Origin of the sequence: Methanobrevibacter sp. (assembly GCF_045611865.1) — an archaeon.
GTDB lineage: Archaea > Methanobacteriota > Methanobacteria > Methanobacteriales > Methanobacteriaceae > Methanocatella.
Genome location: NZ_JAZKXX010000042.1, coordinates 1 through 52,215, shown reverse-complemented (window position 1 = coordinate 52,215; position 52,215 = coordinate 1). Strand labels below are relative to the sequence as shown.

Here is a 52,215-nt window from a genome sequence, read left to right as displayed (position 1 = left end):
ACTCAATAACAAGACAAAGTTGTGAACTTCATCACAACTAACTTTTTCTTTTTAAGATTACTTAACATTAACATCACCCATTTGAAATTCAAAGATAAGTTTGAAAAGGCTCATGATATATCAAAGTTGAATTAAATTTGACCTTCTATATCATTAGTGTTAATGTCAAAAACACATCAGCAAATCAAAGTTTCGAGAATAAGTTTCGTTTTATACGATTGTTCGTGTTTATTCAGTTATTTTTTCAATAATTTATGGAATTTCCAAATTGAATGACGATTCATTATTGAAATAGCTCTTTGTGTTTGAATATTCATTGGACAAACATTTTCACAGGCAAGAGATTTCACACAATCATTATAAAAATGATTACTGTAATTTTCTTTGAGAAACTTTAATTTATCCATATCACTTTCCTGTTTTGATATTTTAGAGGAGGTCACAGGTAAAATTGCGCCATAGTAATTGTCTTCGCCAGTATAGTTAGGACAGGCTTCTAAACAGCACCCGCACATCAAACATTGTGATGCTTCATATTCAAATTCTAGATTATCCTGATTAATACGTGATTCTTCTTCAAGCCATTGGCGGGAATTTTTAATGTTTTCAAACATTGAGGTTCTATCGACAACCAAGTCCTTTACAACATGAAACTTGCTTAAGGGTTCTATTGTAATCTTATGCATTTTTTTGGTTGTTGATTCTTCATTCACAAATGTTTTGCATGCAAGCTTTGGCAAACCATTGATTATCATTGAACAACTTCCGCACAGTCCTTGAAGGCAACTGGACGAATAATGGATTTTAATATCATGTTTCACATTGATTCTTTCTAATAGAGTAGTTACCGGAATGTTGAGATTGCCTTCATAAGTATATTCCTTCATGCCTTTTGAGGTTTTTATAATTACGGTTATTGACTCCATTTTTACCAGCTCATTCTCTCCTCTGTATCGTTGAATGTAATTTTTAATTCATCATTGTCAAATGATATCACGGTTGTTTTTAGGTATTCCTCATTTGTTTCGGGATAATCTAATCTTTGATGTGCGCCTCTGCTTTCTTTCCTTGCTAATGCTGATGATAGCATTGCTTTTGCAATATCTGTCAGTGATTTTAATAAAATGTAATCATAATAGCACCGATGACTGTTTACATGAATTGTTTCAAGGGAATCCAGTTTATTCAATCCTTCTTTTAGTTCACTTTCCGTTCTGTAAATCCCCATGGTTCTGTTCATTATATTTGCAATTTCTTCTTCAATTTCATATGATGAAATGTTGTTGGCCTCTTTTTGCAGTTCCTTCCAATTTTCATAGGCGTCATATTCGTAGTTTAATATTTCATATTCTTCAGAACTATTATTTTCACATGAAATTTCTTCCAATTGATCAGCCACTACCCATCCACCGTGTATGGCTCCAAGCAATGAATTTCCTCCAAGACGGTTGGCGCCGTGGTACTGTGAAGAGCATTCTCCAATAGCGAATAAATTCCTAATATTGGTTTTATGAGCATCGTCTGTACGTATGCCTCCCATGAAGTAATGGACGCCCGGATAAACTGGAATTGGCTCACGAGTAGGGTCAAGATTTAGATAGTTCATACAAACATCATAAACCTCATCAAGCTTAGTTTTGACGGTTTTTTCATCCAAGTGAGTTAAATCCAAATAAACCTTATTTTCACCATCAATTCCCATGTTATCTTCATGACATACTCTGTATATGCTTCGAGATACAACATCGCGTGGCATTAAAGCACCCTGTTCAGGATACCATTCTTCCATGAAATACCATTTTTCACCATTACGCAGAGCATATAATCTGCCACCTTCTCCACGGGCGGCTTCAGTAATGAGCATTCTTTTAACAGGGGTTTCTATGGTTGTTGGATGGTACTGTATCATTTCCATATTGGCTAATTCAATGCCCTGATGCAATAATTTCCCGCTTACAAATCCATCATTGTGCAAGGATCCGCTGATTTTTCCAAAAACCTTATTCATGCCTCCGGATGCTATAACAACAAAATCAGCATAAAAATCTCTTATTTCCTCTGTATTTTCGTTAATCATAACCACGCCACGACAGACTTTATCCTTGTCCAATATCAATGATAAGAATCTCCAACCGACGTATCTTTTAATTTTATCTTTATATTCCCATTTCCTGCATTCGGTGTTGATTGCTGTTAGTATCTGTTTTCCTGTTCTTGCACCGGCATAAGCTGTTCTCATCTTTTTTTGGCCACCAAAGTACCTGACATCCACATTGCCGTCGTCATCTCTTGTGAAACTTGTTCCAAGTTTGCTTAACCAATCGATTATTTCTGGGGCATCATTTGTTAGTTTTTCCACGGCATTATGGTTGTTGATATGTTGTCCTGCATTAATGGTGTCTGTATAATGTTCATTTACAGAGTCATCTTCTCCTTTAGTGTTTAATGCGGCATTTATTCCGCCCATTGCCATTACTGATTGGGATCGTTCTGAATGCGCCGGTGAAAATAATTTCACGTGCATATTTTTGCTGGCGGATTTTACGCTACAGGTCAGTCCTGCAAGACCTGCACCAATCACTATAATTTCTTTTACCATAAAATCAACTCTTTCATAGAATATAATATGATAGTTCTGTTAGGAACAATAATGTGAATATTATAATTAACAGGATTCTGATAACTTTCCTGCATTTGTCATAATCATTTTTTTCAACTAAAAATCCAAATGAGACCAATAATCGTGGAATGCTTATTTGCAAATGGATGAATAATGTTATAAAGAATAATGTGTCGATTGTTAGATGAGTAATTTGCCAATTAAAATTTGGAATATATGCTGGAAGATAAATGTATGATAAAACATGTGCTACAATAAAGATGATTATAAATATCCCACTGATTGCCTGAACTATCGTATCCTTATTGATATTGGCATATACATGTATTTTTCGCTGTTTAATCTTGTCTTTGATGAATAGATATAGACTTATAATTATATGAGCTATAACAAAGAATAATAGTACTTCACCGGTTACAATAGTATTTGGAGTGTATTCAATTAATCCAGCTAGTAACAATCCTGTTAATAAAGCATGAGATGCAAGTATTAAAATTATTATTATGACTAATAGTGAATTTAATTTTCGTAATTGAAACATTGTTAGTTATTTATGGTCATGTTAATTAATTAATTTTTCTATTCAGGATGTAGTCTCTTAAAATTAGCAATATTTAATAGTTATCTAGTCAAACAGTTATTCTTTTTTATCAGAGTTTATTAGTCCAAATCGATAAGGTTGCGAACTATCTCATACGTTTTATACGAATGAAAATCTTTAATTATTATAAGTTCAAAAAAAAGTAGTGTAGAGAGACCATAAGTATGACAACTATCGCATGCCCTTTCATATAACCTCTCCAAATAATTTTAATTGTTAATTAATATTTTAAATTTAAGTTATATATAATTAATAACTAATTTTTCCATTCATAATATTTTTTTCTTCAAACTTAAAAAAATCACCCATAATATCGCTTAAGAGTACTTTGTTGTTTCAATTAAATATTATTTATAACATTCTTTGTTTTGTCGAGAAGTCATATCTAAAATTTTATCTAAATATTGACTATTTCAGTAAGTTATTATTATAAAAAAATCATAATATTATTCATGAATAATTTATTTTCAAATGAAAAAGTTAATGTCGGTAGGCAGGTGGAGCTTGATATTGCAAAGGCACTGTCAATTATTTTCATGATTTTCTTGCATACCATAATGGTAGTTAAGGGTTTTAATGTTGGTTTAAGTTCTGCTTATGATTTTATATTCAGCAATATTCTGGGCAGGCCTTACGCAGCACCAATCTTCATGTTCTGTATGGGTGTTGGTATAGTATACTCAAGACACAGCCAATGGGACGTAATGATAAAAAGGGGAATAAAACTATATCTTTTAGGCATTCTAGTAAACATTTTTGAGTTTTTCATACCGCACTTCCTCTGTGGAAATCTTTTAGGTGTATGGGATGTTTTCCCTATTTCCGGAGGATTGCTACTTTTCTGTGTTGACATTTTGGCATTTGCGGGTCTGGCATTTATCCTGATGGGAATTTTAAAGAAATTTGAGCTTTCAAACAGATGGATGATTGTTGTTGCAGTGGTGCTGTCATTGCTTGGAACACTTTTAAAGGGAACTGACTTTGGAAATGACATTTTAAATCTTGTTGCGGCCAACTTCATAGGATCTGCCGGCGGATTCAGTGCTTTTCCTTTATTCAACTGGTTCATTTTCCCTGTAGCAGGATATATCTGGGGACAGTATTTCATCCGTGCCAAGGATAAGGGCGAATTCTTCAAGTTCTGGCCGCTTTTCATAATTGCAGGTCTGACATACTTCTTTATATCCACACACTTCTGTGGCGGCGTTTTATCTGAAAATATTCATTTATATTACTTCATGACTATTCTGGACGCAGTTTTCTGCATAATAAATGCCCATGGTGTAATCGGATTTTGCTGGTGGGTTATGAACTACCTACCCTACTCAATTGTAAAGTTCTTCTCCATTTTGAGCAGCAATATTAATCAAATTTATATTGCGCAGTGGTTCTTCATACCTGTTGCAGTAATTTTAGTGTCCTACTTCTTCAGGGATTTGGTATTGAGTGATTTGGTAACTTCCATAATTGCTATACTCATGTTGCTCGTGTCAACTGCAGTTGCATTTGAATATAAGAAATTAAAAGGTTAGGTGGTGTTTAAATGAAATCAAAATTTATAGTCTTTTTAATGATGGTTTGCGTTCTCTTTACTCTCAGTGCGGTTTCGGCCGCTGACAATCAGACTGATGTAATTTCTGATGAGGGTGACTCACACACATTCACTGATTTAAAAAATGATTTAAATAATAGCGGCGATGTGTTTGAAGTGCAGCATAACTACAAATACTGTGATGATGACAACTTCATTGGGAGAATTATTATTGAAAAAAATATGACAATTAATGGTAATGACCACGTAATAGAAAATTTAACGGGCAAATATGTTTTGGTATTTGATTCAACAGGCAATATCAATGTTAATAATTTAACGTTTAAAAACTGTTTTGATGCTTCTATAATGATTAATTCAAATGTTGTTTTCAATAATGTGCAGTTTATTAACTGTTCAGGATTTAAACAAACAGGTGATATTTATGTTGAAGATAACTTTATTCAGGTTACTTCAAAGGATATGACATTCAATAATTGTGTTTTTCAGATGAATCCCGGTAATTACAGTGCCATTGTTTGTAATTATGGAAGTCTGACTGTTAATAATTCATTATTCAATAAAGGAGACTTTTTAAAAGGTTGTCTTTTTGTCAACAGGGCGGATTTTATTGTTGAAAATACTACTTTTGCAAATATGAGTTCCAGTTTCGCAACTGCAATCAATTATAAAGCTGGAATATTACAATTAGAAACTCAAAATTCATTAATCTGCATTCCCGTTTAACCGGAGGAGCTATTATAGGAAAATATTTCCCGAATATTGTGTATTTGGATAATTTCGACCATGTAGGAATCATTCCGAATGATGATTTTCTCCTTGACAATTGTGATTTCCAAAACTGCAGTGCACTCAATGACGGCGGTGCAATACACTTTGATTTGGATTCAGGTGCAGACCACAATGTTCAGAATTTAAATTTTACTCAGTGTGTCTTTGCCGACTGTGAAGCAAAATTCGGAGGCGCCTTATCGGTTTTGGGCGGCGTTTTAAATATTTCCAACTCAAATTTTGTCCAAAATCACGCCAACTTTGATGGCGGGGCAATATATACCTCCCACAGTAATGTGTATTTGGCTGAAAGCTTCATATATTCCAATTCCGCTTTGAGAAATGCCGGCGCAATTTACTTTGACAATGCAAAATTGACTTTGAATCATGTGTCAGTGTTATATAATACGGCAGCAAATTCTTCATCCAATGCAGCTAATGCAATTTATGCCAATGATGCTGAAATCAATTTCTCAAATTCAACATTTGATAATGGTGGAGTCAGTGTTTATGCTAACTTTGCCAAGGATTCCAAATTGGATAACAATAATGTCAATAAGGATATTTTCCTATTGAATAATACTGATTGCACCGTTTCTATAGAAACTCCAGGAATAAAACTTAATCTGATTAAAAATGAAATTGTTGTCAGCAAACTTCCGTCCAAATTTGATTCCCGTGATTTCGGATGGGTAAGTCCTATCAAAACCCAGGGGGACAATGATGACTGCTGGGCATTTGCAACTGCCGGATCTCTTGAATCAGCACTTTTAAAATCAACCGGAGTGCTATATAATCTCTCAGAGAATTATGTTCAAAAACTTCAGCTGAAATATCATCCGGCCGGCGATGCAAGAAACGTTTTAACCGGTTTTGATTACAGCGGACTCGGCTATGCATTAAGCTGGCAGGGTGCTTTAAACATGGACAGTCCTTATGATGACAGGGGGATGATTCTGGATTCTGATTTAAGTGTTCCAAGAATTCACCTTCAGGATGCAATGATTATATTTGCAGGACATAACAATACTGTGGATTCAATTAAACGTGCAGTCATGAAATACGGATCTGTAACACTTCACAGGTTTTTAATGGGTGTTCCTAACAGTACTGTCACTGATAAATACATCGACAATATGGAACATGACATTCATTTCGTTTCTGTTGTAGGTTGGGACGATGCTTTGAAGGATGACGATAATTTAACCGGCTGCTGGATTGTAAAAGATTCCCTTGGTTCATTTCATGAGCTTGCATATGCTGATAATTCTATTCTAGCAACAGATTATTATGCAGTTGTGCCGCAGGCGGCGGCTATTGCATATATCTTTGAAAATGACATTGACTATCATGTGAACTATCAGACGGATATTACCGGTTTAACTGGTTTTACCGGCAATTATACTGTCTATTCTAATGAGTTCAATTCCAAATACTCTGAGCTGATTGGTGCTGTAGGCACCTACTTCAACGAGTCAGGAATTGACTATTCATTTGACATTTACATCGACAGTAATCTGGTTCACTCACAAAGCGGTGTCAGCGAGTTTGCAGGGTTCAGAACAATAATATTGAACAAATACATTCCGGTTAAAGCTGGTGACAAGTTCAAGGTCGTGTTTAAAAATAATGCTTTGCCTTATCAGGCATTTTCAAGAATGCATTATATTTCTGGAATGACTATGGTAAGTGCTGACGGCAAGACATTTAAAGATATCACTCTTGAAAACAAAACTGTATGCCTTAAGGTTTACACAGTAAAGGATGATACTAAAATTATCGCCAATAATGACATTTCTGTTGATTATTCCGGTGGCAAATACTTCTCTGTTAAGGTTGTTACCTCTGACGGGCGTCAAGTCGGTGCGGGAGCCACTGTCAAATTCACAATTGGAGGTAAAACATACAATGCTGTAACTGACAGTAATGGAATTGCTAAGGTTAAAATCACACAAACCCCTAAAAAATACACGGTAACAACTTCATACAACGGCAAAACATATAAAAACACGGTTACTGTTAAACAGGTTTTAACTGCAAGCAAAGTCACCGTCAAAAAGTCAGCTAAAAAGTTAACCTTAAATGCCAAACTTAAAATCAACGATAAACTGGTTAAGGGCAAGGTCGTTAAGTTTAAATTTAAAGGCAAGACATACAAGGTCAAAACCGGTGAAAATGGTGTTGCCAAAAAGGTCTTAGGTAAAAAAATCATTAAAAAACTCAAAAAAGGCAAAACATACAATGTAAAAATAACCTACCTTAAAACCACAATCAAAACAACTGTTAAAGTTAAACGTTAGGAATTCACTTCCTAACACTTTTTTTCTTAATATGCATTATAATAATGGTATAATTAATAACGATATCAAGTTTTTGAAAATATGTTTTGCATATGCCATTGAAAGAATTCTTTTAAAACCTACAGGTTAGAAGTTCTGCAAAAATTAAAAATCATCCAAAACCAAAATCAGATCCCCTAATTGGATTTTCATTACCTATCTTTTTGCGGATTTCACTTAACCATTATGCACTTTCGGTGAGTCCAATTCATGCTGTCTTTGTACAAAAAACTATCAGCCCTATCTGTCCCGTACTTAGTTACCCTTGGTTTAATACCCCCAGATTCTTCTTTAAATTTTACATGGTTGATTTACTCATTTATTTCACAGTTATTATTATTATTATTATTAGTTTTCATATATGAAATAAGTAATGAAATTTATGGGATTTAATAATGAATGAAGAATGAAAAATGAAATAATTTAATCAAATTATTCTTCAAAAAATAGACAGATTGAAAGAAATCAAGAACTAAATTTTAACATCCCTCCAAAAATATTTAATTGATTTATTATAAATATATTATTAATTTATAGACAATATCATTTTTCAAGCAAATGCTTCTAGGGATTATGACAGCTTTGAATTTTAAGGGGAGGAGTTTTACTGAAGAATAATGTTAAATTTGTAATGAATCTGAAGGATTGCAATTGCCATGTTATTGAAGAGGCTTTCAAAAAGGCAAAAGGCATTTTCAATTGGCAGCTTGATGAAGATTTCAATGCAATTTTAATCAATGAAGATATTGATTATCGCTTCATTGATGTTTTAGATTTTAAAAAAGATATAGATGACCTCACAGATTCCTTTTTCAAGTTAGATTTTGATGATTCAATTAATGCACCTCTTTATAAATTCATGGTTTTAAAGGATGATGATAAATTCAAAATTTTAGCCAATATAAGTCCCCTAATATTTGATTACACTTCAATAAACGAGTTTTATGAATTATTCGATGATTTAAACAAATCCCCTTTAAGAAATGATTTGGATTCACATTATGCTAAAGTTAATGATTATCTGAACTCCCCTGATTTTGAAAAAGATAAAAATTACTGGAAAAATTTTATTTTGAACTCAAGCAATCATGTCAAATTCTATAACCTAAAGGATAACAACTGCAAAAGCCAAACAATCAATGTCAATGAAGATTCTGTCAACGCTTTCATTAACGCTAACGGCTGCTCATTATTTGAGTTTTATGGAAGCGCATTATCAATGTACTTGTCACGCATTGACAGACTTGACGGAAGCCTTTTAAAAACTGTTATCCCTCACGAAAACGTGGTTTTAGATAAGAATGCGCTTTTAAAAGTCGACGTTAACAGTGAAGACTCATTCAACGATTTAATTGATATATTCAGACAGACCTTAGTTAATTCCCTTGAAAAAACAAAAGTTGACATTACCTGTTACTTAGATGAGAACTCATCATATTATTCAATCCATGACTTCACTGATTTAAATAAGAATATCCATATCTTAAACGGAGATAACTCCGCATTAACCTTAAACATTTATAATGACTCATTGGAGATTGTCTACAATTCGAATTTATTTTCAGATATCTACATTAATCATATGGTTGGAAATATTGAAAGCTTGATTGACGAGCTTTTACATTTCCCGAACCGGTTAATCCAAGATATTGATGTACTTTCCAGTGAAGAAAAGGCATTGCTTTTAAAATATTGCAAGGGAAAACGAGTTGAAGTCGATGAAAATAGATTTTTATCGCATGGTTTTCGTGAAAACGCCTTGAATAATCCAGATGCTCTTGCAGTTGATGACGGCGTCAATAAAATTACTTTCGGCGAGCTTGAAAAGACAAGCAATTCAATTGCCAATGACTTAAGGGAAAACTATGGGATTGGTCCCGGAAGCCGTGTTGCATTAATGCTTATGAGGGATTATCACTTTCCTGAAATTGTATTGGCATTAAATAAGATTAATGCCACATTCGTTCCGATTGACCTTTTCTATCCGATAAAGCGTATTGAATACATGCTTAACCTAAGCCAAAGCGAATATATCATTGCGACTAAAACAATAGCGGATTCCTTTGATTTAAAACAGAAAGTCATTTATTTGGAAGACTTGAATGATTCAGATGATGTGGATATTGAAATTGCCACCCGGGGCGACGATTTATTCGCAATACTATTCACATCCGGAACCACTGGACTTCCTAAGGGAGTGATGGTTTCCAACAGCCAAACTCCAAGAGTGGGAATATCATTCAAGGAAATCTTCAACTATTCCAAAGGTGACGTAATAGGTCACTATTTAGGCTTTACCTTTGTAGCATCATTTGTAATCTATGCGACACTCTATTTTGGAGGATGCTGCAGAATATTCAATGAAAAGGAGCAGAAGGACAGTTTGCTGTTAATTAAGGAGCTTAAGGAAAATCATCTAAACAGTCTTATTCTGCCTCCAGGTATCGGCATTCCAATTTATGAAAATGAAGACCTACAACTGGATTATCTCGTATTGGCAGGTGCAAAACTCAATGAATTGAGCAAAAAGGAAAAACGCACCAAGTTGGTTAATTTTTATGGAACTACAGAAATAATATGTGGTGTAACAAAAATATATGATTCAAAAGACATTAAAGACAATAATGTGCCTCTGGGCAGTCCTGTTGCCAATACTGATGTTTATATTTTGGATGATGAAAATAATCAGATGCCTATAGGAGTTCCGGGAGAAATTTGCGTTTCCAACAATTACCTGAGTCCAGGATACCTTGATAATCCTGAATTGACTGATGAATTATTTATAGAAAATCCTTTAAGCGATTCTGAAGACAATAGAATAATGTATCGTACTGGAGATATAGGATTTTACAATTTTGATGGTGAAATAGAAATCATCGGACGTGAAGATGATCAACTTTCCGTCAGGGGATTCCGTATAGAATCGGATGAAATCCTAAGAATAATGAACGGCTTTAATGAGATTTTAGACATTTATCTAGATGTTGATAATGATAACTTAATCGCATATTACACAACTGACGATAATTTGGATATCAATGAAGTAAAAGAGGCTTTAAGGGATGAACTGCCTTATTATATGATCCCCTCTCTTTTCATTGAACTGGACGAAATTCCTTTGAATCTCAACGGTAAAATAGATAAGTCCCGATTGAAAACAGCAATTAATAATGAGAGCATTGAAATAGCTGATGAGGTTGTAAGAGCTGTCGCTGATGCCTTTAAGGAAGTCCTGAATCTTGACTTTGTTTTGATTGATGATGATTTCGTTGCCTTGGGAGGAAATTCACTCTCTGCAATGAAGCTGCAGCTGGCATTAAAGGAAAAACTGGGCGTTTACCTCTCATCAAATGAGTTGATAGGTCTTTCAACACCAAATGAAATTGCCGATTACATTAAATTTAATTTAAATGCCCATTCATCATTCGATGATGAGAGTTATACTTTTGATAAGCAGTGTGCACTATCTGAATCACAGCTGAACGTTTATCTTGACGAAAGCGTTGAAGATATGGGTACTGCATACAACAACCCATTTAAAATTGATTTTAAGGATGATTATTCTGCTGATGAAATCAGAAATGCATTAATTAAACTCTTTGAAGTATTTCCCGTTTTAAAGGCACGTGTAGTAAATGATGATGGAGATCTTTTCTTTGCCTTTGACGGTGAGCCTGAAATTAATGAAGGATTAGCCAATGACATAAAATTCTTCGTTAAGCCGTTCGAATTTGACAAATCATTGTCAAGATTCCTTATTGTTGAAAATGGCCTATGTGCCGATTTTCATCATATGATTTTTGATGGTACCTCACTAAATATTTTATTAAACAGATTAATTTCAATTTTAAGCGGCGAAGAAGTTGATTTCACCGATTACGGAGTATTAAGGCAGATTTCATTTGAAGAAACTATCGATTCCGATTATATGGATAGTGCTCATGAATTCTTTTCTCGCATGTTGGCAGACGTGGATGATGTCCATGATTTGCTGCCGTCAGTTAATGACAATAATGATGAGTTTGAATTCATCAAATCCTTTGATATTAATTTTAATGATTTGAATTCATTTTTACAAAGCCATAACTTGACACCTAACCAGTTCTTTTCAAGCGTTTTCGCTTATACATTATCAAGATTCACAGGTTCGGATAAGGTTCTTTTCAACATCATTGAAGACGGAAGAGGGCATATTGATTTATCAGACTCCGTAGGAATGTTTGTCAAGACGTTGCCTGTTCTTATTGACTGTTCAAATACGGACGTCAATTCATTCCTTGATTATTCCTCAGATTTAATCAATTCAGTTATGAAATATGATTTGTATCCTTTCCGTGCCCTGGCTAATGACTATGATTTGAATTCAAATATCCTATTCCAATATTCCCATAATCTATTCAGTGATGTGATAAATAAAGATGATTTGAAATATGGTGTTGATGAACTGGATCATGACTTGAATGCCGATTTGTCTTTCTATATTTTCAATAATAGTGATGATAAATTAACAATTCGAATTTTATATTCATCCATATATTCTAAAGATTTCATAGAGCATTTTACTGAATCTTATAAGTTAATTTTGCATGAAATGATTAAAGTTGAGGAATTAGGTAATATTAATTACACCTCTGATTCTGATCTTGAGTTTTTAGATAGCTACAATCAAACTGAGCATCCCCTGTTTTGTGATGATATTATGGATGCTTTTAAAGATAACCTAACAAAACATCCTGAAAAGATATTGGTTTCATATAATGATGTTTCATACAGTTATGGTGAAGGTGCTTTCATAGCTGATGCAATTGGAAAAAAACTGGCCGATTTAGGAGTTGAAGTTCAAGATTGTGTTAGCTTTTTAGTCCCTCGCTCGGAATTATATGTCTTTAGTGTTTTAGGTATTTTATCTGCTGGAGCAGTTTATGTTCCTTTAGATGATACTCATCCCGATGAACATATAAACTTCATGCTACACGATACAGATTCCCAAGTAATTATTGTTAGTGATGAAACTTATGAACGCGCTAAATCATTAGCAAACAACATTAACCTCCTAAATATTTCAGACATTGTTAAAAAGGATATTGGAAATGCATCTAATTTAGACATTAGTTATGGTGATTTGGCCTGTATTTTATATACCAGCGGTACTACTGGCGTTCCTAAAGGCGTGAAAATTACTAGAAAATCTGTTATCAATGTTGCAGAATCCTATATTGAAACATATGGATTGGATAAAAGTGATGTTTATGGATTATTCTCATCCATTGGTTTTGATGTGAGCAGTTTTGTTATTTCAGCAGTGATGTGTGCAGGAGCATGCTTATCCATAATTCCCGAAGAAATTAGGTTCAACATGTCTGAACTAAACAAATATTTCATAAAACAAAATGTTACCCATGCATTTATCACTACTCAAGTAGGTAAACTCTTCATGCAAAGCGTTGATTATACTTCACTTGATGTATTGCTTGTTGCAGGTGAAAAATTAGGAGATGTTGAAAGTCCAAAAGATTACCGTTTAATTGATGCATACGGTCCAACTGAAGCATTTGCATTTGTATCTTCAATTGACAATAACCATAAACTAGATGACTCATCAGTAGGTATGCTAAATCACAATACACAAGCTTACATTTTAGACAATCAAAAACGTCGTGTACCCTTAGGTGCTGTCGGTGAATTATACCTATCTGGCCTCCAGATTGCTGATGGATACTTAAATCGCCCAGAAGAAAATGCAAAGGCATTCATTGACAACCCATTTGACAATAATAAATATTATAACACATTATATGGAACAGGAGACTTAGTAAGAATATTGCCTGATGGTTCAATAGGCATAGTAGGTCGTCGTGACGGTCAAGTTAAAATCCGGGGAAACCGTGTAGAATTGTCAGAAGTCGAAATTACAATTAGAAATATGGATATCATAGATGATGTTACAGTTAAAACAATTAAAAATGGGGATAACCATGAACTAGTGGCTTATGTTGTTTCATCAGAGGAGATTGGTGATGATGACCTTAGAAATCTTGTCTGCGATTATGTTAATGAGAATGAACCTGAATATATGGTTCCCTCATTTGTTATCCGATTGGATACCATTCCTTTGAATGTCAATGGTAAAGTTGATAAATCTGCATTGCCTGATGTAGATTTGAGTAGTTTGCATGAAGAATATGTTGCTCCAACAAATGAAATTGAAAGACATATTGTCGACGCTTTCGAAGTTGTGTTTAATCAAAAAGGCATTGGATTAAATGACAACTTTATTCGTTTGGGTGGAGATTCTATCACTGCAATTCGTGTTATTTCACTCTTGGAGAAAAATGATATTTCCTGCAACGCTAGAGACATATTGAATTATAAAACTCCATATTTGATTGCACAAAATGTCCAAAGTATTGAAAGTGTTTCTTATGACGCAGTTGAAGGGCCAATAGATTTGCTTCCTATCCAGGAATTTTTCTTTGATCAAATCAATAGGGATAATTTCTCACAACATTTCATCTTGAAATCCAATGAGAAATTAGATAAGGATACTTTACAAGAGGCCTTTGATGAATTGTGCAATGTTCATGATATGCTTCGTGTGAAATATAGTATTGACGAAAATGGAGATGCAACTCAAGAAATATTACCATTAAATACTCAAATTTCCAAAATAAAGGAATATGACAGTTCAGACGACATTGAAGAGTCACTTAAAGAAGTATTTATGGAATCATCCAATTCATTGAATATGGACAATCTAATTGAAATTAATCTGATTCATCAAAATGATACCTCCTATCTCATGTTAATTATTCATCATTTAATCATAGACGGAGTAAGTTGGAATATTTTAATCACAGATTTAACACATATATACAACAGTTTAAAGGCGGGAAAAGAAATAGATCTTTCAAGACCTTATCCGTATAAAAATTGGGTGGATGATGTTAAAGATTTAATTAGTAATATTTCCACTGAAGAAAAAGAACATTGGACTAAAATTAATGCTTTGTTGGATGATTATTCAATTAAAGGAGATACAAATCCATTTACATTTAGAGTTGATGCAAATTACGATATTAATAGTCTTTTAATGCTGTCTGAAGAGGAATATTGGGCTTTGGCAATCGCAAGAGCTTATAAAAAGACATATGGCAAAGATATAATATTCAATCGTGAGACATATGGTCGTGATGAAAGCATCACAAAACTAAACAGAACAATAGGCTGGTTCACCAGCCAATATCCAATACTGGTTAATATAGACAATGATTATGATGATGTTTCATTAATGAATGATGTTTATAACATCAAAACTGCATTTAAAGAAGCCAATAATTTGGGTTTGAATTATTACTCATTAATCTACACAACAAAAGAATTGGAATTCAAACCTTGTCCAGTCACTTTCAATTTCTTAAGCGATGAATTCTCATTTAAAAATGAATTGTTCGAGTCATTCATTCCAGAATCAACTTCTGATTATGAAGAAATGAAACAGGATTTGGAATCTTATGGAATCACTTTCAATGTTGCCCGAAATGGTAATTCCTATGAAATCACCGGAGATTATGCAGGCAACACTTATATTGGTGATGAATTCAATGCATTTATTGAAAACATTAAATCTGAATTAGAATTCATTGGTAATCATAAATTTGAAGATGATAATGTCGTCTGCTGTTTATCTGAAGCCCAGTTAGGTATTTATCTGGATGAAAAGGTACATGAAAAAGATGTGGCATATTCAACTACCGGAATTCTTGAATGTAGTCATGATAATTCTATTGATGAAATTAAAGATGCCATTCATGATGTAATCAGAAAGCATCCTATCTTGAAAGGACGTGTTTTGGATACTACAAATATGCCTCTTTTAATTTGTGACAGTTATCCAACTGTTGAAATGGTTGGTAAGGCGGATTGTTCTAATTTGATTAAACCGTTTGATTTGGATAAATCTTTAGCTCGCTTCTTCATTGTAAATAGTGAAGACAACAGATTTGTATTCTATGATATCCACCATATGATTAGTGATGCGACTAGCCATACCATCATTAAAAATGAATTAGAACAGGCTTTAATGGGCAATTTAGATGATACAGTTGATTTTGGCTTTGTTTATGCCAGCCATGATTCATTCGAAACACAATACAGTGAAAAATTTAAATCCTCTCAGGAATTCTTCCATAATGCTTTCGCTGATATTGATGACGTCCAGTACTTATTAGAGGATGTCGACGGAGAAATGGGTAGTGTAAGCCTTCCTGTTAGAGGCATTCGTGAAAATGTAGAATTATTTGCACAAAATAATAGTATTACTGTGGGCAGTTTATTAAATGCAGTGTTTGCATATACATATTCACGTTTCACAGGCAGTGACAAGGTTTATTATAACTTTACTGAGCATGGTCGTCATGAAGATTACCAGCAGGATGCTGTGGGCATGTTTGTTCGAACAATTCCCGTCATTGTTGACTGTGAAAATAAATCCGTTAATGACTATGTAACCAATGTGGCCGATTTAATCTTGAAATCAATGGCTAACAGCAGTTACCCATTCAGATTGACTGCAAGAGAATTTAATTTGAGCAATGATGTAGCATTTGAATATAACTACGACTTAAATGAATTTGAAGTTGGCGATGAAATAGTAATTAGAGATGATGCAGATAAGGTCAGCGACTTTTTATGTGTCATTAATGATTTAGAAGACGGTTTTCTCATTACAGTAAGTCATTTGGATAAGTTCAGCAGATATACTGCAACACAATTCGTTAAAGTATTTAAGGAAGTATTAATCCAATTTTTAGAAAAGGAAAATCTTGGAGACATTGATTATATTTCCAATGAAGACATTGAACTTTTGGACAGCTACAATAAGACAGAACATCCTTTGGTTTATGACGATATTCTTGATGCATTCAATGACAATCTTTCCAAATATCCTGAAAACAGATTGGTTTCATACAATGATGTTTCCTACAGCTATGCTGAAGGCGCTTATGTGGCCAATGAAATAGGTAAAAAACTTCTAGAGTTAGGTGTTAAACCTCAAGATTGCGTTGGCTTTTTAGTTCCACGCTCTGAACTGTACATGTTTTCCATTTTGGGTATTATGTCAGTTGGAGGCATTTATGTTCCTTTAGATGATACTTTACCTGACGAACGTATCGAGTTCATGATAAAAGATACAAATTCAAGAGTGATAATTGCTAGTGATGAAACTTATGATTGTGCAAAAGAGTTATCTGATGGAATTGACATTTTAAACATCACAGATATCCTTAAGGGAGATATAAAATATTTATCTTCTTTGCCTGTGGTTTATGAAGATATCGCTTCCATTCTATATACTAGTGGTACTACTGGAGTTCCTAAAGGTGTAAAAATTACTCGTAAGGCAATTCTTAACGTGGCAACTTACTATACTGAAACATTCGGTTTAGACAGTAGTGATGTTTACGGATTATATGCTTCAATTGGTTTTGATGCTGGTGTAATGTCAATATTCAAGGCAATTTACTCTGGAGCCTGCTTATCAGTGGTTCCTGAAGAAATCAGATACAACATGCATAAGCTCAATGACTATTTCATTGAACAGAATGTTACACATACAATCATCACTACCCCTGTTGGAAAATTGTTTATGCAGACAATTGATGATTCTTCACTGGATTATCTGTTTGTAGGTGGGGAAAAGCTTGGAGAATTCGATAGTCCACAAAATTATCAATTGGTGGATGAATATGGGCCGACCGAAGGAAACAACTTTATTTCTTCAATAAACAATTCTAATAAAATCCATTACTCTTCTGTAGGTAAGTTAAATTACAATTCTAAAGCTTATATTTTGGATGATGAGAAAAGACGCGTACCTTGCGGTGCTGTAGGTGAATTATACCTGGCAGGTTATCAGATTGCTGATGGATACCTAAATCGTGAAGAAGAAACAAGTAAGTCATTCGTTGAAAATCCTTTTGATGAGGAAGAGGATTACAATACCTTGTATCGTACTGGAGATATGGTAAGAGTATTGCCTGATGGATCTTTAGCTATCAGAGGTCGTCGTGATGGCCAGGTAAAAGTAAGAGGAAACCGTGTTGAACTGTCTGAAGTTGAAAATGTTATTCGCGAATTGGATTATGTAAGTAACGTTACAGTTCAAACTATTAAAAATGGTTCCAACAATGAATTGGTCGCCTATGTAGTTCTATCACATGAAATTGACGATGTTAAAGATTCCGTTTGTGATTATGTGACTAAATACAAACCAGACTATATGGTTCCTTCATTTGTAATAGAATTGGATGAAATTCCTTTGAATGTTAATGGTAAAGTCGACAAGCGTGCATTGCCTGAAATTGATTTGGAAGGTTTACATGAGGAATATGTTGCCCCAACAAATGAAACTGAAAAGCATATTGCCGAGGCTTTCGAATATGTATTTAATCAAAAGGACATTGGTGTAAATGATGATTTTGTTCGTTTGGGTGGAGATTCCATCACTGCCATTCGTGTTATATCAATCTTGGAGAAAAATGATATCTCCTGCACCGCTAGAGATATATTGAACTATAAAACCCCAAGTCTGATTGCACAAAATGTTCAAATCGTGGAAAGTATTTCATATGATGCAGTAGAGGGCACTGTAGATTTACTTCCAATCCAGGAATATTTCTTTGACCAAGTCACTTCAGATAAGTTCTCACAATATTACATTTTAAAATCCAATGAAAAATTAGACATAGACACTCTACAGGAGTCCTTCAATGAGTTATGCAATGTTCATGATATGCTTCGTGCAGATTACAGTTTAGGTGAGAATGGAGATGTAATTCAAGAGATATTATCTGTCAATACCAAGATTTGTGAAATAAATGAATATAACATTTCAAATGACTTTGAAGAGTCAATAAAAGACATATTTATAAAATCACTTAATTCTTTAGATGTAAAAAGCAACTTAATTGAAGTTAATTTGATTCATCACAAAAGCACATCCTATCTTATGTTTATCATTCATCATTTGATTATAGACGGCGTAAGCTGGGATATTTTAATCACAGATTTAACCAATATCTACAACAATCTAAAAGCAGGAAAAGAAATAGGGCTTCAAAGACCATATCCATATAAAAATTGGGTAGAAGACATTAAAAATCTGGTCAATGACATTTCACCTGAGGAAAAACGATATTGGACTAAAATCAATAATTTATTGGATGATTCCTCTATTAAGGGTGATGCAAATCCATTCTTCTTTGATGTTGATGTTAATTATGATATTGATAATCTTTTGATGTTGTCTGAAGAGGAATATTTGGCCTTAGCAATTGCAAGGGCATATAATAAGACCTATGGCAAAGATGTGATATTCAAGCGTGAGACATATGGTCGTGATGAAAGCATTGCAAAGATTAACAGAACAGTCGGCTGGTTCACTAGCCAATATCCTATATTAGTCGATGTAAACAATGATTATAGTGATGTTTCTTTAATGAATGATGTTTATAATATTAAATCTGCATTTAACGAGGCAAATAATTTGGGTTTGAATTATTATTCATTAATCTACACAACAAAAGAATTGGAATTCAAACACTGTCCAGTCACTTTCAATTTCTTAAGCAGTGAATTTTCATTTAAAAATGAATTGTTTGAGTCAATTATTCCAGACTCATTATTGGACAGTGATGAAACAGACATTTATAAACACAGTTTAGAAACCTATGGCATTACTTTCAATGTATTCCGTAATGGAAATTCATATAGAATTAATGGACAATATGCAGGAAATACATATATTGGCGATAAATTCAACAAATTCATTGAAAATATTAAATCTGAACTTGAATTCATTGGCAATTATAATTTAAAAGATAATAACATTGTTTGCTGTTTATCTGAACCCCAATTAGGCATCTATCTAGACGAAAAAGTTCATAAAAAAGGTTTGGCTTATTCAAACCCTAGAATATTTGATTGTGATTCTAGCTTTACAATCGGCGAAATTGAAGATGCAATTCATACTTTAATCAGAAAACATCCTATCTTAAAAGGTCGTGTTTTAGATACTGCAAATATGCCTCTTTTAATTTGCGACAGTTATCCATCTATTGAAATAGCTAAGGATGAAAATTATTCCGATTTCATCAAGCCATTTGATTTGGATAAGTCTTTAGCTGCTTTTATAATTGTGGATAGCGAAGCCGGCAAGTCCATAATCTATAATGTGCATCACATCATTAGTGATGCAACTACTGCCACACTTATCAATAAAGAATTAGAACAATCCTTAATGGGTAAATTAGATGATGAAATTGACCTGGGCTTTGTTTACGATAGTCGTGATTCATTTGAAGTACAATATGACAACAAATATGAATCTGCCCAAAAATTCTTCCAGGATAATTTCGCGGATATTGATGAAGTCCAATACCTTTTAAGAGATGTTGATGGAAAAATTGGTAGTGTTGGCCTTCCTATCAGAGGCATTCGTGAAAATGTTGAATCGTTCACTAAGAAAAATAATATTACTGTTAGTAATTTATTGAATGCTGTATTTGCATACACCTATTCACGTTTCACAGGCAACGATAAAGTTTATTATAACTTTACTGAACATGGGCGTCATGAAGATTACCTGCAGGATGCTTGGGGAATGTTTATCAGAACAATTCCAATTATTGTTGACTGTGAAAATAGATCCGTTGCAGATTATGTAGATTATACTTCTGATTTAATCCTAAAATCAATGACCAACAGTATCTATCCATTCAGATTGCTTGCAAAAGAGTTTGATTTAAACAATAATGTTATTTTCGAGTATAATCATGAGTTAAATGAATTTGAGATTGGTGATGAAATAGTATTTAGGGATGATGCAGATGGAGTCAGTGATTTCTTATGTGTTGTTAACGATTTAGAAGATGGTTTTGTTGTTAGCGTGAGCCATTTGGATAAATTCAGCCAAAATACTGCTAAACAATTCGTTGAATCATACAAGCTAATATTAGAACAAATAATTTCTGTTGATAAACTAGAAGAAATCGACTATACTGCAAATGAAGACATTGCCCTTCTAGACAGTTATAACCAGACAGAGCATGATTTGGCTTATGAAGATATTTTAGACGCCTTTAATTATAATCTGTCAAAGCATCCTGAAAACAAATTGGTTGAGTTCAATGACCTTTCCTACACTTATGCTGAAGGAGCATATATTGTAGATGCAATTGGAAGAAGACTCATTGATTTAGGTGTTGAACCCCAAGACAAGGTCGGCTTTTTGGTTCCTCGCAGCGAACTGTATATGTTCTGCACCTTGGGAGTCCTGTCAATTGCTGGAATCTACGTTCCATTGGATGATACTCATCCTAATGAACGTGTGGAGTTCATGATAAAAGATACCGACTCCAAGGTTCTCATTGTCAGCGATGAAACCTATGAACGTGGACAAGATCTAGCCAAAGACCGTATTATTCTAAACATATCAGACATCGTCAACGGTGAAATCAGAACTTTAAATAAACTGGATAATACTTACGGCGATTTGGCCTGCATATTATACACAAGCGGTAGTACCGGTATTCCTAAAGGTGTAAAAATCACCAGAAAATCATTAGTTAACTTCATAGATTTCCATGTTAGTGATTTGGACATTCTCCCTGAGGATGTTTATGGCTTATTCGCTTCCATAGGTTTTGATGTTGCGATGGCAGCAATATTTTCTGTAATATATTCCGGTGCCTGCTTAAACGTAATTCCTAATGATATAAAATTAAATATCTCCGCAATGAATAAGCATTTCATGAAATATGGAGTTACACACACATATATAACCACACAAATTGCCAAACTATTTATAAGCCAAATTGAGGAAACATCCCTGAAAGTACTTGTTGCTGGGGGAGAAAAATTAGGGCAAATAGATGAAATCAGAAATTACAGGATTGTGGATGCATATGGACCAACCGAAGCCTGTGTATATGTAATCAGTGCAGATACAACAAACAAAATCGATTACAGCAGCGTGGGATATGTGCAAAACAATACAAAAGCATACATCTTGGATAAAGAATTTAGACGAGTGCCGATTGGAGCAGTCGGAGAATTATATCTGTCAGGTATTCAACTAGCTGACGGTTACTTAAATAGACAAGAAGAAACCTCTAAAGCATTTATGAGTAATCCATTTGAAAACAATGAAGAATATTGTGGATTATATCGCACAGGCGATGTGGCAAGACTGCTTCCAGATGGAAGCTACGGTATTATCGGCCGTCGTGATGGTCAGGTAAAAATAAGAGGAAATCGTGTGGAACTCACTGAAGTCGAATCAGTAATAAGAAAGATGGACAACATTGACGACGTGACAGTCCAAATTACAAAAAACAACACAAACAATGAATTAGTAGCCTATGTTACTTTATCTAAAGATTTAAAAGAGGATTTAGTTGATTATGTTCGTGAATATGTCTTAAAACACAAACCAGAATACATGGTTCCATCATATGTAGTAAAACTAGACGAAATCCCATTGAATGTCAACGGTAAAGTCGATAAGCGTGCTTTGCCTGATGTAGATAAAACCAGTTTGCATGCAGATTATGCTGCTCCAAGAAATGAAAATGAAAAAGAAATTGTTGAAGCCTTTGAAAAGGCATTGAAGTTAGAAAAAGTTAGCATTTACGATGATTTCATACGTTTAGGTGGAGATTCACTTACTGCAATCAGATTACTATCTTATATAACATCCCATGACGTGACCATGGCAGATATTTTCGCTTTCCGAACTCCAGAAGCAATTGCAAAAAACATGTCAGATTATTCTTTTGATTTGGATATTTATTCATTGGAAAGCGGATGTCCATTGAATTCAGCACAGATTAATGTATTTGCAGACGTGAATGTTTATAATAAAAAGAATGCCTATCATATTCCTGGTTATATCCCTATCCCTAATGAATACAGTCTTGAAAATATACTTGAATCATTGGATAAGCTATTGGATGCTCATCCAATTTTAAGCATGCGATTAAGTGATGAATATGAAGTAAATAATAATATTGACATAAGCAATTGGGATTTGCTTAAAGACTTAATGACTACAGCTAAAAAATACGGAATAAACGAAATTATGAATCTGATTAAGGCATATGGAATGGATGTGAGAGGACTTTATAATATGCTTAGAACAATTATCAGACTGTTTAAGGGAGAATATCCGTATTTGGTAAAAGGTGCAAAACCTCCAATTTCAGTGGAAACTGATGTGAGTGCGAATAACATTATAGATTTCTTTTCTGAAAGTTTTGATTTATATAATTATCTATCCAAGTTCATGATTGTTGAAAATCAAGGTTCATATTACTTGATTTATTGGATTCATCATATTGTTTTTGATGCAATGTCTGCAGGGGTATTCCAGAAGGACTTCATGACCCTTCTTAATGGTGGTGATGTTGCTTTTGACGATACATTCCTAAAAACATCAGCATTTACACATCAAATTAAAAATACCGAAAAGTTCGATGAAGCAGATGAATTTTATGAGCCTATTTTATCGAATATTGATGATGTGGGTGTTTTAAGAGAGGACAGTTTGCCTGAAGGATATAGTTCTTCAGTTTATGATTTGGAATTTGAGAAAGCTGCATTCAAATCATTTTTAAATAAAGCAGGAATAAGTGAAAACGTATTTTTCACAAGCATATTTGCCTATACATTATCCCAATTTTCAGATGGAGATAAGGTTTTATTTACAATGATTGAAAACGGACGTGACAGATTCGGTGAAAATTTCATAGGAATGACATCAAATGTAATGCCGCTAGTAGCAGATTGTAAAAATCAAAGCATCAGTTCATTCATGGAACAAATGGCAGATACCGTTTATGGGGCATTAAGATATAGCTATTATCCAATTTTACTGCTCTATCAGAAATATAATTTTGAGGTCAATATATTATTCCAATTTGTACCGAATTGGATTGCAGATGACTTCAATTCTATTGGCGATGCTGAATCTCAGGAAATTTATAATAAAGTCCTTAATAGCTTCCAAGATTCTTTAACAGAATTTCTTGTTCAAGTTTATCAAAATGGTGACGATTACAGGCTAGTATTTACAAATTCAAACAAATATTCTGATAAGATGATTAATGATTTCAAAGATAGTTATATTTCAGTTTTATCAAAAATTATTAATGATGATATGTCTTCGAATTTAAACTCCATTAAATGAAACAACTGGAGGATGCAATTAACAATTTTCAAAGATTTCCATCTTATTTGACTTAATCTGGAGATAATTTATGGAAAATAATGCGCAAACCAATGAAAATATTGATTTAATTAGAGGCGAACCAGAAAAAGCCATTAAAAAGTTATCCGTACCAACGATGCTTGCAATGCTTTTCGTTGCAGGTTATTATCTTGTTGATGGCATATGGATTGTTGGCCTGGGACAAGCCGCAATCGCAGGCATTGGTTTTCTTAATCCTTTTTTCATGATTTTACTTGGGATAAGTCTGGGTCTCAGCACAGGTGCAGCAAGCAGCATCAGTCGCTTTATAGGTGCAAAGGATCATAATGGCGCAAATATATCGGCAATGCATTCAATCTTAATTTTAATAATAGTGTCAATAATTTTAACATTATTATTGTTTTTCTTACAAAAACACTTGCTGATTCTTTTAGGTGCAAGCGGTGCATCTTTAAATGAAGGCCTGAAATATGGAACTCCATTATTTTTGGGTCTGACCGTACTGGTATTTACAATTGGTTTGACTGGAATACTGCGGGGCGAGGGAGACATGAAAAGACCAATGTATGGCATTGGTTTTGCCGTAATACTGAATGCAATACTTGATCCGATTTTCATCTATACCCTGAATCTTGGTTCTGCAGGCGCATCGATTGCAACAGTGTTCAGTTGTTTTATTGCATTAACGGTTATGCTATATTGGATTTTCATTAAGAAAGATACCTATGTTGATGTTAACTTTAAAAATTTTAAATTTGACTCTGAAATATCTTTTGACATTTTAAAGGTCGCTATTCCTTCATCAATGGAAATGATTATACAAAATATTGCTTTAAGCATGTATTTAATATTTATTTCAATGATTGGCGGTGATTATGGGGTTGCAGTATTTTCATCAGCTCAAAGATTATATACTTTTGCGACATTGCCTATAAATGCTATAGGCACAACAGTTACTACAGTTTCCGGCAGCGCTTTCGGTGCCAGAAATGAGGATTACCTATCAAGAAGCCATCTTTACGGATCAAAAATATCCCTGATTTTGGCAACATTATTTTTAATAATTTTTATCTTATTTGCCAATCCAATGGCAAGTATACTTGCATTCACTCCTGAAACTTCACATTTGATTGGAGGAATTGCAGGTTTTCTTCAGATTGGAACTTTATGTCTGCCTTTTATAAGTATTGGATTAGCATCAAGTTATTTTTATCAGGGAATTGGGAAAGGAACAACAAGTTTGACCTGGACAATAATACGTGAAATAATATGTACAAATGTATTTATATATGTATTTGGAATATTGCTCGGTTGGGGTTTAATCGGTGTTTGGGCAGGTTTGTCTGTTGGAAAATCAATTGCAAGTGTTTTAAACTTCTTATTTGTAAGGCATATGATTAAATCATTGAAATGGTGAATTCTATATGTCATACTTACTTTAAAAAAGAAATCCCACTTTCTAAAATTCATGAATTTAAAGCAGATTTGAAAAATCCTACGATATACCTAGCTGAACCAAATTTGATTTTCAATATCCTTGGCGTTAATGTCAAAAACACCTCACGAAAGGAAAGTTTGAAAAATTTGCTTTGTAGAACTTCTATTTGATTTTTGCAAAAAAATTTATGACTTAGAGAGTCAATTGTATTCTGAACAATTAACATGAAAAAATTATTTATTGAACAGAATACCAAATATAATTATTGTCAATAACCAAATAATATATTTTATTTTAGGAGTTGAAATATTATGTCAAAAAATAAAAAAATTATTGGACTACTAATAGCTATAGCAGTTTTATTGATAATTATTTTTACATTATATGGTATGTCCAGTGATAATGAAGATACTGTTAAAATCGGATATCTGCCTACAGATCACGATTCGGCATTATTTGTCGCAAATGCAACAGGAATGTTTAAAGATGCGGGAGTTGATGTGGAATTACATGAATATAATAACGGCGGAGATTTGATGAGTGCGATGGCTAGTGGTGAGTTAGATGTTGGCTATGTTGGAATACCACCAGTAATATATTCCATGACTAAAGGAGTGCCTATAAAAATTGTTGCAGGAGCTCAAAATGAGGGCAGCGGTTTGGTTTGCCAAAATTCATCAATCAATTCAACCTCTGATTTAAAAGGCAAGATTGTGGCTACACCCGGTGAAGCATCAATACAAAGCGTATTATTAAAATATGATTTGAACAAAAGCGGACTAAACATTTCAAATATTGAAAGTCCCAGCATGAAGGTTTCTTCAATGAATGATGCATTAAGAACTGGAAGTATCGACGGAATGCTAACATATGAACCTTATGTTACAATTTCACAGAAACTTAATAATAAAACTCTTCTGAAAAGTTCTGGAGATATTTTGCCGGATCATCCCTGCTGCGTTGTAGTGATGAATAAAAAATTTATATCAAAAGAGTCTGATAACGCAAAAAAAATTTTAGATGTTCACAAAAAAGCAACGGATAAAATAATAGAAAATCCTGAAGAAATAGTGAAATATCTGCCCCCACATATTGTTCCTAATGCTGAAATTGAAAAAGAAAGTTTAACACATATCAAATGGGTAAGTGATTTGAATGACACCTATAAGAAAAATGTGATTGAGTTTATGAATATTGAAAAAGATTTGGGAATAATTGAAAAGACAATACCTCAAGAAAAGTTATTTATTTAAAATTAAAAGATTATCAAAAAGGTTTTTAATATGACTAAATTTAGAGAAGAATATAAGCATGATATGTTAATATTACCTGTTATTATAATAATAATTTGGTTTTTGGTTTGTGATTTTTTTCAGCTGGTTCCAAGTTACATGTTTCCGGGACTAGCAGATGTTGCAGCTTCATTTGTCAAGTTGACTGTTTCAGGACAACTTTTTAGAGATATCATTGATACACTCTATAAAGTATTGTTCGGTATGTTACTGGCATCAACGGTTGGTATAACATTAGGCATAATATTAGGCTGGTATAGACGATTAGAAAGAATATGCAGATTAGTAGTTAGTGTTTTAAGGCCTATTCCACCGATTGCATGGATTCCTTTTTCAATAATATGGTTCGGTATTGGAGTATGGCCGGCAATATTCATTATTTTCATGGGATGTGTATTCCCAATCCTGATTTCAACAATTGACGGAGTGCACAGAACAGACCCCGTTTTAATAGAAGCGGCAGAATCATTTGGAGCATCAAATTCACAGATGTTAACTGAAGTAGTCATACCGTCAAGTTTGCCTTTTATTGTATCCGGACTTAAAGTAGCAATAGCTATTGCTTTAATGTGTACAATTTCCGGTGAGATGATTGGATCCAGTTCAGGTATAGGATATATGATTTTAACATCTACAAATCTATTTGATACAGGTTCAACAGTAGTTGGAATGTTAGTAATTGGAGTAATCGGCATAATTTTCGATTATATCTTTACAAAGATACAGGAAAAAATATTCTGGTAAGGTGATAAAATGACATTTGAAATAGAAAATGTATCAAAAACTTTTGAATCAAAAGATAGTGGAGAAGAAGTAATTGCTCTAAAGGATATCAACCTTACTATTGAAACAGGAGAATTTGTATCATTTGTAGGTCCCTCAGGTTGCGGAAAAACAACTTTGCTGCGTATAATAGAAGGGTTTGAAAATCCTACGGAAGGTACTGTTAAAGATGATGGGGAAATAGTGACAGGACCTTCCAACAAAAGAGGTTTTATATTCCAGAACTATTCTCTCTATCCATGGTTAAATATCCTTGATAATGTAATATTCGGATTAAATATCAATGGCAAATCTGAAAAAGAAAGTAAACAACGTGCAATGGAATATCTTGAGACTTTTGGGCTAAAAGATTTTGCAGAAAGATATCCTAATGAATTATCAGGAGGTATGAAACAGAGAGTTGCAATAATCCGGTCAATAATCAATGATTCTGATAGCATATTGATGGATGAATCATTTAGTGCATTAGATATACAGACAAGGCGTAAACTGCAAAAAATAATTCTTAAAATTTGTAAAGAAAACAATAAGACAATCATTTTCGTTACACATGATATTGAAGAGGCAGTATTCCTATCCGATAAAATTGTCATTCTATCTGCAAGACCTGGACTAATAAAGGAAATTGTTGAAGTTAAACTAGAACATCCGAGAGATAGGAATAATTCTGAATTTACAGAGTTAGTATCTAAAATTACAGATGAAATTGGTGAATCAGAAGATGAGTGATTTTCTTAGAATAGGTCCATTGAACTGCCAAGACTCCTGAAGTCTTGGATTCATGGACATTAAAACAGAGAACATGGAATAAACAATTTTCTCAATGGATGCATAAATATGTCAATTTTTCAATTATACTTTTTGCATTTGGCGTTAATCCAACAACACACCATCAAATGAAAGTTTTGAGAATTAGCTATTTAATATGTTTTATATATAAATAAATTTTATTAAAATGTGATTGAGACCATGCAAAATATCTCCAAATCAAACTGAAATCAATAAATGTCAATCCAAATACTAGTAAAAACAATGGCACGGCTAATTTTAAACGTGACATTATTTTTTCGTTATTAATGTTAATTTGATTAGAAATTGTAATTCTTGCACTCCTAAGTGCAGTATCTCTTGAAGTAATCGGCAGATTACAACCCCGATAATGGTTAAAACCAAACCAACAGGACCCGCCAATATTGTTGCCATTTCATAGACTGCAGGTGATGCGCTGTAAATTGCTGCAAGATGTGGCTAACCGTGGAAAAATGCCATTGCAATTGCCGCCCAACAGATGGTAACCAAACCTTCCAAAACCATGGCTCCAAAAAAATACCGGCCTATGATATAACTAATTATTTTGGAATAACTGTTACATTACCCTCATAGGTGCATCCTTGATATTTACCATTGCCTGCAAATGTAAAGTCACCATAATAATTGTCATCACCAGCATCAGGTAGGTATTGGGCATTTTCAATTGTGAATTCACCATTTTCATCTGTAACCACATCAACAAGAGTTCCCATTTCATAACCCGGTTTGTGGAAGGTTATTGTCTGATTTGGAACACCGTAACTATATGCATCCATCAGAACACCTGAAAACGATCCATTTTCAGCCACTTCAGTTCCATTAATGACCATAAATGTAGGAACATCATTATTGAATTGGTACATGAATACACCAACACAGATAACTAGAGCAATCAGTAAAATTATTAGATAATAACTTTTCCTCTCCATTTAATCACCTTAATAGTATATTGGAGAAAATCTAAAATAAAGTTAACTTTTATTTTCAAAAATAGCTTCACGGACTTTATCAACAGCAATCTGTTTTTTAGCAGGAAACGCAGCAATTTTTACTTTTAGATGAATTGCATCGCCTGAATCTTTAATATTCCAAATTTCATCTAGAGCATCTTTTTTATCGAATCTTAAAAACCAGTTACCTTTTTCATCCATTTTACGCTCTAAATCATCGTTGAGTTTATCTAAATCTGTCCACTCTAGGAGTGTGTTAAAAAAAGTCTTTGTGTATCTTCTTTTAGATACTACGCCAGATAAAATTATTATTTTATCTTCAAGTAATCCTTCCGCTTCTTCCGCTTCGATTTCCGCTTCAGGAAGAATATTTAAAATAGCTTCTGAAATTTCATCAACACTTTCATTTTCATAAACGAAAGCTCTAAACTTAATATTATGAATCATCTAAATCAAAAAAGAAGAGAAAAATTAGATTTTTCTTCTTCTAGCTTGTTCAGATCCTTTACCTTTAGATTTGATTCCACGTCCTTTGTTACCAGCACTAGTTAAGCCTCTTAAAGCTCTGTTAGTGTGTTTTTTGGAACAAATCCAATTAATCTTTTTATCGTTAACGATAGAAGGACTGTTAGGATCTACTAAAATTACTTCATAATATTTATGTTTTCCTGTAGACCATACCCAGTAAGAGTTTAATACTTCTAAGTTAGGGTATTTTTTAGCTACACGTTCTTCAGCAATTCTTTGAATAGATTTTGCTTGGGTAATTTTGTTTACACCCATTCTTTTAGGTTTACGACCATTGAAACGACGAGTTTTTCTTCTTCCACCACGTCTTACTCTGGTTCTTACTAAAACGAAACCTTTTTTAGCTCTGTAACCTAAACTTCTAGCTCTGTCGAGCCTAGTTGGTCTTTCAATTCTTTGAACTGCTTTTTGATTTTTCCATTTTGGAGCTCTTTGCCACATGAGTTCACGTACGTAGGACTCATCTGGATTTTTCCATGCATCTCTAATATATTTGTACATAAATTAACACCTTTTTGTTCAGCCACAAGGGCCACATCCATATGGGAACTTATCCCAAAAAAAGTAATTTAAAACTGCTATAAAATAACAGTAATCAATTATTTGTTCTAATGTATTTATAAATGTATCGTTAAATAGTGATTATTCTAGCAATATCTAATTTTTAAAAAATTTTATAGGTTACAATAACTTTTTCATTGCATCTTCAAATTTATCAGTAATAGCTTCCCAATCGTTAGCTTTTACATATTCACGAGCAGTACTTGCAATTTCATCATATTTTCCACTATTTAAAATATTTTCAACAGTTTCTAGAACCTCTGATGCTTCCCGGATGTATTCTATTCCATGACCATATCCAAATTCTTTTGAAATCCCTGGAAGTTCAGATGCAATAACTACTTTTCTCATGGCCAAATACTCGTATATTTTAATTGGTACGATATCCTGCATTATGGGTTCATCAATGTAAGCCGGTAAAAGACAAAAGTCAGCAGATGCTAAAAATTCTGGTATTTTTTCAAATGGCTGTTTTCCTGTTAAAATAAGCTGATTTTCAAGACCATATTCATCACGGATTTCACACATCTCATCAAATGCATCACCATCACCAACAACCAAAATCTTATAGTTTGGATACTTATCTTTGTTTTCACCCAAATGTCTAGCAAGCTCTTTCATACCTGCAAATTCATAAATCCAACCCATAAAGAAAAGTACAATGTCTTCTTCTGCAATTCCATATTCTTCACGAATTGCAGAATCATCCAAGTCAGGATTATAACTGTTTAAGTCTATTCCAGCATCAATCAGTATTGTTGAATCGGGTTTTGCTCCAACAGAATATGCAAACTCCGATAATTTTTTATTAATTGTAATTACCAAATCCGCATTTTTTATGGTTTTTTCTGTAAATAATTGGCCTAGCTTTTGGAATGCCTTTTCAGGAATCAAGGCATAGATTACATCAATAAAGTAATATACAAATGGAATATTATGTTTTCTAGCAATTCTGGCCGCATTATATGAGTTTAGAATTCCTAATGCAAGAATCACATCTGGTTTGAATTCCTCAACTTGATGTTCAATTTCACTTTTATGAGTAAAAAACAGTGAAGCATAGTTTAATCCTTTGATTTTAATAAAACCAGGCCTTATAACATCAATGTTTGCCCCAGATTTAATTTTACTTACATTTTCATGAATCTCCTTGTGATAGATTAAACCTGAATCATCATCATTTGGCCAATCTATAGGATAATCAATTACCCTAATCTCATGACCCCTAAGGGCCATTCTCTCCATCAAGTGATGTTGCTGGTGCGGATTTCTTTCCAACCAGTCTGATTCCTGTACAACCAATATTTTCATAAACCAATATTTGTTATTGAATAAATATATAACTTTCTTTCAACAGATTAATTAATATGAAGATGCCGGATGAACTAGATTCAAAATTATTAGCTCCCTGTGGAATTAACTGCATTAGTTGTGAGAAATACCAAAATCCATGTGCTGGGTGTCTAATAAGTAATGATGGCAAAAGCAAAGCCAGTTTGAAGTGCAAAATTAAAACTTGTTTTGATTCTAAAAATTTCAGCTACTGTGGAAGATGTAGCGAATTTCCATGCCCTTTAATGAAAAAGCACTCCAAAAAATACGTTAAAAGACATGATTTAGATACATTAAGTTCAGCTAAAAGAATAAAAACTACAGGTATCGGACGCATGATGAGTCAAGATCGGGAAAAGTGGCTATGTCCAGAATGTGGAGGAGTTGTGAAATTCCAAACCAAATCCTGTAGTGAGTGCGGATTCAAAGTTGCTTAAAATTAGAAATAGAACCAATAATAATGATAGTTTAACCAACAAACCTTATTTTAAGAAATCATTTTTTCAATTTAAATGTTGTTGCTATAAAAAATATTTTAATTAATTTAGATAATGTAGATGAAACCATTATCAAATTAATTTTTTAGTTTATTATTTAACTCACGAGCGAGCAGATAATAGTAAATGTAAAAACCAAACCATGAAATAGCTGCAAATACACAAGCTATTAAAATCCATGTTAAAATTGGGCCCCAACCTAAGTTAATTGGCATCCATTTAAGATAAACTGCAGTTATAAATAGTACAGTCATCCCAATTCCCATCTGAAATATTATTTGAAGAGGAAGAGCAATATCCTCCCTTTCATAAATTAATCCAGTTAAAGAAAATGCCCAACCGACAACAATTGATCCAAAAAATGCATTAATCACATCAACCCCTGAAAAACTAATGTTATTCGGACCTACCTGAATAGCAATAAAAATCATGACAAACATTACAATAAAACACCCCACAAAGGCACCCATTGCAATTCTTTTAATTAAATCAACTTTCATAATATCACCTATAAATCCAGTGCCTGTTTAAACTCCGGCAAATATTTTCTTGATATATTGTCCTTTAAACCATTTTTAAGTTGAATAAACATCATTCCCTTAAGAGATGGAGCAACACGCTCTATTTTTTTAAGATTAACTATTGTAGTTTTTGAAATTCTAACAAAATCACTGCTTAAGTTCTCTTCAACCTGATATAGTGGTTTTTTAATAAGATATTCCTCATTATTTGTATAAACCTTAACTTGTTTATCTTCAACTCTCAACATGAAAATGTCACTTAACTCCAGAAGTGCAATGTCAGAACCTCTCTTTACAGCCAACATATCACTGGAATCATCATTTTCCAGAATTGATATTGCTTTTGTAACATTTTCTGTCAATTCATTTGTGTGAATATCCGCATGCGGCTCTTTAATATCTCTTGAAACGAATAGATTTACCTTCATGATTTATATCCTTAACTTTTCCATTTCCTCTTGAATTTTACGTTCTCTGTAATCTTCACCAAATTTATCATCAAATACAAATGCCATTAAAAAGTCTTTTAAGACCCTAATTCCCCAGAAAAATAACGGAAATGCCGCCCACCAGAATTCTGGAGTAAAATACCAGTTTATGATAAATAACATTGCATTTACAATAATATATACTAGGAAATTTCTGTAAAATTTAATTTTTCTGTCTACTCTTTCTTCAGCTCTTTGTCTTACATTATTCATTTAATCACCCATTTTTGAAAGTTCTTCGTTGATTTTTCTTTCTCTGTAATTAGGATCAACAATGTTTTTAAATGGATATGCTTTAAAAAAGTCGTCTAAGACTCCAATACCCCAAAAGAACATGACAAAGAATAACAACCAAAAGCTTTGTAAAAATACAAAACAAACAATTGCTATTATCATATTTACAATCAAATATTTATATAACTTTTCTTCGAATTTTATCTTTGCATCTGCTCTTCTTTCGGCTTCCATTCTTAAATCCATCGTATCACCAAATATCAATTCGATAATATTACTTAGTGAAAGTCTATATAAATGGTTATTTGGCGATGCTTCTAAGATGCAAAAATAGTTAACTGAAATGCAAAAAAATAGAAATGAAAATTAGTAGCTTATAACACAGCCACTAAATAATATAAAATTGAAGTTACTACTGGAACTGTCAAATTATCAATTCCACCATAACTAAAGGCTTCACATAATGTTGCAACAGCAGAAATAACAATAATGTAAACAATATTGAATTCTGGCATTGTACATCCAATGGAAGAAAAAACCATCCATACAAATACGCTCATTACTGTTGTAATGACAAACATTGTAAGAGAGCCTTCAATGGATTTTTGACCACCAAAGACTGTGTATTTTAATTTACCGAATTTTTGACCAATTAAAGCTGCAAATCCATCACCATATACCATAGGAACAATAGCTAATGCTACAATCCAAATGAAGAATTTAGGATCTTTAGCAGGAGCAATTGTGGTAAATATTGCAATCAATATTGTCCAAATACCTGCATAGAAAAATAAACCTAAGGCATGACCGGATTCAGTCACACTATTTTCAATTTTAACTGGTGAGTATTCAGTTAAGAAGAATAGTGCTATTGTGATTGGAAGTGTTAAAAACCAGACCATTGTCCATGGATCTGTGAAAAATGGCATGGCAAATATCATGTTACCTACCATAATATGTAAAAATTTACGTGAAACTTCAGGTCTTGTCTTTAAAACCATTTCGGCTACAACGAAAATGATGGCTACATAAATATATACAACAATTAATGCAAGAATATCTGTGAATATCATTACTTATCATACTCCCCATATTCACAACCTGCATTTTCGATTTTCACATGGTCAATTAATGTTCCATCTTTTTTGTATAATTTTATTTCACCCCAACCATTTCCACCATTCCATAGGCGGTTGTGTCTTTTTTGACCATCAGGAGCTTCATAATTAATAAATAACATTTCATCACGTTTACAGTAAAGCACTAGCTCCATTCTGGAATTCTTGTTACTTGCATTAACATGCCATGTATTCACTTCATCTCCTTCTTCAAAGTCAAAGTCAATTTTTACAAGGTTCCAGAATCTTGCAAAGTTGTATTCATACATTGTGCCTTCATAGTAAAATCCAATTAATAATTTACGAGGTATGGAAATTCCGAATGCCTTTGGCCTTCCCCCACCCGCTTCAAATGCAGAATTATTAAGTTTTTTACCGGTTTTAAGGCTTGTTAAGTTACATGATGAAATCCAAAGCCAAGGTGAAGTAAAGTCTCCTCCCCAGTTTTTATCAGCATACCCATATGACTTTTCAGGAATTACTTCATATTCTTCACCATCAAGCCAGATAGTTCCACTATATTGGGTTTTAATTCCTTCAGCATGCCAGAACATTTCAAAAGAGTTTAATTTTCTAAATAATGAGCTAGCACCATAACCAACATTAAAAGTGATTTGTTTGTCAATATCCAAATCCCACATCATGTCCCCAGCATCACACATGTATTCTGGATGATCACGAGCTTCTTCTTCACTTACTCTTGCAAATCCATTCATATGAGTTTCAGTTAGACTGCAATCCCCTACACGAATATTTAATTCATCGTCAGGACATTCAAAGTATTTCATTGAGTAAAAATTATGAATCTGTTTTGCATTTTTACCCCATGTTCCTGCCTTAACCATACAATAAGATGGTTTTTTACCGGCTTCCTTATTTTCAGGTAATTGTCCTAATGTAGGTTCTTCTTCAGCCAATGCTGGATTACATACAAAATATTCAATAAAAAAAGGTCTTGGTTCACCAGTTTTCTTATTATATGCAGTTAAAGAATGCCACCACCAATCATAACCCTTTTTGGCAAGTGGTCCTTTGAGCATAAAATAATCTCTTTTCAAATCACTTTTATTCATATCATAATCCTCCAAAGGTAAGATATGAATTAATTTGTTTTAGATATAATAAATAAGTTATGTTTATATTTGGGGAAAAAATTGGCCAAATCAAGTTCCAATTAATCAAATCGCCAAAAAAAAAGAAAAAAAGAAAGTGAAGAAAATCTTCACTATTTAGTTCCATATACCCTGTCACCAGCGATGTGACCTATTTTTGCATTTGGAATACCATTTAAAATTCCCTCAACCATACCCATTCCAGCTCTCAAAATTAGAACAACTGCATACTAATCTCATTCAACATTCCAGTATCCATTTTTTCAAGTGGAATTTCAATAGTTGTTTCTTCAAGTTTTGCATCTCGCATAGCTTCATACATCTATCTGAATGAAACTATAAAATATTTTCCTAACAACAATAGGTAGATGAAAAAATTAAAAAAAGAGGGGAAAAATTCCCTAAAATTTAAACTTCTATGTAAAGTCAAAATTAGAGAATCAAATTTGAGGAATTCTCTCATTAGTATTTTGACGAACCCAATTAGTACCCATACTTGAATAGAAATTATTAATTTTAGTTTTTGTTGCTTTACTTAAAGAATATTTAAGTTTAACTATTAATCCTGAGGTATCATAGTTATTAAACATTTTTTTCATATAAATTACTGTAAGCCAATTTGTAGGAATTGAATGGCTTCCATGGTCATAATCTCCAGAAGGATTGCCAACTAAAACTTTTTTTCCATCTTTACTAATATCTAAAATAGCAACATAATGACTCCAAGTATGGAAAACTAAGGCACATCCACCTTTTTTAAGATGTTTTAATGCCTTATCAAAAGTACTTTTATAGTAAATGCTGCATTTGAAATTATTTTTTTCTAAAGCTTTTTTAAGGCCTTTAGTGCTTGAACCTGAATACGGACTAGATCCCGCCTGCTTAGCTAATTGGCTTTCACAAATATAATTCCTTAAAACTTGACTACACATACTACAAGAAGTCGGACCACAAGTATACCCCGTATTTTGAACATCCCTGACTTCAGGGTAATTGTAGGATTTTCCTTTTAAAGAAACTTTAATTGAACTAGGCCAATAGTTATTCTTATTTTTTTGAACTATCTTTGTATTTATTGCCCTTTCAATAACGTTCCATTTCTCCCTTTTAATAATGTGGTAAAGATTTGGTTCACCTTTTGTCTTAAAGAATGTATATTTGCTTAATTTGTTATTCAGGTATAAACAATAACTATCCCTTTTAATTACTTCCATATACTGGGCTTTTAAAAGAGTGTAAGTCATGTCATCATCAGCCATTACAAAATTTGAAGTCATGTAATCAACATCTGGAACCCCATTTTTCAATGGAATTTTAGTTTTTAGAGGGTTTTTAGGGCTTCCACTAACACCATTGACATTTTTTGATGCAATACAACCAATAACAGTAGAATCTCCTCCAAATATAACAGTAACATTAAATGTTCCAACACCCACACCTGGTTTAATAACGATTATGCCCTCTGAATTTGTTGTTTTATTGAATGTTTTATTTCCAACAGTTATAATAACTGTTTTTTTAGAAACAGCAGAAGCAGTGTCACTTTTCAAGTAAATTCTTAAATAACCATTAGTTAATAACATTGTATTTCCAACAACAAGAGTAGTTGTTGCAGGAACTAATAAATTAATAGTTTTTGAAACAGCATTGTAATACTCGTTTCCAGAGAACTTCATTTTAATTGAATGATTATAAGGGTTCAAATTTATTTTTAATGCTACTCTCCCATCTTTATTAGTTGTACGCTCATATGTTTTTCCATTTACAGTTAATGAAACTATGACTCCCGTTATCGCTTCATTTTTCTGGTCTTTCAGATAAACATAAAGATAATCCCCTTTAAGAACAGTTGTGCTTAAAGGATTGAGATTAGAATTAAGCTTTAATACATTAATTTTAAAAGTCTGATTTAGTGATGTATAATTTTCATCACCTAAAAATTCAACATAGAGAACATATTTACTTGCCTTTAAATCTAATTTTAGACTTGATTTACCTTGTGAATCTGTGAAAAGATTATAGTCTTTGTTATCTATATTTGCAGTGAAATTTTTATTGGTGATTGGAGTTTTATTCTCATCACTAAAAGAAATGTCTATTGAATCCCCAGTGTAGACACTAGTTGTGTTTACTGTAATTACTGGTGTGACTTTTACAGATTCATCATCCCCTGAATCTGTATCATTTACTAAATCATTAGCTGAAACCGCAGCAATACTGCATAATAAAAGTAATATGCAAATTACTAAAAATGTTTTATTAAATTTCATAATCCACCTTCATATAAACCCAATGTTTTGATTAGTATTTTTGCCTATCCAATTAGCACCCATACTATTATAATAACAATTTACACTATTTTTTGTAGATTCAGACAATTCATAGTTAAGTTTCACTATTAAACTTTCATCCCAATCAGGAGAAAATTTCTTTTTCAAATAACTAACCTTTATCCATTGGTTTTTAATATTATCATAATTTTTATAAGAATTACTCACCAAGACTTTTTTGCCATCCTTACTAATATCCAAAACAGATACATAATGATTGTCTGCATGGAATATTAATGCGCATCCACCATTTTTAAGTTCATTTAAAGCCTTGTTAAATGAGGATTTGTAAAAAAATGAACAATCAAAGTTGTTTTTTTCCAATCCCTTACTTATTGCCTGACATCCGGTTCCTGATTTATCCGTCTTCATTATTTTAGCCAAATATCCTTCACAGAAGTAATTCTTTAGGACTTGACTGCACATACTTGCCGAAGTTGGACCGCAAGTATACGGCGTATTTTGGACATCCCTCACTTCAGGATAAGTGTATGACCTTCCATTAAGGGAGACTGTTATTGAACCTGGCCAATAATTAGCCTTATTTTTTATAACCAGTTTTTCATATATTGCTCTTTCAATAACATTCCATTTTGCTCTTTTAAGTATGTGGTAAGTGTTTGGATGATTTTTTGTTTTGAAAAAGGTATATTTAGTTAATTTATTATTTAAAAACAAACAATAACTGTCTCTTTTAAGAACTTCACGATATTGGGATTTAGTTAAAGTATATTTTGCATTTTCATCACCCATAACATAATTTCCAGGCATAACATCAATATCAGGACGACCATTTTTAAAAGATATATTTTCTTTTAAAGGGTCTTTTGCATTCCCCTCATAACACACGAGCTTTTTAGAAATTACATATTTTCCATATTTAACAGCGATGACATATGTTTTTGCATTTGCTTTTGGTTTAAAAACTACTATCCCTTCAGAACTGGTTTTTTTGCTTAGTTTTTTATTTCCAACCTTCAAGATTATTGTTTTTTTCCAGACAGATGCAGAATCTTTTAAATAAACCCTTAAAAATCCATTGGTAAGTAATTTTGAATTACCTACATTAAAAGACATGGACTGAATAATATAAAATCTAAACTGTTTTGATGAAGACTTATAAAAATTATCTGCTTTGAAATTAACCTTGATAACATTACTTAAACTTCTTGAGTTAACCTTAAAATTAACACGACCAGCACTGTTGGTTGTTTTCAAATAAGATTTGCCATTATATTTAATGGTTAATTTCTTATGGGATATGGCATTTAAGTTTTGATCATACAAATAAACATATAAATACTTTCCATTAATGACAAAATTCTTTAATAAGTTTAATCTAGTGGATAATTTTGATACTTTTATAGAAAATATTTTAGAAGCAGAGTTGTATAACTCATCACCCGCAAAAGAAATAGTTAATTTATATTTTTTTGCAGCAAGATTGGTTGAAATCTTTGCAACACCTTTAGAGTTGGTTTTAATATTATAACTTTTACCATCTATCACTGCAGTTATGTTCTTTGATTTTAAAGGACTTCCAGTAGAGTCTTTAAGATAAATCTCTAAAGAGTCTTTAAATTTAATATTTTTCGATTTAACAGTGATTAATGGGGTTGTTTTATTAACTGTTTGTTCCTTATCCAAATCATCAACTGAATCTTCAAGTGCTATTTCTTCACCATTTTGTTCTGCTGTTTGATTATTCATTACTTCAACATCATCAAAATTAGTATCATGAGCTGAAACCACAGCCACATTAATAAACAAAAAGAAAAACAAAATTAATAACACAATTTTGTTTATTTGCATATATTCACCTAACTTACAATATAAGTTTAATAAGAACGGTTATAAATATTTTATGAAAAAATAAGGAAAAATCCCAAAAATCTAAAAAGAAGATTTTTAGGAAAGTTTTTAGAACTCAGCGGATTCTTGAATATTATCCCAGTTTTCACAGAACCAGTCATGAGTTCTTTCAAGACCATCATCGAAGGATACTTTTGGAGAATATCCTAAAATATCCTTTGCCTTTTCAATGGAAGATAATAACTTGGTTTTTGCATCCCAATCACGACGGGCAACATAATTAATACCTGCTTCGTTTCCAGTTAATGCATTAATTTTGTTAGCCATATCGATTACTCTGTGATCTTTTCCAGACCCTAAGTTAATAGCTTCACCTATTGCTTCTTCTTCAATACCCATTGCAACTAATCCATTACAAATATCATCAACAAAAGTCCAATCTCTTGTTTCTGACCCATCACCAGTAATAGGTAATGCTTGTCCGTTTTTAGACCAATACATAAAGTTTGGAATTACATTTCTATATTTTCCCGGAACTTCACCTGGGCCAAATACATTGAAGAATCTTGCATTAACAATGTCCATATCATATAAATTGTGGAAATAATTAGTATAAAGTTCACCGAGGAGTTTAGTTACTTGGTATGGGGTGTGAAGTGAAATAGAAATATCATGCTCTTCAAAAGGCATTTTTGAGTCAAGTCCATAAACACCACAACCTGATGAAGAATAAACAAACCTGTTTACACCAGCCAATTGCGCATACTGAAGTACTTTTAAAATACCTATACCATTAACCATTAAATCTTTTTCAGGATTATCTACACTGTTTTGATTTGCAAAGTGTGCTGCAAGGTGATATACATAGTCTGGTTTTTGTTTAAATACTCTTTTAAGTACTGCATCATCCAATATATCTCCCTGAATAAATTCAATGGCCTCTCTATCGGCAATATTCCATTCATATGCTGAAGACAAATTATCCAATATAATTACTTTTTCAGCACCTAAATCTGCAAATTTACGTGTTAGATTACTTCCAACACAACCAGCTCCACCAGTAACAAGGATTGTTTTATCTTGATATTCGTTATATTCATTCATAATTATCACTTTAATTATTTTCTTGCTCTTCCTACTCTGCGAGCAATTACCATTTCTCCAACAGATATTAAACCTGCAAAGAATTTTTCTAAACCACCAGTTGCCCAGATAGCTTCACCAAATGTAGCATTCATGATATTGGCTTCATATTCTTCAGGAGTAATTTTTACACCAGTGGTTTTTTTAGATACTAAAGCAGATGCAGACATTAATTCTTCCCAAGTTACACCTTTTAATTGATGTTGCATTGCTTTATATAATTTTTCGACCTTAATATCATAAAGGTCAGATAATAATTCAACAATATCACAAGCACGAACCATACCTATAACTTGATTATCATCATTAACGACAGGTACTGTTACGAACTTATTATTTGCAGTTAAAATTACTGCTTTTCTTGCAGGATCATTTTCATGAACAGTAGCGATTTCTTCATAGTCACTCATTATTTCAGAAATTTTATCATTACCTTCCCTTAAACCTCTAGTAATGTCAAATGATGTAATCCATCCTACTAATTGTTTTTTTTCATTAACAACAGGACAAGTAAAACGTCTAATTTCTTCCATTACTTTTGATACTTCAACTACAGCATCATTGCAGTTTAAGTACACGAATTCTTTATCCATTAATTCTTTAGCTCTCATAAACAAACCCCATTTATTCCATTTCAATTCTCTTTAGTGCACCTACAGGACAATGATGAGTACATTCTATACATCTTATACATTTATCATTGTCAAGAACAACCTCCCCATCAACTAACTCAATAGCTCCTGTTGGACAGTTTTCTTCACATAAATAACAATTAACACACGATTCATGATCTACTTCAATAACCCTACTATGGACTATAGGACCAATATAGCGATCTAATTTTATTGCAAAGTCATTTAATGAGATTTCAACACAAGCTCCACAGCCAATGCACATTTTTTTGTTAATATGTGGATATAATTCATCATCAAGCAATTCGATGCCCAAATCCATATTTCTTTCTTCAAAAAATTCTCTAAATTGAAGAGTAAATGCATTAGTAGGACATAATGTTGCACAATCAGCCCAATTTGTATCAATTGAATAATCAATTGAAATTTCATTCATCCTAATTACCCTATGAGGATATCTGACATTAGATAAATTGTATTCAACAACCTCACGTTCATCTTCCCCGTCATAAACAACCGAATTTTTAATTAATTTAATTGCAGAAATAGGGCAGGATTGAACGCAAATTTCGCATTTGACACATTTATCTGTTATTTTAGCTATTCTAAAAATATTAGCTGGTTCAATTGCATTAACTGGACATTGCCCAACACAGGTATTGCACCTCACACATTTTGGTGCTACAGCTATGATTTCTTGTTCTGTAGAAAAATTATCTAGTTCAAATTCAAAATCATCGCCATCATCATCTAATTCAACAGATTTGAGAAGAACTTCACGTTCTAAGCTTTTTCTCTGTTTTATAAAAGACACATTCATATTATTACCAACTAAATAACTTTTTATTTTAATAATTTATAAATTTTAATTTCCTAAAAGAAAATCCTCCAAATCTTTTAGTGAAGGAAATTTCTCCATTCCAAATCCTTCAATTGACTTACTTGCAACCCAATTACCAATTTTACAGGATTTTTCAAGATCATAGCCTTTTAAAAAGGAATATAAAAATCCGCTATTAAAACTATCACCCGCTCCAGTAGTATCTACAACATCACATTTGAAAGATTCAACGAAACATTCTTGTGAATTATCCATTGCAAATACTCCTTTTGAGCCTTGTTTTATAACAACAATCCCTATTCCAAAATCTAAAAGACTAATAGCTAACTCTTTTAGAGAAGCTTCATTATTATCAAATAATAATCTTAATTCTGATTCATTGATGAGTAAAATATTACATCTCTCCAATATCGGCCTTAACTGGTCGAATCCTTTTTTAACATAAAGCATTCCTGGATCAAAACTTAATATTGCATCATCATTTAATTTTTCAAGTAATTCTATTTGAGTTTTAAATGAATCTCCAACAAATGATGTATAATGCATTATTTTGCATCTCATGATGTTTAACGGATTTATCTCACCAATTTTAATTTCATCATTAACACCAGGGTCAATGTATAAACATCTCTCACCATCTCTATCCACAAATCCTAGGCACTTTCCAGTTGAACCAGATTCTGAGTAAATTAAATTATTAGAGTAAACTCCATTGATAGCCAAATTATATTCTATTAAATCACCGTCTTCATCTTCAGCTATTTTTCCAATGATTGATGTTGAACAACCTAATCTGGACAAACCTATGATAGTATTGGCTGCTGAACCTCCCGGAGTGTCAGTTTCGCTTTTAATGAAACTTTCTTCATCACAACCTGCAATATTTTCAACTGAATAGAGCTTATCCACATTTAATGCTCCAAATCCAATTACCTCTGCATTCAAATCATTATCAAATATTTCCATTTTAAAACCTTACTTTAAAACATCTAATAAATTTATATTTTTATCCCCAAGTTTTCCATCAAAATTACCTGCAGATATCCCAACTACACCTTCAAATTCTAATGCTGCATCAATACCTGCTTTAACAGCTTTATTCATTACATCTTCGCTAACAGCATTGATTACAACTTCTGGAATATAGTTAACACCATCCGGAACTTTAGAAATATCTCCTAAAGAGTCTTTTAAAGACGGGCAGTAAAAATGATTAGTAGTTGGTCCAATTTCCGGATAATTAGTTTCTGGTTTAGAAGCAGCTGAACAGATATCAAATGGAGTAGTGGCACCTTCAATATCCATTATAGCATCAATGATAGCTTCACCAGCATTTAGTACTGCTTCTTGAGTTGAGCACAAATACCAGAAATTACCTCCCATTATACCATCATTAATTTTAAATTTCTCTTCAATTTGAAAATCGGGAACTGCAATTGGAACATTTATCATTTTTCTTCCATATTCATCCACAATCCATTCATAGCCATCACCACAATGACCTACAATATCCATCATTTCAATATAATCATCACTTTCATCATCAGCATAATCAAAAATACGAGTAAATGGTTTAACTAAAATATCTTGTCTTAATCTGTAGGATAATTCAAATGCAAATTTTTCCACATTATCTCCATCTAACCAATATTGAACAATTGCGCCAAATCTACCATCAGGAGTCTGTGATTCATCCAAAAAGCCTTCAACCCCACCTTCAACTCTTCCAATAACTGCACTTGGAGTTGAAGTAGAATCATATGCTGCTCTTTTTACAATAACTTCAGTAGGTCCTGTTATTAAAGCCCTAACATATTTTCCTTCAAAAGCTTCAAAGAATGTGTCTTCAACTTTATCATAATTCATTTAATCACCTAATTATCCTAATCCACCTATATCCTGACCACGAATATTATTTCGCATTTCTTTACTTATTTTTAATATCTCATCAAAGTTTTCTTTTGTGATAATTTGAATTATCGGATAATTATTATCACTAAAAGTTGTAAAAAACTTATTAGTAATGTCTAAATCAATATTGTAGTCATTGAATAATGTTTTTAAATCATCACAATTATTATATCCATTAATAAATTTCAATACTTCATTTTTATTATTATTTACATAAATATTAGCAATGACAGCCGTAGTAACTGCACTTGGAGATACAATAGCAATTTCTGCCACTTTTAAAGGATATTCATTTCCATTAAAGGATATACTTATTCCATTATTTTTGCGAGCGAATTCTAATGGCTCAACATCAGTGATACTGTCACCTATATACAGCATTTCATTAATGTCAATGTTATCCCTTTCGATTATATAGTCAATAGCTAATTTTTTTCCTTCACCACCAACAACTTCAACATCTTTAATATTTTCATAAAATCCCATTTCCATGATTTGGTTAAAGAAAATATCGTCAAATAATTCATAATCCCCAGGATTTTTCAATATTATCTGTTTAAACTCATTGATTTTTTCATTTTCCCCATCAGTTAAAGAAAGGTTATCTAGATTGACCCTTGTGTAAAATGTATTTTTGAAAGGGACTTCCATATAATTAGAAACAGCTTCAATATATTGGCCGTAACTAGTGCTAACTATGTACGTATTCATCGCTTTCTTCAAGTAACTTAACAGGAATTTTGAATCGTTAACAGCATAAATATGATTTTGTGAAAAATCAACCAGATTATCATTGGTTAAGTTTTCTTGAATAAAGAAAGGCAAAATTAACTTTAAGGTATTGCCCGCTTTGTAATTTTCTTTTTTTACAATATCAGCTAAATAATCATCATACAAACTAAGAATTTTAAATAATTCTCCTCCATTTTCAATAAAATGCTCTGCTAACTCAAAAGCATTATCATTCAATGTTAATGGTCCTTCACAGTCTGTAATAAATGATTTTTCAAACATCAAATCACCTAAAGTTAACAATTCTAATTGCATCTAGCGGACAAATTGCTTCACAATTTCTACAATAAATACATTTTTCTTCATCAAAGTCTATTTTATTCACGTCCAATGTTAAAGCATCTGTTGGACAGTTTTTAACACAAATTGCGCATGCTTGACATTTTGTACTTGAAAGTGAGAAATCACCAAGTCTTTGAGTGTGCAAGTAAGATCTTGCATAGTATAAATCAGTGTCTTTACTGTAGAAATAATCATCATATGCGCCAATTGCATCGAATTTACATTGTTCTACACATTTACCACAATATATACAATCTTCTGTGATTTCTATTGGATTTGGTCCATTCAATACAATTGCCTCTGTAGGACATACATTTAAACAATCCCCACATGCAATACATTTTTTATCATAAACTTCAATATTTCTATCCATTAAATATGAACCAAACAGTTTAGAGAACTTATCTATCTCAATACTTGTATCAAGACTGATTTTTAGTTCTTTTTCCATCATGTCATTAACTTTACACTCAATGAAGTTTTCAAAGTTTTGATCATCGAATTCCAAAGCAATGGATTTACCTACTTTTTCTAAAACTTTATTTAAACTAATCAAATCAAGAGATAATCTTTTAATATCGTGATCAATAATTCCAGACACAATATCAAATGATTTTATCTCACTATACATTTTATAAGCTTTTTTACGTGAAGAGTACTTGATAGCTGTTGATGGGCAAGAATGCATACATTCCTCACATCTTGCACAGTACCCTGGATTAATATATGGTAATTTGTTTGTACGACCAACATTTATAGCTCCCATTGATGGGCAAACTCTTGTACATGTCATACATCCTATACACTTATCCTGATTAATGACAACAGCTTTACCTCCTTTAACAGTTTTAGGAAGTAATTGGCCGTATTTAATTGCATCAGTTGGACATACTCTAAAACAATACCCACAACGAACACATGAATCTTTATCTATTTCACTGTGAGGTTCTTGTTTTCCATCAGCCACAATATGTATTGAACCGTTCTTACATGCTTGAACACATGCTCCACAAGCCTTACATAATTTAACATTAATGTTTGGAACATTCTCTTTTAAAGGAGGGTCCATATGAACATCAAGAGATATGGCATCGTGAGGGCAAGCATTACGGCACAACACACAACCAAAGCAAGTATTTTTTATTTTAACAAGCCCATCATCATTATCCATATAAATTGCGTCAATCGGGCATGATTCAAGACATGGTTTATCTTTACATTCCGCACATCTTGTTTGGTCGATTAAATAATCAACATCAACGTGTCTTAATGGTCTTGGTGTTTTAGTATAACTATCAATCATAACACTCACTCCATGAATATATTCTCATTTAAATTTGACGCTTTAACGGTCGTATGAATAATCTTATCATCTTCTAGTGAAAATTTAGCAATGAAATATTTGATTACTGAAAATGGACATGTTTGATAACAAATACTGCAACGTAAACATCTATCTTTATCCCTTACAATAGTATCCTCTTTTTCATCAAAAGAGATACATTTTGTTGGACAATCTGGAATACAAAGTTGACATTTTTTACAATTATCTTTGTCCCAATCAATAATTCTAATTTTAAGCCTATTGACTGCATTGCTTATTATTTCCAATGCAATTTCATCATCTGGAATGATTTTCAATGCCTCATCCCAAATATCTGAAAGTGGCACTTCATATTGTAGGAGCCCATCTTTTTCAAGTGCCCTTAAATCTTCTTCTTTATTATTAATGTAATCTTCAAGATAATTTACACATAAAAGGATTAAATCTTTTTGATCTTGCAAGTTATCAACAAATACGCCTTTCATTGCACCATTAACCGGACAAACATCTAAACAATCTCCGCATGAAATACATTTTAGCTGATCTACAACCAATTTACCATCAACAAGACTTATTGCATCAACAGGACATTGTTTCATACATTTTTTACATTTAATACATAGATAATCATCTACAATGTATTGTCTTTTTGATGGAATAATATTGAATTCTGGAAGAATTAAATGGTTTAAACCACATTCTAATGTTTTAGGATTAGTTGGACACACTTCTGCACAAAAACCACAACGGATACATGCACCAGGAGTAATTATAGGATAAGTTAATCCTTCTCCAGTCTCATCATCTTTTTCCCTTACAATTTTTATTGCATTTGGAGATGGACATGAAACGGTGCAAGCTCCACAACCTATACAATACTCTTTGTTAACTTTAGGGAAATCTCTAAATCTTTCTGGCTTTTCAGCAATTTCCGGAGAAGTTTTTGCATCAGTAAATGCATCCGTCCATGCTTTTCTTGCAAAATCATAAATATACCAAATTAGAGATGACATTTTATATCACCTCATCAAATTTTTTAATGGCTGTTTTTCCATGTTCATTAGTTATAGCCACTCTTTCGGCACATGCAACACAAGGATCACTTGTAGCATAAGTTGCAACTGCGTCTGCAACAGTTGGAACGTCACGAATCATATATTTTGCACATGAATCCATATTAGCAATACTTGGAGTTCTAATTGAAATATTTTTAATTAGATGTCCATTAGTTTCAATCATATAGGTAACTTCCCCACGAGGAGCCTCATTTCTTCTCATTGCATAACCTGATTTCAAATCAACAGGAGTACGTACTTCACCATCAGGCATATTTTCAATAGCTTGCCTAACTAAACTAATGGATTCTGGAATTTCATCAAATCTAGTTAATGTTCTTGCGTAATTATCTCCTTCAGTTCTTCTAATTACCTTAAAATCAAAGTGATCATCATAAGTGTAATGCCCAACTCTATAATCTTCTTTTACTCCAGAAGCCCTTCCAATAGGACCTACAGCGCGTCCTTTAATAGCTTCTTTTTTAGTCATTACACCAATTCCTTTACATCTTAATGCCAAAGCAGGACCCTCTGCAAATAATGCACGGGTTCTTTCAAATTCTTCTTCTATTTTATTGAGGTTTTCAAGTATCGGTTTGAAATGACGTTCGTCAGCATCCATTCTAACTCCACCAACAACATTCCAACCCATATTAACCCTATTTCCAGTTAAAAGTTCAATTGAATCCATCGCATATTCCCTTAACTCTAGAACACGCATAAATAATGTTTCATGATCCATTGATTTGAAAAATGTGGAGTTTCCAAGTAAATGGCTTTGGATTCTATCAAGTTCATTTGCAATAACTCTTAAGAATTGAGCTCTTAATGGAACATCTACATCGGAAATTTGTTCAATAGTTTCTGCAAATGTTTGTGTGTGCTCATATGAACATATACCGCATACACGTTCTGAAAGATAAATTCCTTTCTGCCAAGTTTGCCCTTCAATTATTTTTTCAATACCCCTGTGAACATAACCATATTCAATTTCTGCTTTAACAACACGTTCACCTTCAGTTTGCAGTTTTAATCTGATAGGTTCTTTTAAAGCTGGATGAATCGGACCAATAGGCACTATCATTGTCTCTCCCTCCCCCTGTCAGCAATAGCTTGAGGACCAACAGCTATAATAGCTTCTAGAATTTCACTAGGTCTAGGTGGACATCCCGGAATTTCTGCAGCCACTGGGATGAAATTAGATGCAGGAGCATGTACATGACCGCCCTCCTGATTGAATACATCACCAGAAACTGGACAGTTTCCAACAGCTACGGCTATTTTTGGTTCGGGAGCTTTATCATAAATTCTTTTTAAATTATCGACCCATTGTTCTGTAACTGCACCAGTTAACAATAGGACATCAGCTTCACGAGGATTGTTGTGAACATAAATACCATATTGCTCTAAATCGTATCTTGGAGATAATAATGCCACACATTCAACATCGCATCCATTACATCCCCCACAATTTACGATGCAGACATGAATTGAGCTTTTTCTCACAACATCCCTAATAGCGTTTAACATTGTACTCCCTCTTTAATATTTAGTCTCTTTTTTTAATAATTCAAATAATTCTAATCTGCCTTCTTTAAGTGCTTCTTCATAAGATTTACCATTTTTTACTTCTTGAACCAGTTTGTATTTAAGATTTTTACTTTCTTCTCTTGGAATAACCTCTAAAGTATCAACAAACCAACATAATCTTAAATCAGCATTAAATTTTTGATACATACAGATATCTTCTGCGGATTCAAATGTAGCATGTAATGCTTGAAGAGAATCCATATCGAATAAATCAAAGAAAACATCTTCTAATTCATCAACAGTACAATTAAATTCCTCTGAAAGTGGAACTATAATATCCCTTTGCCAAGCATAACTTTTAATAATTCTTTTTTGCATTAATCTTAATTTAGCACCATCATCCATTGAAATCACATCATACTGTAAATCTTAATAATAAATATAAAATAATTGCGATAATCAACCCTATAGCAGTTTCTTTTCTACCATATCCAGGCCTTTCTCCCATTACAAATCCGCCCAAAGCAAAACCAATTGCAGATAAAATAACATTGCCTGAATTAAATGCTAAAACCCAACCAACAATCGAAATTAAGGCTGCAAGGACATTTAATTTAGTAACTGCAACAAATGGTTCACCATGTTGTTTATAGCTGTATACTAAACCAAGAATGGAACCAACAGCAAATGCAAGTATATAAATCATATAATCTAACATAATATCTCCTACATTGGTTTATAAAGTAATATAAATGAACAGATTATTGCTATAAGTGTTATAACAAAACATACTTTCTCAATACTTTCAATCTTATGTGAAAAATTACCTTTAGCCAATAATGCAAATATTGCTAAAATAATTCCAATAATCACTATTGGAGCTAGTGTAACTGAATGGAAAATTACTGCTAAACTACCAACAACTATTACGCCAATAGCAACCAATGAAGTTAAATAAACAATAACATCTTCACTATTCATACTACCACTCCAGTAAATATCATTATAATTGTTCCAAAGAAGCATATTGCTCCAATTGTAATTTGAGTCATCACAGAATGATTTGGACTTAAAAGCGGAGTTGTTGCATTAATAAATCCAGTGATAAATGTAATTACAATCATTCCAATCAAATAACCCACTGCAGTTAACGGGCCAAAGAATATTGTTAAGAATACCCATAACAAAACATACCAAGCAATGGACTCTGAAAACAACATGAACCCTCTTAATAATCCAAAATGCTCGGTTTCAAATCCTGAAATTAAAACTTTGTCCTTTGTAATTGCAAACGGAGAGTATGGGGATTTTGTAATAATTAACATGAAGAACATTAAAGCTGCAAGTGGAATTGAAAATACTAAAGGACCATGAACACCTTGATAAGCAATAATTTCACCTATATTCATCGTGCCAGTTACCAAATATACAAATACTATTGCCGCAAATAATGGAAGTTCAGTTGCTGCTGATAAAACTGCCCTGACACAACTTAATTTACCATATGGTGAACCGGAACTAGATCCTGAGTTATGCTCAACAATTTTATAAACTGCATAAACACCAAATAAGATTAATAAGGAATCATGAGCAACAGGACCTGCAATAACCCCAACAATCCATATCAATGCAAGAATAAATACAATACCAATATAAAATACCTTTGATACTGTTTTTGGGATTGCAGTTTCCTTAAAGAAAAATTTCAAAGAGTGTATTAACTGCTGGACAATAGGTGGTCCCGGACGTTTTTGTACACGTGCCATTACCTTTCTGTGAAGACCTAAAAGAAGGCTTCCCGCAAGAAAAGCGATAATAACATTGATTAAAATATTTGCCATCAAATTCATAATACCACTCTAATACCCAGTGAACGGTTCCCTCACTCTTTCTTCTGCATCTTCAGGTTTTGGCTTGGCCATTGTAAGAAGACCAAGAGATAAAACCCATAATGGAATACCAAATATAGCTATTGTGTAAACAATCCATGCTTCAAAGTTAATCACTAAACAGGAAAGGATAGCTATTGTTGATAATGCCAATAATAGAATACAAATGATTTTTTGATTTGCCATACTCTCACTACCACAATACCAATAATAATATTTCAACAGCTCTTACAATAATAAATAATGAACTTAAGTGAATAATAACAATATAAGGTGATCCTGCAGTCCTGAACATTTCTGCCTTACTTGCAAAGAACGGCGCAACTCCACTTTCACCTAAAATACCAATCAGCATCAGTACTGCACCAAAGACCACCATCGGACTTGCAGACATCTGTGAGAGTACTGCAAGTGATAATGTTCCTGTTGATGCAAGAATAATGGCCGCACCTCCAAATAAAGGAAGACTACACATCATTGCAATTAAACCGTAATTGAATGCTGAGTTTAAAACGCTGGTTTGTTTTACGGCTGATACGATACCAATATTAAGAATACCTACCAAAGCCATGAACAGTGTAAAATTGAATAAATCTCCAGTTATCATTGCACCTGCTGATGCGATACCGCAGATTACAGCCAGAAATCTTCTTTGCTTAAGTTCTTTTGGACCAACTTTAACTTCAGTATTATATAAATAATGCATAGTAGCTTCAACTTGAGTTTCAGGTTTACTTATACCAATAAGTACGGTAAAACCAAGTAATACTGCAAACAGGAATAAATTAAACGGAGTTAAGTATAATACAATGTCTCCAAGCGGAATTGTTCCAAGCAAGTTTCCTCCAAGTGTAACGAAA

Annotated in this window: 41 protein-coding genes; 9 read left to right on the top strand and 32 right to left on the bottom strand. The window is 32.8% G+C overall.

The features are described from left to right. Nucleotides 1–236: 236 nt before the first annotated feature. The 3 genes from ACKI32_RS04635 to ACKI32_RS04625 are packed head-to-tail and all read right to left on the bottom strand — an operon-like array spanning nucleotide 237 to nucleotide 3,161. Nucleotides 237–926 carry a 2Fe-2S iron-sulfur cluster-binding protein gene (locus tag ACKI32_RS04635; RefSeq protein ID WP_407413980.1) on the bottom strand — a complete coding sequence of 230 codons (690 nt, stop codon included), beginning with the start codon at nucleotides 924–926 and terminating at the stop codon, nucleotides 237–239. A gap of 2 nt (nucleotides 927–928) precedes the next feature. Then, nucleotides 929–2,599 (bottom strand): FAD-binding protein, encoded by a 1,671-nt coding sequence (locus ACKI32_RS04630; protein ID WP_407413978.1) that lies wholly within the window; start codon nucleotides 2,597–2,599, stop codon nucleotides 929–931. A 13-nt stretch (nucleotides 2,600–2,612) separates the two neighbouring features. Then, nucleotides 2,613–3,161, bottom strand: a complete 549-nt coding sequence (locus ACKI32_RS04625; RefSeq protein WP_407413976.1) for a hypothetical protein — start codon at nucleotides 3,159–3,161, stop codon at nucleotides 2,613–2,615. A 464-nt stretch (nucleotides 3,162–3,625) separates the two neighbouring features. On the opposite strand from ACKI32_RS04625, the gene ACKI32_RS04620 reads away from it, so the two are divergent. The 8 genes from ACKI32_RS04620 (at nucleotide 3,626) to ACKI32_RS04585 (ending at nucleotide 28,392) form a co-directional block, all read left to right on the top strand. Beyond that, entirely contained in the window at nucleotides 3,626–4,753 is a 1,128-nt protein-coding gene (locus ACKI32_RS04620; protein WP_407413974.1) for a heparan-alpha-glucosaminide N-acetyltransferase domain-containing protein, read from the top strand. Between the two features lie 11 nt (nucleotides 4,754–4,764). Next, complete coding sequence (locus ACKI32_RS04615) at nucleotides 4,765–5,499, top strand: hypothetical protein (RefSeq protein WP_407413972.1); 735 nt, start codon at nucleotides 4,765–4,767, stop codon at nucleotides 5,497–5,499. A 38-nt stretch (nucleotides 5,500–5,537) separates the two neighbouring features. After that, the gene (locus ACKI32_RS04610; RefSeq protein WP_407413970.1) at nucleotides 5,538–7,844 is read left to right on the top strand and encodes a lectin like domain-containing protein; all 2,307 of its coding nucleotides are present in this window, start codon (nucleotides 5,538–5,540) and stop codon (nucleotides 7,842–7,844) included. Nucleotides 7,845–8,514: 670 nt separating this feature from the next. Further along, the gene (locus tag ACKI32_RS04605) at nucleotides 8,515–24,129 is read left to right on the top strand and encodes an amino acid adenylation domain-containing protein (RefSeq protein WP_407413968.1); all 15,615 of its coding nucleotides are present in this window, start codon (nucleotides 8,515–8,517) and stop codon (nucleotides 24,127–24,129) included. A 70-nt stretch (nucleotides 24,130–24,199) separates the two neighbouring features. After that, nucleotides 24,200–25,567: an MATE family efflux transporter gene (locus tag ACKI32_RS04600; protein ID WP_407413966.1), complete on the top strand. Its 1,368-nt coding sequence runs from the start codon at nucleotides 24,200–24,202 to the stop codon at nucleotides 25,565–25,567. Between the two features lie 332 nt (nucleotides 25,568–25,899). Beyond that, nucleotides 25,900–26,841 (top strand): ABC transporter substrate-binding protein, encoded by a 942-nt coding sequence (locus ACKI32_RS04595; RefSeq protein ID WP_407413964.1) that lies wholly within the window; start codon nucleotides 25,900–25,902, stop codon nucleotides 26,839–26,841. Between the two features lie 30 nt (nucleotides 26,842–26,871). After that, entirely contained in the window at nucleotides 26,872–27,624 is a 753-nt protein-coding gene (locus ACKI32_RS04590; protein WP_407413962.1) for an ABC transporter permease, read from the top strand. A 9-nt stretch (nucleotides 27,625–27,633) separates the two neighbouring features. Continuing rightward, nucleotides 27,634–28,392: an ABC transporter ATP-binding protein gene (locus tag ACKI32_RS04585; RefSeq protein WP_407413960.1), complete on the top strand. Its 759-nt coding sequence runs from the start codon at nucleotides 27,634–27,636 to the stop codon at nucleotides 28,390–28,392. Between the two features lie 330 nt (nucleotides 28,393–28,722). Here the strand turns inward: ACKI32_RS04585 and ACKI32_RS04580 are convergent, their stop codons facing one another. From ACKI32_RS04580 to ACKI32_RS04560, 5 genes are all read right to left on the bottom strand, one after another. Next, complete coding sequence (locus ACKI32_RS04580) at nucleotides 28,723–28,866, bottom strand: hypothetical protein (protein WP_407413958.1); 144 nt, start codon at nucleotides 28,864–28,866, stop codon at nucleotides 28,723–28,725. Between the two features lie 146 nt (nucleotides 28,867–29,012). Then, nucleotides 29,013–29,402, bottom strand: coding sequence for a hypothetical protein (locus tag ACKI32_RS04575; protein WP_407413956.1), 390 nt, complete (start codon nucleotides 29,400–29,402; stop codon nucleotides 29,013–29,015). Nucleotides 29,403–29,444: 42 nt separating this feature from the next. Then, complete coding sequence (locus tag ACKI32_RS04570; protein WP_407413954.1) at nucleotides 29,445–29,870, bottom strand: RNA-binding protein; 426 nt, start codon at nucleotides 29,868–29,870, stop codon at nucleotides 29,445–29,447. A gap of 24 nt (nucleotides 29,871–29,894) precedes the next feature. Beyond that, a complete protein-coding gene (locus tag ACKI32_RS04565; protein WP_407413952.1) occupies nucleotides 29,895–30,452 on the bottom strand; it encodes a 50S ribosomal protein L15e in 558 nt (185 codons plus the stop codon). 180 nt (nucleotides 30,453–30,632) lie between these two features. Continuing rightward, the gene (locus tag ACKI32_RS04560; protein ID WP_407413950.1) at nucleotides 30,633–31,823 is read right to left on the bottom strand and encodes a glycosyltransferase; all 1,191 of its coding nucleotides are present in this window, start codon (nucleotides 31,821–31,823) and stop codon (nucleotides 30,633–30,635) included. Between the two features lie 56 nt (nucleotides 31,824–31,879). Between ACKI32_RS04560 and ACKI32_RS04555 the strand changes: the two genes are divergently transcribed. Beyond that, the gene (locus ACKI32_RS04555) at nucleotides 31,880–32,281 is read left to right on the top strand and encodes a DUF3795 domain-containing protein (RefSeq protein WP_407413948.1); all 402 of its coding nucleotides are present in this window, start codon (nucleotides 31,880–31,882) and stop codon (nucleotides 32,279–32,281) included. A 137-nt stretch (nucleotides 32,282–32,418) separates the two neighbouring features. On the opposite strand, the gene ACKI32_RS04550 is transcribed toward ACKI32_RS04555, so the two are convergent. From ACKI32_RS04550 to ACKI32_RS04435, 24 genes are all read right to left on the bottom strand, one after another. Next, nucleotides 32,419–32,841, bottom strand: coding sequence for a DUF3021 domain-containing protein (locus ACKI32_RS04550; RefSeq protein WP_407413946.1), 423 nt, complete (start codon nucleotides 32,839–32,841; stop codon nucleotides 32,419–32,421). Between the two features lie 8 nt (nucleotides 32,842–32,849). Further along, a complete protein-coding gene (locus ACKI32_RS04545) occupies nucleotides 32,850–33,290 on the bottom strand; it encodes a LytTR family DNA-binding domain-containing protein (RefSeq protein WP_407413944.1) in 441 nt (146 codons plus the stop codon). A gap of 3 nt (nucleotides 33,291–33,293) precedes the next feature. Further along, the gene (locus ACKI32_RS04540) at nucleotides 33,294–33,563 is read right to left on the bottom strand and encodes a 2TM domain-containing protein (RefSeq protein WP_407413942.1); all 270 of its coding nucleotides are present in this window, start codon (nucleotides 33,561–33,563) and stop codon (nucleotides 33,294–33,296) included. Continuing rightward, nucleotides 33,564–33,830, bottom strand: coding sequence for a 2TM domain-containing protein (locus ACKI32_RS04535; protein WP_407413940.1), 267 nt, complete (start codon nucleotides 33,828–33,830; stop codon nucleotides 33,564–33,566). A gap of 128 nt (nucleotides 33,831–33,958) precedes the next feature. Then, nucleotides 33,959–34,657, bottom strand: coding sequence for a diacylglycerol/polyprenol kinase family protein (locus tag ACKI32_RS04530; protein ID WP_407413938.1), 699 nt, complete (start codon nucleotides 34,655–34,657; stop codon nucleotides 33,959–33,961). Further along, entirely contained in the window at nucleotides 34,657–35,775 is a 1,119-nt protein-coding gene (locus ACKI32_RS04525) for a tocopherol cyclase family protein (protein ID WP_407413936.1), read from the bottom strand. The genes ACKI32_RS04530 and ACKI32_RS04525 overlap by 1 nt, the downstream gene beginning before the upstream one ends. A 479-nt stretch (nucleotides 35,776–36,254) precedes the next feature. Next, nucleotides 36,255–38,084 carry a cysteine peptidase family C39 domain-containing protein gene (locus tag ACKI32_RS04520; RefSeq protein ID WP_407413934.1) on the bottom strand — a complete coding sequence of 610 codons (1,830 nt, stop codon included), beginning with the start codon at nucleotides 38,082–38,084 and terminating at the stop codon, nucleotides 36,255–36,257. A gap of 9 nt (nucleotides 38,085–38,093) precedes the next feature. Beyond that, nucleotides 38,094–39,956, bottom strand: coding sequence for a cysteine peptidase family C39 domain-containing protein (locus ACKI32_RS04515; RefSeq protein WP_407413932.1), 1,863 nt, complete (start codon nucleotides 39,954–39,956; stop codon nucleotides 38,094–38,096). 108 nt (nucleotides 39,957–40,064) lie between these two features. Then, the gene (locus tag ACKI32_RS04510; RefSeq protein WP_407413930.1) at nucleotides 40,065–41,060 is read right to left on the bottom strand and encodes an NAD-dependent epimerase/dehydratase family protein; all 996 of its coding nucleotides are present in this window, start codon (nucleotides 41,058–41,060) and stop codon (nucleotides 40,065–40,067) included. A gap of 14 nt (nucleotides 41,061–41,074) precedes the next feature. After that, the gene (locus ACKI32_RS04505) at nucleotides 41,075–41,710 is read right to left on the bottom strand and encodes an HPP family protein (protein ID WP_407413928.1); all 636 of its coding nucleotides are present in this window, start codon (nucleotides 41,708–41,710) and stop codon (nucleotides 41,075–41,077) included. A 13-nt stretch (nucleotides 41,711–41,723) separates the two neighbouring features. Then, the gene (locus ACKI32_RS04500; protein ID WP_407413926.1) at nucleotides 41,724–42,551 is read right to left on the bottom strand and encodes a 4Fe-4S binding protein; all 828 of its coding nucleotides are present in this window, start codon (nucleotides 42,549–42,551) and stop codon (nucleotides 41,724–41,726) included. Nucleotides 42,552–42,596: 45 nt separating this feature from the next. Next, nucleotides 42,597–43,538 carry a carbohydrate kinase family protein gene (locus tag ACKI32_RS04495; protein ID WP_407413924.1) on the bottom strand — a complete coding sequence of 314 codons (942 nt, stop codon included), beginning with the start codon at nucleotides 43,536–43,538 and terminating at the stop codon, nucleotides 42,597–42,599. A gap of 9 nt (nucleotides 43,539–43,547) precedes the next feature. After that, on the bottom strand, nucleotides 43,548–44,438 hold the full coding sequence (locus ACKI32_RS04490) for a formylmethanofuran--tetrahydromethanopterin N-formyltransferase (RefSeq protein ID WP_407413922.1): 891 nt from the start codon (nucleotides 44,436–44,438) through the stop codon (nucleotides 43,548–43,550). 12 nt (nucleotides 44,439–44,450) lie between these two features. Then, on the bottom strand, nucleotides 44,451–45,497 hold the full coding sequence (locus tag ACKI32_RS04485; protein ID WP_407413920.1) for a hypothetical protein: 1,047 nt from the start codon (nucleotides 45,495–45,497) through the stop codon (nucleotides 44,451–44,453). A 4-nt stretch (nucleotides 45,498–45,501) separates the two neighbouring features. Next, nucleotides 45,502–46,869: a 4Fe-4S binding protein gene (locus ACKI32_RS04480; RefSeq protein ID WP_407413918.1), complete on the bottom strand. Its 1,368-nt coding sequence runs from the start codon at nucleotides 46,867–46,869 to the stop codon at nucleotides 45,502–45,504. Then, on the bottom strand, nucleotides 46,866–47,894 hold the full coding sequence (locus ACKI32_RS04475; protein ID WP_407413916.1) for a 4Fe-4S binding protein: 1,029 nt from the start codon (nucleotides 47,892–47,894) through the stop codon (nucleotides 46,866–46,868). Before ACKI32_RS04475 ends, ACKI32_RS04480 begins: the two co-directional genes overlap by 4 nt. 1 nt (nucleotide 47,895) lies before the next feature. After that, the gene (locus ACKI32_RS04470) at nucleotides 47,896–49,020 is read right to left on the bottom strand and encodes a nickel-dependent hydrogenase large subunit (RefSeq protein WP_407413914.1); all 1,125 of its coding nucleotides are present in this window, start codon (nucleotides 49,018–49,020) and stop codon (nucleotides 47,896–47,898) included. Next, a complete protein-coding gene (locus tag ACKI32_RS04465; protein WP_407413912.1) occupies nucleotides 49,017–49,466 on the bottom strand; it encodes an NADH-quinone oxidoreductase subunit B family protein in 450 nt (149 codons plus the stop codon). Before ACKI32_RS04465 ends, ACKI32_RS04470 begins: the two co-directional genes overlap by 4 nt. Nucleotides 49,467–49,478: 12 nt before the next feature. Further along, complete coding sequence (locus tag ACKI32_RS04460; protein ID WP_407413910.1) at nucleotides 49,479–49,871, bottom strand: DUF1959 family protein; 393 nt, start codon at nucleotides 49,869–49,871, stop codon at nucleotides 49,479–49,481. 10 nt (nucleotides 49,872–49,881) lie between these two features. Then, nucleotides 49,882–50,184: an energy-converting hydrogenase subunit EhaL family protein gene (locus ACKI32_RS04455; RefSeq protein ID WP_407413908.1), complete on the bottom strand. Its 303-nt coding sequence runs from the start codon at nucleotides 50,182–50,184 to the stop codon at nucleotides 49,882–49,884. 8 nt (nucleotides 50,185–50,192) lie between these two features. Then, nucleotides 50,193–50,447, bottom strand: coding sequence for a hypothetical protein (locus ACKI32_RS04450; RefSeq protein WP_407413906.1), 255 nt, complete (start codon nucleotides 50,445–50,447; stop codon nucleotides 50,193–50,195). Then, nucleotides 50,444–51,316: a respiratory chain complex I subunit 1 family protein gene (locus tag ACKI32_RS04445; protein WP_407413904.1), complete on the bottom strand. Its 873-nt coding sequence runs from the start codon at nucleotides 51,314–51,316 to the stop codon at nucleotides 50,444–50,446. Before ACKI32_RS04445 ends, ACKI32_RS04450 begins: the two co-directional genes overlap by 4 nt. A 9-nt stretch (nucleotides 51,317–51,325) precedes the next feature. Then, nucleotides 51,326–51,541 carry a DUF788 domain-containing protein gene (locus ACKI32_RS04440; protein ID WP_407413902.1) on the bottom strand — a complete coding sequence of 72 codons (216 nt, stop codon included), beginning with the start codon at nucleotides 51,539–51,541 and terminating at the stop codon, nucleotides 51,326–51,328. A gap of 7 nt (nucleotides 51,542–51,548) precedes the next feature. Next, the coding region (locus tag ACKI32_RS04435) for a hypothetical protein (protein WP_407413900.1) at nucleotides 51,549–52,215 on the bottom strand (667 nt) is incomplete at its 5' end.

Excerpts from the sequence above, each read along its gene's own strand:
- ACKI32_RS04635 (WP_407413980.1), bottom strand. The coding sequence starts at position 926 with ATGGAGTCAATAACCGTAATTATAAAAACCTCAAAAGGCATGAAGGAA.
- ACKI32_RS04630 (WP_407413978.1), bottom strand. The coding sequence starts at position 2,599 with ATGGTAAAAGAAATTATAGTGATTGGTGCAGGTCTTGCAGGACTGACC.
- ACKI32_RS04625 (WP_407413976.1), bottom strand. The coding sequence starts at position 3,161 with ATGTTTCAATTACGAAAATTAAATTCACTATTAGTCATAATAATAATT.
- ACKI32_RS04615 (WP_407413972.1), top strand. The coding sequence starts at position 4,765 with ATGAAATCAAAATTTATAGTCTTTTTAATGATGGTTTGCGTTCTCTTT.
- ACKI32_RS04605 (WP_407413968.1), top strand. The coding sequence starts at position 8,515 with ATGAATCTGAAGGATTGCAATTGCCATGTTATTGAAGAGGCTTTCAAA.
- ACKI32_RS04600 (WP_407413966.1), top strand. The coding sequence starts at position 24,200 with ATGGAAAATAATGCGCAAACCAATGAAAATATTGATTTAATTAGAGGC.
- ACKI32_RS04595 (WP_407413964.1), top strand. The coding sequence starts at position 25,900 with ATGTCAAAAAATAAAAAAATTATTGGACTACTAATAGCTATAGCAGTT.
- ACKI32_RS04590 (WP_407413962.1), top strand. The coding sequence starts at position 26,872 with ATGACTAAATTTAGAGAAGAATATAAGCATGATATGTTAATATTACCT.
- ACKI32_RS04585 (WP_407413960.1), top strand. The coding sequence starts at position 27,634 with ATGACATTTGAAATAGAAAATGTATCAAAAACTTTTGAATCAAAAGAT.
- ACKI32_RS04580 (WP_407413958.1), bottom strand. The coding sequence starts at position 28,866 with ATGGCAACAATATTGGCGGGTCCTGTTGGTTTGGTTTTAACCATTATC.
- ACKI32_RS04575 (WP_407413956.1), bottom strand. The coding sequence starts at position 29,402 with ATGGAGAGGAAAAGTTATTATCTAATAATTTTACTGATTGCTCTAGTT.
- ACKI32_RS04570 (WP_407413954.1), bottom strand. The coding sequence starts at position 29,870 with ATGATTCATAATATTAAGTTTAGAGCTTTCGTTTATGAAAATGAAAGT.
- ACKI32_RS04565 (WP_407413952.1), bottom strand. The coding sequence starts at position 30,452 with ATGTACAAATATATTAGAGATGCATGGAAAAATCCAGATGAGTCCTAC.
- ACKI32_RS04560 (WP_407413950.1), bottom strand. The coding sequence starts at position 31,823 with ATGAAAATATTGGTTGTACAGGAATCAGACTGGTTGGAAAGAAATCCG.
- ACKI32_RS04555 (WP_407413948.1), top strand. The coding sequence starts at position 31,880 with ATGAAGATGCCGGATGAACTAGATTCAAAATTATTAGCTCCCTGTGGA.
- ACKI32_RS04550 (WP_407413946.1), bottom strand. The coding sequence starts at position 32,841 with ATGAAAGTTGATTTAATTAAAAGAATTGCAATGGGTGCCTTTGTGGGG.
- ACKI32_RS04545 (WP_407413944.1), bottom strand. The coding sequence starts at position 33,290 with ATGAAGGTAAATCTATTCGTTTCAAGAGATATTAAAGAGCCGCATGCG.
- ACKI32_RS04540 (WP_407413942.1), bottom strand. The coding sequence starts at position 33,563 with ATGAATAATGTAAGACAAAGAGCTGAAGAAAGAGTAGACAGAAAAATT.
- ACKI32_RS04535 (WP_407413940.1), bottom strand. The coding sequence starts at position 33,830 with ATGGATTTAAGAATGGAAGCCGAAAGAAGAGCAGATGCAAAGATAAAA.
- ACKI32_RS04530 (WP_407413938.1), bottom strand. The coding sequence starts at position 34,657 with ATGATATTCACAGATATTCTTGCATTAATTGTTGTATATATTTATGTA.
- ACKI32_RS04525 (WP_407413936.1), bottom strand. The coding sequence starts at position 35,775 with ATGAATAAAAGTGATTTGAAAAGAGATTATTTTATGCTCAAAGGACCA.
- ACKI32_RS04520 (WP_407413934.1), bottom strand. The coding sequence starts at position 38,084 with ATGAAATTTAATAAAACATTTTTAGTAATTTGCATATTACTTTTATTA.
- ACKI32_RS04515 (WP_407413932.1), bottom strand. The coding sequence starts at position 39,956 with ATGCAAATAAACAAAATTGTGTTATTAATTTTGTTTTTCTTTTTGTTT.
- ACKI32_RS04510 (WP_407413930.1), bottom strand. The coding sequence starts at position 41,060 with ATGAATGAATATAACGAATATCAAGATAAAACAATCCTTGTTACTGGT.
- ACKI32_RS04505 (WP_407413928.1), bottom strand. The coding sequence starts at position 41,710 with ATGAGAGCTAAAGAATTAATGGATAAAGAATTCGTGTACTTAAACTGC.
- ACKI32_RS04500 (WP_407413926.1), bottom strand. The coding sequence starts at position 42,551 with ATGAATGTGTCTTTTATAAAACAGAGAAAAAGCTTAGAACGTGAAGTT.
- ACKI32_RS04495 (WP_407413924.1), bottom strand. The coding sequence starts at position 43,538 with ATGGAAATATTTGATAATGATTTGAATGCAGAGGTAATTGGATTTGGA.
- ACKI32_RS04490 (WP_407413922.1), bottom strand. The coding sequence starts at position 44,438 with ATGAATTATGATAAAGTTGAAGACACATTCTTTGAAGCTTTTGAAGGA.
- ACKI32_RS04485 (WP_407413920.1), bottom strand. The coding sequence starts at position 45,497 with ATGTTTGAAAAATCATTTATTACAGACTGTGAAGGACCATTAACATTG.
- ACKI32_RS04475 (WP_407413916.1), bottom strand. The coding sequence starts at position 47,894 with ATGTCATCTCTAATTTGGTATATTTATGATTTTGCAAGAAAAGCATGG.
- ACKI32_RS04470 (WP_407413914.1), bottom strand. The coding sequence starts at position 49,020 with ATGATAGTGCCTATTGGTCCGATTCATCCAGCTTTAAAAGAACCTATC.
- ACKI32_RS04465 (WP_407413912.1), bottom strand. The coding sequence starts at position 49,466 with ATGTTAAACGCTATTAGGGATGTTGTGAGAAAAAGCTCAATTCATGTC.
- ACKI32_RS04460 (WP_407413910.1), bottom strand. The coding sequence starts at position 49,871 with ATGGATGATGGTGCTAAATTAAGATTAATGCAAAAAAGAATTATTAAA.
- ACKI32_RS04455 (WP_407413908.1), bottom strand. The coding sequence starts at position 50,184 with ATGTTAGATTATATGATTTATATACTTGCATTTGCTGTTGGTTCCATT.
- ACKI32_RS04450 (WP_407413906.1), bottom strand. The coding sequence starts at position 50,447 with ATGAATAGTGAAGATGTTATTGTTTATTTAACTTCATTGGTTGCTATT.
- ACKI32_RS04445 (WP_407413904.1), bottom strand. The coding sequence starts at position 51,316 with ATGAATTTGATGGCAAATATTTTAATCAATGTTATTATCGCTTTTCTT.
- ACKI32_RS04440 (WP_407413902.1), bottom strand. The coding sequence starts at position 51,541 with ATGGCAAATCAAAAAATCATTTGTATTCTATTATTGGCATTATCAACA.